49 protein-coding genes, 4 pseudogenes and 1 other annotated feature (1 of these 54 running past the window's edge) are annotated in these 44512 nt (G+C 42.1%); of the genes and pseudogenes, 48 read left to right on the top strand and 5 right to left on the bottom strand.

Annotated features, from left to right (window positions below):
* A protein-coding gene (locus OCV77_RS12495) for an MBOAT family O-acyltransferase (RefSeq protein WP_262575335.1) crosses the window boundary here: on the bottom strand, positions 1-34 show its 5' end (the start). Its footprint begins 1463 nt before the window's first position; 34 of the gene's 1497 nt are visible here — the first part of the coding sequence; its start codon is at positions 32-34; the stop codon falls past the left edge of the window.
* 107 nt (positions 35-141) lie between these two features.
* On the opposite strand from OCV77_RS12495, the gene OCV77_RS12500 reads away from it, so the two are divergent.
* A complete protein-coding gene (locus OCV77_RS12500; RefSeq protein ID WP_118798512.1) occupies positions 142-756 on the top strand; it encodes a DUF4358 domain-containing protein in 615 nt (204 codons plus the stop codon).
* A 7-nt stretch (positions 757-763) separates the two neighbouring features.
* Here OCV77_RS12500 and OCV77_RS12505 read toward each other — a convergent pair whose 3' ends face one another.
* Both OCV77_RS12505 and OCV77_RS12510 read right to left on the bottom strand, forming a co-directional pair.
* A complete protein-coding gene (locus OCV77_RS12505; RefSeq protein WP_118798599.1) occupies positions 764-1831 on the bottom strand; it encodes an undecaprenyldiphospho-muramoylpentapeptide beta-N-acetylglucosaminyltransferase in 1068 nt (355 codons plus the stop codon).
* Positions 1832-1859: 28 nt separating this feature from the next.
* Complete coding sequence (locus tag OCV77_RS12510; RefSeq protein WP_118798513.1) at positions 1860-2108, bottom strand: TIGR03905 family TSCPD domain-containing protein; 249 nt, start codon at positions 2106-2108, stop codon at positions 1860-1862.
* Positions 2109-2262: 154 nt separating this feature from the next.
* Between OCV77_RS12510 and OCV77_RS12515 the strand changes: the two genes are divergently transcribed.
* The 3 genes from OCV77_RS12515 to OCV77_RS12525 all read left to right on the top strand — a co-directional run bounded on the left by OCV77_RS12515 (position 2263) and on the right by OCV77_RS12525 (position 4462).
* Complete coding sequence (locus OCV77_RS12515; RefSeq protein ID WP_262575336.1) at positions 2263-2916, top strand: hypothetical protein; 654 nt, start codon at positions 2263-2265, stop codon at positions 2914-2916.
* 109 nt (positions 2917-3025) lie between these two features.
* A complete protein-coding gene (locus tag OCV77_RS12520) occupies positions 3026-3853 on the top strand; it encodes an HAD family hydrolase (protein ID WP_262575337.1) in 828 nt (275 codons plus the stop codon).
* A 15-nt stretch (positions 3854-3868) separates the two neighbouring features.
* On the top strand, positions 3869-4462 hold the full coding sequence (locus tag OCV77_RS12525; protein ID WP_262575339.1) for a TIGR01440 family protein: 594 nt from the start codon (positions 3869-3871) through the stop codon (positions 4460-4462).
* Positions 4463-4468: 6 nt separating this feature from the next.
* Here OCV77_RS12525 and OCV77_RS12530 read toward each other — a convergent pair.
* A pseudogene (locus OCV77_RS12530) lies at positions 4469-5458 on the bottom strand (Rpn family recombination-promoting nuclease/putative transposase).
* A gap of 187 nt (positions 5459-5645) precedes the next feature.
* Between OCV77_RS12530 and OCV77_RS12535 the strand changes: the two are divergent.
* From OCV77_RS12535 to OCV77_RS12685, 31 genes and pseudogenes are all read left to right on the top strand, one after another.
* A complete protein-coding gene (locus OCV77_RS12535) occupies positions 5646-6995 on the top strand; it encodes a glucose-6-phosphate isomerase (protein ID WP_262575382.1) in 1350 nt (449 codons plus the stop codon).
* 25 nt (positions 6996-7020) lie between these two features.
* Positions 7021-7980, top strand: coding sequence for a D-2-hydroxyacid dehydrogenase (locus tag OCV77_RS12540; protein ID WP_262575340.1), 960 nt, complete (start codon positions 7021-7023; stop codon positions 7978-7980).
* 47 nt (positions 7981-8027) lie between these two features.
* Positions 8028-8281 (top strand) — a binding site (T-box leader).
* Between the two features lie 59 nt (positions 8282-8340).
* On the top strand, positions 8341-9804 hold the full coding sequence (locus tag OCV77_RS12545) for an anthranilate synthase component I family protein (RefSeq protein ID WP_262575341.1): 1464 nt from the start codon (positions 8341-8343) through the stop codon (positions 9802-9804).
* The gene (locus tag OCV77_RS12550) at positions 9801-10373 is read left to right on the top strand and encodes an anthranilate synthase component II (protein WP_262575342.1); all 573 of its coding nucleotides are present in this window, start codon (positions 9801-9803) and stop codon (positions 10371-10373) included. Before OCV77_RS12545 ends, OCV77_RS12550 begins: the two co-directional genes overlap by 4 nt.
* A 29-nt stretch (positions 10374-10402) precedes the next feature.
* Entirely contained in the window at positions 10403-11422 is a 1020-nt protein-coding gene (gene trpD / locus OCV77_RS12555) for an anthranilate phosphoribosyltransferase (RefSeq protein WP_262575343.1), read from the top strand.
* Complete coding sequence (gene trpC, locus OCV77_RS12560) at positions 11419-12210, top strand: indole-3-glycerol phosphate synthase TrpC (protein ID WP_262575344.1); 792 nt, start codon at positions 11419-11421, stop codon at positions 12208-12210. Before trpD ends, trpC begins: the two co-directional genes overlap by 4 nt.
* The gene (locus OCV77_RS12565; protein ID WP_262575345.1) at positions 12207-12803 is read left to right on the top strand and encodes a phosphoribosylanthranilate isomerase; all 597 of its coding nucleotides are present in this window, start codon (positions 12207-12209) and stop codon (positions 12801-12803) included. The genes trpC and OCV77_RS12565 overlap by 4 nt, the downstream gene beginning before the upstream one ends.
* 3 nt (positions 12804-12806) lie before the next feature.
* A complete protein-coding gene (gene trpB, locus OCV77_RS12570) occupies positions 12807-13997 on the top strand; it encodes a tryptophan synthase subunit beta (protein WP_262575346.1) in 1191 nt (396 codons plus the stop codon).
* Positions 13990-14766, top strand: a complete 777-nt coding sequence (gene trpA / locus OCV77_RS12575; protein ID WP_262575347.1) for a tryptophan synthase subunit alpha — start codon at positions 13990-13992, stop codon at positions 14764-14766. Before trpB ends, trpA begins: the two co-directional genes overlap by 8 nt.
* 207 nt (positions 14767-14973) lie before the next feature.
* Positions 14974-16005 carry a LacI family DNA-binding transcriptional regulator gene (locus tag OCV77_RS12580; RefSeq protein WP_262575348.1) on the top strand — a complete coding sequence of 344 codons (1032 nt, stop codon included), beginning with the start codon at positions 14974-14976 and terminating at the stop codon, positions 16003-16005.
* On the top strand, positions 16002-17813 hold the full coding sequence (locus OCV77_RS12585) for a glycoside hydrolase family 31 protein (RefSeq protein WP_262575349.1): 1812 nt from the start codon (positions 16002-16004) through the stop codon (positions 17811-17813). Before OCV77_RS12580 ends, OCV77_RS12585 begins: the two co-directional genes overlap by 4 nt.
* An 80-nt stretch (positions 17814-17893) precedes the next feature.
* A complete protein-coding gene (locus OCV77_RS12590; protein ID WP_262575350.1) occupies positions 17894-19234 on the top strand; it encodes an ABC transporter substrate-binding protein in 1341 nt (446 codons plus the stop codon).
* Between the two features lie 79 nt (positions 19235-19313).
* Positions 19314-20219, top strand: a complete 906-nt coding sequence (locus OCV77_RS12595; protein ID WP_262575351.1) for a carbohydrate ABC transporter permease — start codon at positions 19314-19316, stop codon at positions 20217-20219.
* A complete protein-coding gene (locus OCV77_RS12600) occupies positions 20209-21045 on the top strand; it encodes a carbohydrate ABC transporter permease (protein WP_262575352.1) in 837 nt (278 codons plus the stop codon). The genes OCV77_RS12595 and OCV77_RS12600 overlap by 11 nt, the downstream gene beginning before the upstream one ends.
* Positions 21046-21059: 14 nt before the next feature.
* The gene (locus OCV77_RS12605) at positions 21060-23054 is read left to right on the top strand and encodes a glycoside hydrolase family 31 protein (RefSeq protein WP_262575353.1); all 1995 of its coding nucleotides are present in this window, start codon (positions 21060-21062) and stop codon (positions 23052-23054) included.
* Between the two features lie 50 nt (positions 23055-23104).
* Positions 23105-24307, top strand: coding sequence for a class I SAM-dependent rRNA methyltransferase (locus OCV77_RS12610; RefSeq protein ID WP_262575354.1), 1203 nt, complete (start codon positions 23105-23107; stop codon positions 24305-24307).
* A 198-nt stretch (positions 24308-24505) separates the two neighbouring features.
* Complete coding sequence (locus tag OCV77_RS12615) at positions 24506-24820, top strand: DUF3784 domain-containing protein (protein ID WP_262575355.1); 315 nt, start codon at positions 24506-24508, stop codon at positions 24818-24820.
* 25 nt (positions 24821-24845) lie between these two features.
* A complete protein-coding gene (locus OCV77_RS12620; protein WP_262575356.1) occupies positions 24846-25817 on the top strand; it encodes a lysozyme inhibitor LprI family protein in 972 nt (323 codons plus the stop codon).
* A 145-nt stretch (positions 25818-25962) separates the two neighbouring features.
* Positions 25963-26934: a site-specific tyrosine recombinase/integron integrase gene (xerA, locus tag OCV77_RS12625; protein WP_262575357.1), complete on the top strand. Its 972-nt coding sequence runs from the start codon at positions 25963-25965 to the stop codon at positions 26932-26934.
* Between the two features lie 54 nt (positions 26935-26988).
* Positions 26989-27291, top strand: coding sequence for a type II toxin-antitoxin system RelB/DinJ family antitoxin (locus OCV77_RS12630; RefSeq protein ID WP_176694763.1), 303 nt, complete (start codon positions 26989-26991; stop codon positions 27289-27291).
* The gene (locus OCV77_RS12635; RefSeq protein ID WP_015553868.1) at positions 27291-27611 is read left to right on the top strand and encodes a type II toxin-antitoxin system RelE/ParE family toxin; all 321 of its coding nucleotides are present in this window, start codon (positions 27291-27293) and stop codon (positions 27609-27611) included. Before OCV77_RS12630 ends, OCV77_RS12635 begins: the two co-directional genes overlap by 1 nt.
* A gap of 107 nt (positions 27612-27718) precedes the next feature.
* Positions 27719-28423: a hypothetical protein gene (locus OCV77_RS12640; RefSeq protein ID WP_118548210.1), complete on the top strand. Its 705-nt coding sequence runs from the start codon at positions 27719-27721 to the stop codon at positions 28421-28423.
* A 115-nt stretch (positions 28424-28538) separates the two neighbouring features.
* Positions 28539-29219 (top strand): DUF6040 family protein, encoded by a 681-nt coding sequence (locus tag OCV77_RS12645; protein ID WP_262575359.1) that lies wholly within the window; start codon positions 28539-28541, stop codon positions 29217-29219.
* Positions 29216-29809 carry a type IV toxin-antitoxin system AbiEi family antitoxin domain-containing protein gene (locus OCV77_RS12650; protein ID WP_055056411.1) on the top strand — a complete coding sequence of 198 codons (594 nt, stop codon included), beginning with the start codon at positions 29216-29218 and terminating at the stop codon, positions 29807-29809. The genes OCV77_RS12645 and OCV77_RS12650 overlap by 4 nt, the downstream gene beginning before the upstream one ends.
* Positions 29810-30286, top strand: a pseudogene (locus tag OCV77_RS12655) (nucleotidyl transferase AbiEii/AbiGii toxin family protein); the annotation flags it as partial.
* A gap of 76 nt (positions 30287-30362) precedes the next feature.
* Positions 30363-31055 (top strand): response regulator transcription factor, encoded by a 693-nt coding sequence (locus OCV77_RS12660; protein ID WP_262575361.1) that lies wholly within the window; start codon positions 30363-30365, stop codon positions 31053-31055.
* 5 nt (positions 31056-31060) lie between these two features.
* Positions 31061-31978 (top strand): sensor histidine kinase, encoded by a 918-nt coding sequence (locus tag OCV77_RS12665; protein ID WP_262575362.1) that lies wholly within the window; start codon positions 31061-31063, stop codon positions 31976-31978.
* Positions 31979-32113: 135 nt separating this feature from the next.
* On the top strand, positions 32114-33040 hold the full coding sequence (locus OCV77_RS12670) for an ABC transporter ATP-binding protein (RefSeq protein WP_262575363.1): 927 nt from the start codon (positions 32114-32116) through the stop codon (positions 33038-33040).
* Positions 33033-33827 carry an ABC transporter permease gene (locus tag OCV77_RS12675; RefSeq protein WP_055058907.1) on the top strand — a complete coding sequence of 265 codons (795 nt, stop codon included), beginning with the start codon at positions 33033-33035 and terminating at the stop codon, positions 33825-33827. The genes OCV77_RS12670 and OCV77_RS12675 overlap by 8 nt, the downstream gene beginning before the upstream one ends.
* Positions 33828-33839: 12 nt before the next feature.
* Positions 33840-34655 carry an ABC transporter permease gene (locus OCV77_RS12680; RefSeq protein ID WP_262575365.1) on the top strand — a complete coding sequence of 272 codons (816 nt, stop codon included), beginning with the start codon at positions 33840-33842 and terminating at the stop codon, positions 34653-34655.
* A gap of 5 nt (positions 34656-34660) precedes the next feature.
* A complete protein-coding gene (locus OCV77_RS12685; RefSeq protein ID WP_262575367.1) occupies positions 34661-35122 on the top strand; it encodes a hypothetical protein in 462 nt (153 codons plus the stop codon).
* A gap of 71 nt (positions 35123-35193) precedes the next feature.
* Here OCV77_RS12685 and OCV77_RS12690 read toward each other — a convergent pair whose 3' ends face one another.
* Positions 35194-35433, bottom strand: coding sequence for a DUF6061 family protein (locus OCV77_RS12690; protein WP_262575369.1), 240 nt, complete (start codon positions 35431-35433; stop codon positions 35194-35196).
* Positions 35434-35746: 313 nt separating this feature from the next.
* Between OCV77_RS12690 and OCV77_RS12695 the strand changes: the two genes are divergently transcribed.
* The 13 genes and pseudogenes from OCV77_RS12695 to OCV77_RS12755 form a co-directional block, all read left to right on the top strand.
* Positions 35747-36340 carry a VanZ family protein gene (locus OCV77_RS12695; protein ID WP_118771744.1) on the top strand — a complete coding sequence of 198 codons (594 nt, stop codon included), beginning with the start codon at positions 35747-35749 and terminating at the stop codon, positions 36338-36340.
* Between the two features lie 57 nt (positions 36341-36397).
* Entirely contained in the window at positions 36398-37054 is a 657-nt protein-coding gene (locus OCV77_RS12700; RefSeq protein WP_262575372.1) for a hypothetical protein, read from the top strand.
* 32 nt (positions 37055-37086) lie between these two features.
* Positions 37087-37233: a hypothetical protein gene (locus OCV77_RS12705; RefSeq protein WP_172594819.1), complete on the top strand. Its 147-nt coding sequence runs from the start codon at positions 37087-37089 to the stop codon at positions 37231-37233.
* 59 nt (positions 37234-37292) lie between these two features.
* Positions 37293-37502 (top strand): hypothetical protein, encoded by a 210-nt coding sequence (locus tag OCV77_RS12710; protein ID WP_015553291.1) that lies wholly within the window; start codon positions 37293-37295, stop codon positions 37500-37502.
* Between the two features lie 52 nt (positions 37503-37554).
* Entirely contained in the window at positions 37555-37722 is a 168-nt protein-coding gene (locus tag OCV77_RS12715) for a hypothetical protein (protein ID WP_173828705.1), read from the top strand.
* A 66-nt stretch (positions 37723-37788) separates the two neighbouring features.
* Complete coding sequence (locus OCV77_RS12720) at positions 37789-38424, top strand: GDSL-type esterase/lipase family protein (RefSeq protein ID WP_262575374.1); 636 nt, start codon at positions 37789-37791, stop codon at positions 38422-38424.
* Between the two features lie 65 nt (positions 38425-38489).
* Positions 38490-39302 (top strand): alpha/beta fold hydrolase, encoded by an 813-nt coding sequence (locus OCV77_RS12725; protein ID WP_262575375.1) that lies wholly within the window; start codon positions 38490-38492, stop codon positions 39300-39302.
* Positions 39303-39490: 188 nt separating this feature from the next.
* Positions 39491-40822 (top strand): ATP-binding protein, encoded by a 1332-nt coding sequence (locus OCV77_RS12730; protein ID WP_262575376.1) that lies wholly within the window; start codon positions 39491-39493, stop codon positions 40820-40822.
* A gap of 35 nt (positions 40823-40857) precedes the next feature.
* Positions 40858-42213: a serpin family protein gene (locus OCV77_RS12735; RefSeq protein ID WP_262575377.1), complete on the top strand. Its 1356-nt coding sequence runs from the start codon at positions 40858-40860 to the stop codon at positions 42211-42213.
* Between the two features lie 41 nt (positions 42214-42254).
* A pseudogene (locus OCV77_RS12740) lies at positions 42255-42449 on the top strand (PDDEXK nuclease domain-containing protein); the annotation flags it as partial.
* A gap of 48 nt (positions 42450-42497) precedes the next feature.
* Positions 42498-42866 carry a nuclear transport factor 2 family protein gene (locus tag OCV77_RS12745; protein ID WP_118798543.1) on the top strand — a complete coding sequence of 123 codons (369 nt, stop codon included), beginning with the start codon at positions 42498-42500 and terminating at the stop codon, positions 42864-42866.
* 434 nt (positions 42867-43300) lie between these two features.
* Positions 43301-44218, top strand: a complete 918-nt coding sequence (locus OCV77_RS12750; RefSeq protein WP_262575379.1) for a Fic family protein — start codon at positions 43301-43303, stop codon at positions 44216-44218.
* Between the two features lie 150 nt (positions 44219-44368).
* Positions 44369-44512, top strand: a pseudogene (locus OCV77_RS12755) (SdpI family protein); the annotation flags it as partial.

A 44512-nucleotide genomic window follows, 5' to 3' on the forward strand; every position in this document is an offset into this window, starting at 1 on the left:
ATATAAAGATAAATATATAGGAATTAAAAAGCATAAAATATCCTCCAGAACCTTCGCTATAGTATAGCATGGACCGGCATAATTTGTCTAATGCATGGAAATACTGTGAACGGAAAGAAATAAGAAAAGAGGGTACACAAAATGGGTAAATACTGGTTCATGGTACTTTTGTTTTTGGGTGTTACGGCAATAGGCTGTCAGGGTGATCATACCGGAGAGGACAGCCGGGCCTATGCAGAGGATGAAGCCGGGAGTGAAGCGGTAAATACACTGGTTTCAGGCAGTAAATACAGGATCGTCACAGATGTCATGGAGCTGCGTGACAGTGTGGAAGGGATCCTTTTGCAGGATTACTGGCCAGATACAATGCTTACGGAGGAAGAATTCGCGGAACGGACCGGCATATCAGAAAGTATGTACGACTGCTTTCTGGCAGAATACCAGCGTTCTGAAGCAGGAGTGGATATGCTTATACTGGTGAAGGCAAAGGAAGACTATGTGGAGGATGTGGAAACGTATCTGAATGATTACAGGGAGGTTCTGCTGAACATTTATGAAAAACAGCCCATGGATGAGGCAAAGATCTTTGCCTCCCGAATTGAAACTATTGGAAATTATGTCTGCTTTGTGCAGCTTGGAGCAAATATCAGTGATCTGAAGGATTCCGGACGAGAGGAAATGGTACGCCGCTGTCAGGAAGAAAATGAGAGAGCGATCGATATGATGGAGAGAAAAATTGCCCTGTTCGAGGATTAGCCGCTTTTCAGCGGTTAACGGTTTCCTCGATCAGGTCAGTAATGGCTTTTACGGCATGGAGCTGATTGCTCCTGCTCATGGCCTCAATATAGGTCTGTCTTGTAAAGTAGAGCTCTGTTATTTTTTCTGTAAGAAGGGCAGGAGAAAGATCATCATCATTCATGACCATGCTGTACCCCTGGGCTTCAAAGGATCTGGCATTGAGGATCTGGTCACCTCTGCTGCTGGCTGCAGGAAGGGGGATCAGGAGGTTCGGTTTCCTTAGGGCAAGCAGCTCACAGATGGAATTGGCGCCGGCTCTGGAAATGACTACGTCTGCAAGGGCAAAGAGATCCTTCAGCTCTGCCTTTACATATTCAAACTGCACATAGCCTTCTGTATGAAGCAGCATATTATCAATTTTATCCTTGCCGCAGATATGGACGATCTGGAAATCCTTTAACAGCTCCGGGAGTGCGTCCCGTACGGTTTTGTTGATGGAAGCGGCGCCAAGACTTCCGCCTATTACAAGGATGACAGGCTTGTTGGCTGTAAAGCCGCAGATATCAAGAGCAGCAACCTTATCACCCTTCAGCAGTTCCTCACGGATCGGGGAGCCGGTCAGGACAGCTTTGCTTTCAGGAAGGGCAGATACCGTCTCCGGGAAGTTGCAGCATACCTTTCTGGCAACCGGGATACACAGCTTATTGGCAAGGCCCGGTGTCATATCGGATTCATGGATGATACAGGGAATGTGCAGAGTTGCAGCTGCCCTTACGACAGGTACGCTGACGAAACCGCCTTTGGAAAAGACAATGTCGGGACGGATCCTCTTCAGATGATCTCTGGCCTGTACAAAGCCCTTGATGACACGGAAGGGGTCAGTCAGATTTTTCATATCCAGATAGCGCCTGAACTTGCCGGTCGCAATTCCATAGTAAGGGATATTAAAATCTGTGATCAGCTTCTTCTCAATTCCGTCATAGGAGCCAATATAGGATATTTCATAACCCAGCTCCTTCAGATGGGGAATCAGCGCAATATTGGGGGTAACGTGCCCGGCGGTTCCACCGCCTGTCAGCACGATTTTTTTGATTTCTGTATCGCTCATGAGAGCCTCCTGTTTATTGATTGCCGTTTTTGATCTCTTCCAGTGCCCTGGCGAGCTGGTCAGGACAGGAGGTTGGTTTGAAACCACAGCGGATTCCCTTCAGCTTACTGATGGCATCATCAATCTTCATACCTTCTACAAGGTGGGAAATTCCCTGAAGATTTCCGTTGCAGCCGCCATAGAACTGTACAAATTTAATAATTCCGTCCTCTACCTCTACATCAATAGAAGTGGAACAGGTTCCTTTTGTCTGATATTTCATAATAAGTACCACCTTTCTGATAAAGTATTATACCCAATGATCTGCAATTTTTAAAGTAGCATGTAAGAATTTGTCGAGAAATGGTGATGCATTTATGCACCGCTTTGCAGACAGCAATTATATAATAGAAGAAGAATTTTTAAGGAGGAATGTTATGTTGTACTCATTATGGAAATATAAACTGTTACTGTTTCTGATCATCTTATTCTTTGTCTGTAGTATTATATGCCAGATCGTTCCGGGAGTGATCCTTTCCCGTCTCCTTGAGGAAACAGAGAATATGGCATCTACTAAGAACCGACCGTTGAAACAGTGCAGGCTGAAATATATCAATTGTTGTCAGTTAAACGGAAGGGTAGTCAATACTGGCGTTTTTGTGGACAGGTTTATTAGAAAGCTCACCTTTTCAGGGATTTCTCTGAACAGGATAAGCAATATGGCAGGACAGATGATGATGCTTTCCATACTGGTCACAGGGATCTGTGTCTGCCGGTGTCTTTCAGCGGGTGGGACTCTGTTTCAGATTATTCCCTATTATGTGATCAGTATACTGGAGCTTTATCTCTATTTTACACTTTCTGGAGCGGTAGATATAGCAGGACGGAAGGAAGCCCTGAAAATAGAGCTTACGGATTATCTGGAGAATCATCTGATGCCAAGACTGCAGGAAACGATGGAGGAAGAAAGCAGGGAAAAAGAGAAGCGGCCAGCAGATACAGAAGAATCTGTACAGGAGGAGAACAGGCTTGATCTGTCACAGATACGCAGGGATGAACTGGAGGAGCTTCTGCGGGAACTGATAGGATAGAAGTGCTGACATATATTTTACATGCAGAAGCAGCAGACCGGGTGTTTGACTTTTGGGGCAGGATTTTATACTATTAGAGCAGAGTACAAAAGAAAAGGCGGCTCATCACATGTCTGTAAAATGTATTGCCCTGGATATGGACAGAACGACATTAAATGCACAGGGAATGTTGTCGGAAGAAAATAGAAAAGCGATATGCTTTGCTATTGAAAAGGGGGTTCACGTGGTCATAGCAAGTGGACGTGCTTTTTCCTCTCTGCCCGGGGAAGTGACAGGGATTCCCGGAATTGAATATGCGGTCACCTGTAACGGGGCAGAGGTTTATGAAATTTCCACAGGGAAATGTCTGAAGAGCTCCTGTCTTTCACCGGAAAGTGTGGAAAGGATCCTTTCACTGACAGAGAAAGGTGACGTGACATACGAAGGCTTTATCCGGGGAAAAGCCTTTGCCGGAGAGAAATATGTGAAGGATCCGGTACGCTTTGGAGCGACCAGGCAGGCGGTTGATTATGTGCAGAGAACCAGACAGATGGAGCCGGATATCAGGGCATTTCTGCTTTCCCATAAAGAAGAGCTGAACAGCATGGATATTATCGTGAAAAATGAGGATGTCAAGGAAGCCATCTGGGCGCTTCTGGAAAAAGAGGTTCCGGATATTTACATTACATCCTCAATAGTACAGCTTATAGAAATCTCTTCATTATACAGTGGAAAGCACAATGGAGTCAGATTTATTGCAGATCAGCTTGGCCTGTCCATGGAGGAAGTGGCAGCCTTTGGCGATGCGGACAATGACGCGGATATGCTGAAAGAGGCAGGAGTTGGAATTGCCGTAGGGAATGCTTCTGGGCTGGCTATGGAAGCGGCAGATATGGTCGTGCCCCATCATGACAGAGATGGTGTGGCAGCAGGGATCTATCAGCTGCTTGGTAAATGAAGGAGGAACGGATATATGGCAGCAAAAGGGATGGCAGACAGAAAAATGACAGCTTCCTTTCTGGAGGAAGTAAAAGAGGAAGCCGGCAGGGCAACAGAGCAGCTGCTCCTGCAGGCGAAAACAGAGCCGGGAGATATTCTGATCGTTGGCTGTTCTTCCAGTGAGATTGTGGGAGAGCGGATCGGAACCTTTTCCAGCGTGGAGACGGCACAGGCGGTCTTTGAAGGAATCTATGAGATAACACAGGCACATGGGCTGTTTCTGGCAGCACAGTGCTGTGAGCATCTGAACCGTGCAGTGATCGTGGAAAAGGAACTGATGAAACGGGATCATCTGACCAGAGTAAATGTCGTACCAAAGCCCAAGGCCGGCGGATCCTTTGGAACTACTGCCTATCAGCAGTTTAAGGAGCCTGTGGCAGTAGAAAAGATCACAGCACAGGCTGGTATGGATATTGGGGATACCCTGATTGGTATGCATCTGCAGCCGGTGGCAGTACCCGTAAGAATAGAAGTGAAACAGATCGGAAATGCTCATCTGGTATGTGCCAGAACACGGACGAAGTTCGTAGGCGGTAGCAGGGCAGTATATGATGAGGCGCTTTTGTAAGCGCCTCTATTTTTCTGCCAGCAGCTTCTTTAATGCAGCGATTTCAGCATCCTTTTGAGCAAGCAATTCTTCCTGTGCCTCAATCTTCTCCTGAATGCCCTTCATTCTCCGGTAGTAATCTTCTCTGGCCTGGCACTGCAGGCGTACCTTTTCCTCCTGTGTCAGATGATAGACAGTTTCTGAAGCTTCTTTTAAATATTCATTGTTTTGAGAAAGCATATGCAGTTCCTCCCAGGTTCTGGCTTTGAAGAGGGAAGCCCAGAAGTCGATATGACAGGCCTTATCCTCATCAGTTGCTAAGTGTATCTGCGTTAAGTCTAACACAGACAGCTGCAGTTTGTCACTATAAACAGTATGATTTTTTACATTCAAAAGTTTATAGGTGGCATAAAATTCCGGATGCTCTGGAAACAGTGTGAAATTCAGAAGACCGATCTGGATGGCAGGCTTCACCGATTCGTAGCTCTGTCCAGCAGAAAGCTGATCAAATTCCCGGCAGAGGTAGCTTAAGGAGCGCTCCGGTCAGTTATGTTCATTAATGACCTGCATTTCCAGGTTGATCAGGGTATTCTGGTTAAGAACTACCCGGATATCAAGGAAAAAGGTCTTATCACTGGTAGATTCGCCAAGTACGATAGGATTCGTAATCTCCACGGAAGAAATTTCTGATGGAGAAAGGTGGAGCAGCGAGGCAATGAGGCCGGTAAGTACCTTGTTGTTTCGCTGCAGAAGAGCACGGAACAGGTAGTCATTGGTCATAGGGATGGTGAGAGCACCACGTTCCGGGAGCTGGAAGTTGTTTTGATTGTCAGACATGAAAATAAGATCCTCCTTAGAATGGTGTGAAAAGTAATAAGCGAAAATATCCGGTGAAAACCGGAAGGATGTTCCAAAAGGAACAAGAGTGAAATTGAAATAATTCTTCTGTGTTGAATGCAGTATATCAGCCAGCTCTATATCGTGCAAGTAGAAAAAAATTGCTGCACCGGGAAGCATAAACAGTCAGATATACAGTTTTTATACAAGAGGATGTAGGAAAGAACGGAAGGAGATCAAGATTTTGTATTGTGCAATCTGCCAGTCCGGTAAAAATGCAGAAATCTTGAAAAAATCGATATTCTCTGATACACTAGAAAAGATTTAAAGGGAAAGTTTTATCAATATAATAATAAAAGGAGTGTATATTATGAGCAAAGTAACATTTGACTATTCCAAAGCAGCTCCCTTCATTAAGGATCATGAAGTTGATTCCATGAAGAAACTGGCAGAAGATGCAAAGGAACTGCTTGTATCAAAGACAGGTGCAGGCAATGATTTCCTTGGATGGATCGATCTGCCGGTAGATTATGACAAGGATGAGTTTGCAAGAATCAAGAAGGCAGCAGCCAAGATCCAGAGCGATTCCGAGGTACTGCTCGTGATCGGTATTGGCGGATCCTACCTGGGTGCCAGAGCAGCCATTGAGTTCTTACGTCACAGCTTCTATAACGTGGTAAGCAAAGAGATCAGAAAGACTCCTGAAATCTATTTCGTAGGAAATTCTATCAGCTCTACTTATATCAGACATCTGATGGATGTGATCGGAGACAGGGATTTTTCCATCAACATGATCAGTAAGTCTGGTACAACAACTGAGCCAGCCATTGCATTCCGTGTATTCAAGGAAATGATGGAGAAGAAGTATGGCAAGGAAGAGGCTGCCAAGAGAATTTATGCAACCACTGACAGAGTAAAGGGATCCTTAAAGCACCTTGCAACAGAGGAGGGCTATGAGACCTTCGTTGTTCCGGATGATATCGGTGGACGTTTCTCTGTACTTACTGCAGTGGGTCTTCTTCCGATCGCAGTCAGCGGTGCTGATATCGACAAGCTGATGGAGGGTGCAAGAGCAGGACGTGAAACAGCATTAAATGCGCCTTTTGAAGAGAACGATTCCCTGAAATATGCAGCAATCCGTAATATCCTGTTAAGAAAGGGTAAGGAGATCGAAATCCTTGCAAACTATGAACCCAGCGTTCACTATGTATCTGAGTGGTGGAAGCAGCTTTACGGTGAGAGCGAAGGCAAGGATCAGAAGGGTATTTTCCCGGCAAGTGTAGACCTTACCACAGACCTTCACTCCATGGGGCAGTTCATTCAGGATGGTTCCAGAAATATGTTTGAGACCGTGATCAATATTGAAACAAGCAGAGAAGAGCTTGTACTGCAGGAAGAGCCTGTTGATCTGGATGGACTTAACTATCTGGCAGGAAAGAGCGTTGACTTTGTAAACAAGAGCGCTATGAACGGAACCATTCTTGCACATACAGACGGACAGGTTCCCAACCTTATGGTAAAGGTTCCAGAAGTAAATGAGTTCTATCTTGGTGAGCTGTTCTACTTCTTTGAGTTTGCCTGCGGTGTCAGCGGATATCTGCTTGGCGTAAATCCTTTCAACCAGCCTGGTGTGGAAAGCTATAAGAAGAATATGTTTGCTCTTCTTGGCAAGCCCGGCTATGAGGCACAGAGAGAAGAACTGTTAAAGAGACTGTAATAACAGATAAAGGAACAGAAAAATTATGAAGATTGTAGTACTGGAAAGAAACAGCGTGGGGACTGACATTTCCATCGAGGGGATCACTTCCCTTGGAGAAGCAGTGGTTTATCCAAATACCGTAGCGGATGAAGTCGTAGAGCGTATCCATGACGCAGAGATCATTGTAGCTAATAAAGTACCCTTAAATGAAGGCACCCTGAAGGATGCACCGAATGTAAAGCTGATCTGTGAATTTGCCACAGGCTTTGACAATGTGGATATTGCATACTGCAGGAGCAGAGGGATCAAGGTTGCCAATATCGTAGGATATTCTACCGATTCTGTTGCACAGCACACCTTTGCACTCTGCCTGTATGTACTGGAGAAATTAAAACGTTATGATGACTATGTAAAGTCAGGAACCTATGCAGCCCAGAGCCGTTTTTCCAACTTTGATCTTCCGTTCTTTGAGCTTGCAGGAAAGACATGGGGTATTGTCGGCATGGGAAATATCGGCAGAAAGGTAGCCCAGATCGCAGCCGCTTTTGGATGCAGGGTAATCTTTTACTCTGTAACCGGAAAGAGCAGCTGTACCGATTATGAGAGAGTGGATTTTGATACTCTTCTTGCAGAATCTGATGTTCTTTCCCTGCACTGCCCGTTAAGTGATCTGACAAGACATCTGATCAACAAAGAGGCACTGAAAAAGATGAAATCATCTGCAGTTCTGGTTAATGTGGCAAGAGGCCCCGTCATCTGTGATGAGGATCTTTACGAAGCGCTGGTGGAGGGTGAGATTGCAGGAGCCGGACTTGATGTAACAAGTACCGAGCCTATGAAGGAATCTAATCCTTTAAGCAGGATTCAGGACAGCAGCCGTCTGATCATTACGCCGCATATGGCATGGGCCAGTGTAGAAGCACGGATCAGATGTGTCAACGAGACTGCAGAAAACATCAAAGCTTTCTTAAGCGGCGGGAACAGAAATATTGTGAATTTGTAATTGACAATTTCATACAGAAGCAGTATGATAGAGAAAATTTAAGAACACCGAAACCGTTGAAGCGGAGATAACGGTGATGATGCTCCTACAGAGAGCCTGTGATTGCTGAGAGCAGGTGGAAAACAAGTCATCAAATGGACCGCTGAGGGTGCAGGGAAAGGCATATATTTAAGAGCCGAGTATTCTGCAACGTGAGACATACGTCAGTTGTCAGGGATATGTTAGTATCTCGTAAGAGTACAGCGCAGGCTGTAAATCAAGGTGGCACCGCGGATAGTAGTAAAGCTTATTCGTCCTTGACAGAATCATAGATTCTGTCAGGGATTTTTTTATTGCCATAAGGAAGAAGCAGGAGGACATATGATCATACCATCTCTCAATGACTTACAGGAAATCAGAAAACAGGGAATCTACAGAACAGCACCAGTCAGCATGGAGATTCTTTCCGATATCAAAACACCCATAGAGGTACTTAAGATCCTGAAAAATGTTTCAGATCACTGTTATCTGCTGGAATCTGTTGCAGACAATGAGAAGTGGGGCCGGTATACCTTCCTTGGATATGATCCGAGTCTTGAGATCACCTGCCTGAACGGACAGATGAAGATTGGATCCCTTACCTTTGAAACAACGGATCCGGGAAGCTATATCAGGCAGGTCGTTGCAGATCACAAGAGCCCGAAGTTTGACTACCTTCCTTCCTTTACCGGCGGACTGGTAGGTTACTTCTCCTATGATTATCTAAAGTATGCAGAACCGACACTGCGGCTGGATGCAGAGGATACGGAAGGCTTTAAAGATGTGGATCTGATGCTGTTTGACAAGGTGATCGCCTTTGATAATTTCAGACAGAAGATCATCCTGATGGTCAACATTGATCTGGAGCATCTGGAAACAGAATATAACAGAGCTTCTCTGGAGCTGCGCAGTATGGCAGATCTGATCAAGAACGGTGAGCCAAAGGAAGATATCCCGGGACATTGCACTACACCGGTAACCCCGCTTTTTCAGAAAGAGGAATACTGCGAAATGGTGGAAAACGCAAAGCACCATATCAAGGAAGGAGATATCTTCCAGATCGTATTATCCAACCGATTGGAAGCTGGATTTGAAGGCAGTCTCTTAAATACCTATCGGATCCTGCGTACGTTAAATCCTTCACCGTATATGTTTTATTTTTCCAGCAGCGATATGGAGGTAGCAGGAGCTTCACCGGAAACTCTGGTCAAGCTGGAGGATGGTGTACTGCATACCTTCCCGCTTGCAGGCACGAGGCCAAGAGGAAAGACAGAGGAAGAGGATCTCCAACTGGAAAAGGAGCTGCTTGCCGATAAAAAGGAACTGGCAGAGCATAACATGCTGGTAGATCTTGGAAGAAATGATATCGGAAAGATCAGCAGGTTCGGATCTGTGGAAGTGGAGAAATATCACTGTATTGAAAGATATTCCCACGTTATGCACATCGGATCGACGGTACGGGGAGAGATCAGGAATGACTGCGATGCCCTGTCAGCGATCGATTCCATTCTTCCGGCAGGAACACTTTCCGGGGCGCCGAAGCTTCGGGCATGCCAGCTGATCAATGATCTGGAAAACAATAAAAGAGGCATTTATGGCGGAGCCATTGGTTATATAGATTTCACTGGCAACCTGGATACCTGTATCGCTATCCGGATCGCCTACAAGAAAAATAATAAGGTATTTATCCGGAGTGGAGCCGGCATTGTAGCCGATTCTGTTCCGGAAAAGGAATATCAGGAATGTCTGAATAAGGCAGCGGCCGTAGTGAGGGCACTGGAGCTGGCAAAGGAGGTAACGGAATGATCCTTTTAATTGATAATTATGACAGCTTTTCCTATAACCTGTTTCAGCTCGTGGGATCCATTGATCCGGATATCCAGGTGATCCGGAATGATGTATCCACACCGGGAGAAATCCGGAGGTTGAAGCCTTCCTCCATCATCATTTCACCGGGACCTGGAAGGCCGGAGGATGCAGGGATCTGTATTGATGTGGTAAAGGAACTGGCTGGGGAGATCCCGATCCTTGGAGTGTGCCTTGGACACCAGGCGATCTGCAAGGCATTTGGAGCTACAGTTTCCTATGCAAAGGAGCTGATGCACGGAAAGCAGTCACTGGCAGAGCTGGATCTCACATCCCCTGTTTTTAAGGGGCTTTATGAGAAGATCCCGGTAGCCAGATATCATTCCCTTGCAGCAGTCAGAGATACGATCCCGGACTGCCTTAAGGTGATCGCAGAAACAGAGGATGGCGAAGTCATGGCAGTCCAGCATAGGGAAAAGGCTGTGTACGGACTGCAGTTTCATCCGGAATCAATCCTGACGCCGGATGGCAGAGAGATTCTTCAGAACTTTTTAAACCTTCAGAAATAAAAATACAGGAAAGAGAAAGGACGAAAAACATGATTAAAGAAGCGATTATCAAAATTGTTGACAAACAGGATCTGACTTATGACGAAGCCTATGCAGTTATGAACGAGGTCATGAGCGGAAAGACTTCCCCCACACAGAATGCTGCTTTTCTGGCAGCACTTTCTACCAAGAGTACCAAGGCAGAAACAATCGATGAGATCGCAGGCTGTGCAGCAGCTATGAGAGAGCATGCGTTAAAGGTAGAGCACGATATGGATGTGCTGGAGATCGTAGGAACCGGTGGTGATAATGCACACAGCTTCAATATTTCCACAACCTCTGCCCTTGTGATCGCAGCAGGCGGCGTGAAGGTTGCCAAGCACGGAAACCGTGCAGCTTCCTCCCTCTGCGGAACAGCAGACTGCCTGGAAGCACTGGGTGTAAATATTGACCAGACTCCGGAGAAATGTGTGGAGCTTCTTAAGAAGGTTGGTATCTGCTTCTTTTTTGCACAGAAGTACCACACTTCCATGAAGTATGTTGGTGCAATCCGTAAGGAGCTTGGAATCCGTACCGTATTCAATATCCTTGGCCCCCTGACCAATCCGGCAACTCCCAATATGCAGCTTCTTGGTGTTTATGATGAGTCACTGGTGGAGCCTCTTGCCAGAGTACTGACAAGCCTTGGTGTAAAGAGAGGCATGGTAGTATATGGAACCGACAAGCTGGATGAGATTTCTGCAAGCTCCCCTACTCTGATCTGCGAGTTTAAGGACGGAGAATACCAGACTTATACCATTACACCTGAAGAATTTGGCATGAAAACATGCAAAAAGAATGATCTGCTTGGCGGCACACCGGCAGAAAATGCAGAGATCACACGTGCGATTCTGAAGGGTGAGGACAAAGGACCAAGGAGAAATGCAGTTCTTTTAAATGCTGGTGCAGCCCTTTATATTGGCGACAGGGCAGAGAGCTTTGCAGATGGCATCCGGCTTGCCGGAGAACTGATCGACAGCGGCAAAGCACTGGAAACACTGGAAGCATTTATTAAGGAGAGCAATTCATGACATCCATTTTACATACCATTGCAGAGCATGCAAAGGTGCGGGTAGAGGAAGCCAAAAAGCAAAAGCCGCTTTCTGAGGTAAAGAAGGAGGCACTGGCTATGGAGCCTCTTTCCGGATTCCCTTTTGAAAAAGCGCTGGCAGAAGGCGATATCAGTTTTATCTGTGAATGTAAGAAGGCATCCCCGTCGAAAGGACTGATCGCAGAAGATTTTCCCTATGTGGAGATCGCAAGAGAATACGAGAGAGCAGGTGCATCCTGTATTTCCGTACTAACTGAGCCAAAGTGGTTTCTTGGCAGTGACAGGTACCTGCAAGAGATCACAGAAGCGGTTTCCATTCCCTGTATCCGGAAGGATTTTACCGTAGATGAATATATGATCTACGAGGCAAAACTTCTTGGTGCATCCGCAGTGCTTCTGATCTGTGCACTTCTTCCGGAGGAAACGATCCGGGAGTACATCGGGATCTGTGACAGCCTTGGTCTGTCAGCACTGGTGGAAGCTCATGATGAAGAGGAAATAGCCATGGCGCTCCGGGCAGGAGCCAGGATCATTGGCGTAAACAACAGAAATCTGAAGGATTTCACAGTAGATGTCCACAATTCCGAAAGGCTTCGCAGTCTGGTTCCTCCCTCTGTTCTTTTCGTAGCAGAGAGCGGGATCAAAACAGCCGGGGATATTGGTGTACTGCGGAAAGCCGGTGTGAATGGTGTGCTGATCGGGGAGACGCTGATGCGTTCCCAGGATAAAAAAGCCATGCTTGATACATTGAAAGGAATCAGGTCATGACAAAAATTAAAATATGCGGCCTTCGGAGAGAACAGGATATCCGCTATGCCAATGAACTGATGCCGGATTATATCGGATTTGTTTTCCTGAAGGGGAAGATGCGGTATGTCACCTTTGAAGAGGCGGCACGTCTTCGAAGCCTTCTGGATCCGGCAATTCCGGCGGTTGGTGTATTTGTCAACGAACCGGCAGAAAATGTGATCCGGCTGCTTCAGGCAGGGACAATCCAGATTGCACAGCTTCACGGGCAGGAAGACGAAGCCTATGCTGAAGAGCTGAGAAGAGCCGGTGATCACTGTATTATCCGGGCATTTGCAGTCAGAAACAGCGAGGATATCCACAGAGCCTTTGCTTTTCCGGCAGATTATCCTCTGCTCGACAATGGGAAAGGAACCGGGGAAACCTTTGACTGGTCACTTTTTCAGGAGCAGGAGAAACCGTTTTTCATGGCAGGCGGGCTTTCACCAGAGAATGTAAAAGAAGCAATAGAATGTTTTCATCCTTATGCTGTAGATGTCAGCTCAGGAGTGGAAACAGATGGATTTAAAGATTATGAGAAAATGAAGGCATTTATGGATGCCGTGAGGAGGTAACAGATGTCAAAATCAAGAGGACGCTTTGGCGTACATGGTGGTCAGTATATTCCGGAAACACTGATGAATGCCGTGATCGAGCTGGAAGAAGCGTATAACCATTATAAGGATGATCCGGAATTTAACAGAGAGCTGACTGCTCTTTTCAATGATTATGCAGGCCGTCCCAGCCGTCTTTATTATGCAGAAAAGATGACAAAGGATCTGGGCGGTGCCAAAATTTATCTGAAAAGAGAGGATCTGAACCATACCGGTTCCCATAAGATCAACAATGTACTTGGTCAGGCTCTGCTGGCGAAAAAAATGGGTAAAACAAGACTGATCGCTGAAACAGGTGCCGGGCAGCATGGTGTTGCCACAGCTACGGCAGCAGCGCTACTTGGCATGGAGTGTGTGGTTTTCATGGGTGAAGAGGATACGAAGCGTCAGGCACTGAACGTATATCGTATGCGTCTCCTTGGTGCGGAAGTGATTCCGGTAAAGACCGGTACAGCGACACTGAAGGATGCTGTTTCCGAGGCTATGAGAGAGTGGACCAGCAGGATGGATGATACACATTACTGCCTTGGCTCTGTTATGGGGCCCCATCCCTTCCCGACCATGGTCAGGGACTTCCAGTCTGTGATCTCCAAAGAAATCAAACAGCAGATCATGGAAAAGGAAGGACGGCTGCCGGATGTTGTGCTTGCCTGTGTGGGAGGCGGAAGCAATTCCATCGGTACCTTCTATCACTTCATTGAAGATAAAAATGTGGAACTGATCGGCTGTGAGGCTGCCGGAAGAGGAATCGATACCTTCGAGACAGCAGCAACCATTAATACCGGACGGCCTGGTATTTTCCATGGCATGAAATCCTATTTCTGCCAGGATAAATATGGACAGATCGCCCCGGTTTATTCGATCTCAGCAGGACTTGATTATCCCGGGATCGGGCCGGAGCATGCATGGCTCCATGATACCGGCAGGGCAAGCTACGTGCCGGTAACAGATGATGAAGCAGTAAACGCTTTTGAATATCTGTCACGTACCGAGGGCATTATCCCAGCGATCGAAAGCGCCCATGCAGTGGCTCATGCCATGAAGATCGCAGGAAGCTATGATAAGGATAAAATTATGGTAATTACCATTTCCGGCCGTGGTGACAAGGACTGTGCAGCCATCGCCCGTTACAGAGGGGAGGATATCAATGAGTAAGATCAAAGAAGCATTTGCAAAAGGCAAAGCATTTATTCCATTTATTACCTGTGGAGATCCGGATCTGGAAACCACCAAGGCTGTTGTAAAGAGTATGGCGGCAAATGGTGCAGACCTGATCGAGCTGGGAATTCCTTTTTCTGATCCTACTGCAGAAGGTCCTGTCATTCAGGGAGCAAACTTAAGGGCACTGACCGGTGGCGTGACAACGGACAAAATTTTTGACATGGTGCGGGAGCTGAGAAAAGAGCTCACCCTTCCCATGGTATTTATGACCTATGCTAACGTGGTATTTTCCTATGATGCAGACAAATTTATTTCCACCTGTGCAGAAATTGGAATCGATGGTCTGATCCTGCCGGATCTTCCTTATGAGGAAAAGGAAGAATTTTCAGATATCTGTAAGAAATATGGTGTGGAGCTGATCTCTCTGATCGCACCTACCTCAGAAAACCGTGTAGCCATGATTGCCAGAGAGGCGGAAGGGTTTATCTATATCGTATCCAGCCTTGGTGTGACCGGTGTGCGGAGCGAGATCCGAACAGATATTTCCTCCCTCGTGAAGCTGGTAAGAGAAAATTCTTCCGTACCATGTGCTGTAGGCTTTGGTATTTCCACTCCGGAGCAGGCGGCAAAGATGGCCGATATTTCTGATGGTGCGATCGTAGGCTCTGCAATCGTGAAGCTGATCGCCCAGTACGGGAAAGAGGCAGCAGGCCCTGTCGGAGAATATGTGAAGTCCATGACAGATGCGGTTCACGCACTGTAAATTTGAATAAATGTGTAAGTGCCCCGGAACCCTCCGGGGCATTTATTATGTCATAGGAAATTGTTCCAAAATATAATTCTGGAATTTGTATATTTCAAACAAAATATATTTTTTTATGGAAATCGGATTGACACCAGACATAAATGGAATATAATTTAGTTAACCGGTTAACAAAACCGTATTCCAATATGTATGAAAAGAGCAGATATGAAAAACAGAGTAACCATCAGGGATGTAGCAGCGGCAGCAAATGTATCCGTTGCCACAGTATCCTATGTATTAAACGGCAAGAAAAAAGTATCAGAAGAAACCAGACAGAAAATACTGGCAGTGATAGATGAGCTTGGTTTTGTACCGGATCTGAATGCCCGTGGATTATCCGTTAAGGATACGAAGCTGCTTGGGGTTGTTGTTCCCCAGACAGAGCCGGGAAGCAAGCTGATGTTCCATAATATTTTTTACAGTGAATTACTGGGAAGCATCGAATATGCTGCAAGGCAGCGGGGCTATCATGTTATTATTTCCGCTACGGATGTGACAGAGGATTACCTTCATCTGATCCAGGAAAGGAATCTGGCTGGGGTGATCATCATTGGAACCTACCAGAATCGTTTCTTCAGCGAACTGAAAACACTGGACGTGCCGGTTGTGCTGATCGACAGTTACTGTAAATATGATTATTTTCATAAGCTGAGGATTGATGACGAAGACTGTTCCTATCAGGCGACAGAATATGTGATCCGCCAGGGACACAGAAGGATTGGACTGGTGACCGGTCATCTACAGGAAGATGGCGTTATGCAGAAACGTTATCGCGGTTTCCTGCGGGCATTTGAGCAGAATGGACTCACTTTTTCTGGTGAAAATCTGTATGAAGCAACTGTGGATTATGAAAGTGGTGTCCGGGCAGCTGACTGGTTTGCGGATACGAAGGCAGATATTACGGCAGTCGTTGCCACAGCGGATGTACTGGCGATCGGCCTGATGAAGGGTTTTTACGAAAAAGGCATCCGGGTACCGGAGGAGGTATCCATTATAGGATTTGATGATCTTGATATCTCCAAGTACACGACGCCGGGACTTACGACAGTGAAACAGCCCATATCAGCCAAGGGAGAGCGTGCCGTTGAAATACTGATCGAGAATATAGAAAATCCCAAGATGGAAAAAGTGGAAGAAGTATTTCCGGTAGAATTAATAGAAAGACAAAGTATCAGAAAAAGAGTGGAGACAACATGATTTTTGAAATAATAAAAGGACAGGGCTATCAGAAGAGGATTCCGTTGGGAAACGGACTGTATGCACAGATCAGGCGGACTGAAGCAGAAAAGCTTGTGATTGACGTACCATATCAGGGTGTGTATGGTCTTGGAGAAAAGTTCGATTCTGTTAATCAGAAAGGAAAGACCGTAGAGACACAGGTAATTGAAAAGTTCTGTAATCAGGGAAATATCAGCTATTGCGTGACACCGTTTTTTATTACAGATTCCGGTTTTGGTATTTATATCAAAACCGGAAAAAAGACAGTGATTTCCCTGCAGGATGAAATTATATGTGAGATCCCGAAAGAAGCAGAGGTTACTGTTTTTACTGGAAGTATTGGAGAAATCATACAGGATTATGTGGGTCTGTTCCAGAAACCTAAGCTGCCGCCAAGATACGCATTTGGAATCTGGGTATCGGCCAATCACTGGAACTGTGAGGCAGATGTAGACAGGCTGCTTGCAGAGCTGGAAGAATATAGGTTTCCTGCAAGTGTGATCGTGCTGGAGGCATGGAGTGATGAAGCGACTTTTTACATCTGGAACGGAGCTGAATATAAGCCGGAGAAGTCCAAAGAAGGATTCAGCTATGAGGATTTTGATTTCAGAAACAGTCCTTACTGGAAGGATCCAAAGGGAATGATCGAAAAACTTCATGAAAAAGGAAAGAAGCTGGTACTCTGGCAGATACCGGTATTTAAAGGAATGGAACCTGACAGAACATCAGAGCAGCTTGACCTTGATAAGGAATATGCCATAGAGCATGGACTGGCAGTTCTCAATAAGGATGGAACACCGTATGAAATACCGGAAGGAAACTGGTTTGAAGGCTCCTACATACCGGATTTTACCAATGAAAAAACAAGGGAATTCTGGTTTCGTAAGAGACAGTATCTGACGGATATAGGCGTGGATGGATTCAAAACAGATGGCGGAGAGTTCATTTATTCCAAAGATGTATTATTTTCAGATGGAACAGATGGAGAAGAGGGCAAGAACCAGTACTGTCAGGATTATATCAATGCGTATAGTCACTTTATTACAGAGGATCAGGTATTGTTCAGCCGTGCTGGATATGCAGGTGCTTCCGGAACCCCTATCTTATGGGCAGGAGATCACCAGTCAACCAATGATGAGTTAAAGAATGTACTTCGGGCGGCTCTTTCATCTGCCATGAGTGGGATTCTTTTCTGGAGCTTTGATATAGGGGGATTTGCGGGACCGCTGCCCAGTCTTGACTTGTACAGAAGATCTACCCAGATGGCAGTATTTACTCCGGTTATGCAGTGGCATTCAGAACCGGATGGAGGTCAGTTCAGGGAACTGATGCCGGGAGCTGAGGGCAATAATGAAAGAAGCCCCTGGAATATAGCAATGGCATATAACAAGCCGGAATTTATCGAGGAAATGCGATACTGGCATATGCTCAGGAAAGCGTTACTGCCCTATATTTATGAATCTGCACAGACTGCAGTCCGTGAGAGCAGACCAATGATGCGGCCGCTTGTATTTGATTATCAGGCTGACAGAGCTGTGACAGACATAGAGGATGAATACCTGTTTGGAGACAGCCTGCTGGTTGCTCCTTTTATGGAAGAGGATCAGACATCCAGAAAGGTATATCTGCCGGAAGGAAAATGGCATGATCTTTTTACTGGCAGATGCTATGAAGGAAAGAAATGGCATGAATCAGACAGAAAATCCAGACTGCCGGTTTATATAAAGGCAGATGCCACGATCCCTGTGGATCATAATGGAAAAACAATCATGGTAAAGGGGGGATGATACAAAGGACATATTCTGAATTTCATACAGGGAAACATGGGAGGTTAACCGTTTAAAATGAAAAAGGAGAGCATACAGATATGAGAAAAAAATTAATTTCACTTTTATTAACAGGCGTATTAACAGCATCACTGCTTGCGGGATGCGGATCTACAGATAACAGTAACAGTGCAGCTTCTGAAAATACAGCAGCTGCAGAAGAGACAGCTTCAGCAGGAGAGGATCAGGAAGCCGTTGATCTGGCTGGAACAGAGACAACTGAAGAAGCAGTGGAAATTACTTATGCGAATTTCAATGCTTCCGGTGGAAATGAGGAAACGCTTCAGAAAATGTATGAGGCTTTTCATGAAGAGTATCCCAACATTACAGTAAATATTGAAACAATCGGGTATGATGACTATTTTACACAGATGCAGACAAGAGTAGCAGGCGGTACTGCACCGGACTGTTATGAGTTAAATATCGAAAATTTTGCTGCCTATGCAAATAAGGGAGTCCTGGCAGAGCTGACCGGTATTGATACCAGTGGATACAATGCAACAGCACTGAATGCGTTTTCTGTGAATGGCAAGCAGTACGGTGTTCCTGGAAATTTCTCAAACGTAGTTCTAATTTATAATAAAGACCTGTTTGATCAGGCCGGAGTTGCTTATCCAACAGACGACTGGACATGGGATGATGCCATGGATGCCTGTGAGAAGATCAGTGCGCTTGGTGATGATATTTATGGCATTTACCAGCCAATTACCTTTAATGAATTTTTTAAGGTGGCAGCCCAGTATGGCGGAGGTGTCTTAAATGCAGATAAGACAGAGTTTACTATTAATTCAGAAGAAAATCTGAAAGCAGCAACCATGATGATCAGTAAGGTTACAGATACGAATGTACAGCCTACAGAAGCACAGATGGGAGGCATGGGTGACTGGGATCTGTTTGAAAGCGGAAGACTTGGCATGATTCCTACAGGTATCTGGGCATTCAATACTTTTGCAGATGCATGCGACTTTAACTGGGATATCTGTGTAGAGCCGGGTGGAACGCAGAAAGCAACCCACTTCTTCAGTAATGCACTTGTAGTTAATGCAGACAGTGATAAGAAGGAAGCTGCTGCTACATGGATCAACTGGCTGGCTTCCAGTGATACATCAGCCCAGATGAGAATTGATGCTGGATGGGATCTTCCCGCAATCAGCAATGAAGAAGTACTTTCCGGATACCTGAAGCTGACACCTCCGGAAAACCGTCAGGCTGTATTTGATTCCTTAAATTATCTTACAGTTGCTCCTATTATAGAGGATTATTCACTGATGTCAGATATTATTACCGGTAAACTGAGTCTGGCAGCAGGTGGAGAGATTACAGTACAGGAAGCACTGGATCAGGCACAGGAAGAGTGCAGTGCACAGATTTCATTACAGTAAAAGCAGAATTTGAAAAGACAGGTAAACTGCTGCATGCAAGCCATGCGGCAGTTTACCAGGAGTCTTATAAGGAAAAAATATGAGTAAAAGGAAAGAAAAAAGAGCTTTCAGAAATGCAATTCCCTTTATGCTGCCAAGTCTTGTGGGAATGATCGTTTTCAGCTTACTGCCTATCCTGATCTCCATTGTGATCAGCTTTACAGGGTGGAATGGGTTGGACAGACTGTCATGGAAGACACTGGCAGATAATTTTGTTTTTCTGGATAATTACAAACAGATACTGGGAACAGGTGAGTTCTGGAAAGTGCTTGGCCATACCTGCTACTATATCGTGCTGTATATTCCGCTGGTTTTAGTCATGTCGCTTGTGATTGCTTCTATTTTGAACAGAAATATGAAGGGAATCACAGTATTCCGTGTCATGTACTATATTCCGGTGCTTACTTCATGGGTGGCAGCCAGTCTGATCTGGAAATGGGTATTAAGTCCACAGTATGGAATTTTAAACCAGCTGCTTGGATATCTTGGTATTTCTGGACCGGGATGGCTGACAGATAAGGTATGGGCAATGCCTGCGATCGTGCTTGCTTCTGTATGGAAGGATATGGGATTTTATGGTTTGTTTCTTTTATCGGGCTTAAAAGCGATCGATACCGGATATTATGAAGCTGCAACAGTGGATGGAGCAGGAAAAATGAAGCAGTTTTTTTCCATTACACTGCCACTCTTAAGTCCATCCATGTTTTTCTGTATTATCATGGCACTGATCAATGCTTTTCAGCTGTTCCCACAGGTACAGATCATGACAGAGGGTGGACCAAACGGTGCAACACAGGTTATGGTAGAGAGAATTTATACTTATGGATTCAAGTACTTTAAGATGGGATATGCTTCAGCATATTCATGGCTTCTGTTTGTTATCATTTTTGCTCTGACGCTGGTTCAGATGAAATTACAAAATAAGTGGGTGCATTATGAATCATAATAAATTTGGAGAAAAGCTGAAAATTATATGGAACTATGTTCTGGCATGCCTGATTGCGATTATCGTGATGATCCCGTTTTTCTGGATGCTATCCACTTCCTTTAAAAGTAAGGGAGCGTTAATGCAGATTCCGGTTGAGTGGATTCCGAAGGAGCCTACGCTGGATGGATACAAAATGGTATTTTCAAGATTCCCGTTCCTTAGGGCGATCCTGAACAGCTTTCTGATCACCTGCAGCTACACAGTAGTTACGATCCTTTCAGCATCCATGGCGGCATTTGCTTTTACCAAGATACAGTTTCCCTACGCAAATGTGATATTTAAGTTATATCTGGCATCCATGATGATTCCCACACAGGTGACCATGATCCCGCTGTTTGTGATCATGAATAATCTGGGACTGATCAATACCTATCCCAGTGTGATCCTGCCATCGCTGTTCCGTGCTTTCGCAGTATTCATGTTGGTACAGCAGATGAGAGGAATCCCCAATGATTACATGGAAGCTGCGCAGCTTGATGGTGCAGGTCTGTTCAGGATTTACAGGACAGTGATCCTTCCTCTTACCAAATCAGCGATTGCAACACTGACCATTACTACCTTTATGGAAAGCTGGAATGACTATCTGTGGCCATTACTTATGCTGAATGATAAAAATAAAATGACACTGACACTGGCATTAAACAGCTTGAACGGACAGTATGGTACAGAGTATAATATTTTAATGGCAGGAAGTTTACTTTCTATGATACCGATTATTGTTATTTATACTCTTGCTCAAAAATACTTTAAGGAAGGATTAATGGCTGGCGGCGTAAAGGGCTAGTCCGGGATGAAATTATGGTAAAAAAATACAGCTTTGGCAATCCCATTGAAACAGATGCAGTTGTAAAGGATATTGCAGAAACTGAATGGAAGGACGGCATATTCAGAAAAGAGGGCAATTCTTTTCACTATACACTCCGGCCGGATGAGATCATTTACGGTCTTGGCGAAAATGTACGTGGCATGAATAAGAGAGGCTGGCGGTATGTGAGTGAATGTGCGGACAATCCGAATCACTGCGAGCATACAAATTCTCTTTATGGAGCCCACAATTTTATCATGGCTGGTGACGGCGTGCAGAAGACCTGTGGCCTGTTTGTAGATACACCGGGCAGGGTCACCTTTGATGCCGGTTATACAGATATCGATGAACTCTGTATCACCATGGAGGATGGAGATTATAAGCTTTATCTGATCGAAGGCGCATCCTATCCTGATGTGGTAAAGGAATTCCGTGAGCTGATCGGAAGAAGCTATATTGCACCCCGCTGGGCGTTTGGTTATGGACAGAGCCGTTGGAGCTACAATACCGCAGATGAAGTCAGAGAGGTTGCAGCAGAATATAAAAAGAGAAATATCCCTATCGACAGTATTTATCTGGATATTGACTATATGGAGCGGTACAAGGACTTTACCATTAACCGGGATACCTTTGCAGATTTCGAAGATCTGGTAAAGGAAATGAAGGAGCAGAAGATCCATCTGGTGCCGATCATAGACGGCGGCGTGAAGAAAGAGGATGGCTATGATGTCTATGAGGAAGGAAAAGAAAAGGGGTATTTCTGTAAGGATGAGGATGGCGAGGACTTTGTCATCGGTGTATGGCCTGGCAAGTGCTGCTTCCCGGATATGCTGAATGATGAGGCCAGGGAATGGTTTGGCGACAAGTACCGGATCCTGATCGACAAGGGAATTGACGGCTTCTGGAATGACATGAATGAGCCGGCGATCTTTTATTCTGAGAAACGTCTGAAAAAAGTCTTTGACAAGATGGAAGAATATAAAACAGCCAATCTGGATGTCAATACCTTCTTTGAAATGACGGATCTGATCGGTACGATCTCCAATAATCCGGAGGATTATGCTTCCTTTTATCATAATTATAAGGGAAAGCGTTATCGTCATGATAAGGTGCATAACCTGTTTGGCTACTATATGACAAGATCTGCGGCGGAAGCGTTTGAGCGTTATGTGCCGGAGAAGAGAATCCTGCTGTTTTCCAGAGCATCCTATATCGGAATGCACAGGTCTGGTGGTATCTGGCAGGGGGATAATATGGCATGGTGGTCACATCTGAAGATGAATGTGAAAATGATGCCATCCCTTAATATGTGTGGCTTCCTTTATACTGGTGCAGATGTCGGTGGATTTGGTGCAGATACGACAGAGGATCTGGTCTTAAGATGGCTTGAATTTGCTGTATTTACACCTCTGCTTCGAAATCACTCCGCAAGAGGGACCAGAAGACAGGAGGTTTACCGTTTTTCCCATGTGCAGGACTTTGCGGATGTGATTGGTGTGCGTTATCAGATCCTTCCTTATATATACAGTGAATATATGAAAGCAGCACTTCGAAATACCATGATGTTCAGCCCGTTGTCTTTTATTTACGGAGAGGATGCACTGGCAGGACAGGTGGAGGATCAGCTTCTGATCGGGGAAAATATTATGATTGCTCCGGTCTGTGAGCAGAATGCTTCCGGCAGAGTGGTATATTTTCCGGAAAGAATGAAGCAGCTTATCTTCAGAAAAGGAACCGTTGCAGAGGGGATTGTTTACGAAAAAGGCTTTGCCTATGTGGATATGCCGATGGGCAGTGTGAATATTTTCCTGAGAGAAGGATATCTTTTCCCGGCAGCAAAGGGTGGAAAGTGTGTAGAAGATGTTGATTTTGAAGACCTGACGCTGTATTCTTTTGGAGAAGAGATAAAACCGTATGAGTACTATCTGGACGATGGAGAAACCAAAGACTTTAATATAGGGTCACATGTCCGTATGCTGAGCTGTTAAATGACCGGAAGGCTGGCAGCAGGTTTTGTCAGCGGAAGGGAGTTAAGCAGATGAGTGAAACCATAGTAACACTGAAAAAGGGAGAAGGCCGTACACTGAAAGCCGGTGGTATGTGGGTTTTTGATAATGAGATCGAAAGCATCATGGGACGTTTTGAAAATGGAAGCATCGTGACAGTACATGATTTTGACGGCTATCCTATGGGAAGAGGCTTTATCAACCAGAATTCCAAAATAAGGATCCGCCTGATGACCAGAAATGTAAATCAGGAAATTGACCACGAATTCTTAAGGAACCGTGTCAGAATGGCATGGGAGTACCGCAAGAAGACTGTTGATACGGGAAGCTGCAGGGTGATTTTCGGAGAAGCAGATTTCCTGCCAGGACTTGTGATTGACAAGTTTTCGGATGTGCTTGTAGTGGAATCTCTTGCGCTTGGCATTGACCGTTTCAAGCTGGAGATCGTGGAGCTGTTAAAGGAAGAGCTTCTGAAGGATGGCATAAGGATCCGTGGTGTCTACGAGAGAAGTGATGCCAAGGTAAGGCTGAATGAAGGCATGGAGCGGGTGAAGGGCTTCCTTTCTGAAGAGTTTGATACCAATGTTGAGATCGTTGAGAATGGTGTGAAATATCTGGTAGATGTGAGGGACGGACAGAAGACAGGATTTTTCCTGGATCAGAAATATAACCGCCTGGCGATCCAGAAGCTGTGCAAGGATGCCAGAGTCCTGGATTGCTTTACCCATACAGGTTCCTTTGCCCTGAATGCGGCGATCGCTGGAGCAAAAGAGGTTACTGGTGTAGATGCATCGGAACTGGCAGTGGAACAGGCTGCGAAGAATGCAGCGCTGAATGGTGTACAGGACAGAGCGAAGTTCATCTGCAGGGATGTATTTGAACTGCTGCCGGAGCTTGAAAAGCAGGGAGAGAAGTATGATGTGGTGATCCTGGATCCCCCAGCTTTCACCAAGTCCCGTAATTCTGTAAAGAATGCAATAAAGGGCTATCGTGAGATCAATCTCCGTGCCATGAAGCTGGTAAAGGACGGCGGCTTCCTTGCTACCTGTTCCTGCTCCCATTTCATGACTTATGAGCTGTTTACAGAAACGATCGGGCAGGCGGCCCGTAACGTGCACAAGAGACTGCGTCAGGTTGAATTCCGGACACAGGCTCCGGATCATCCGATTCTCTGGGCGGCAGACGAGTCATACTATTTGAAATTCTACATCTTTCAGGTCGTCGATGAAAAATAAGGACTGGAAAGTGGCGGTTTGGCTACGGTATTGAGATTTTTTTGAAAAGGAAGCTATGATATTATTATCATGGAAGTAATGAACAGAGAGTGATCGAGAAAATGCGGTTGCTCTTTTTTATTGTGAAGGGATTTACATATGTTATAATAAAACAAATTAATAAATCGGTATTTGACAGAGCGAAAGGAGCTGGATAATATGTTCATTATTATTTATGATTTTTCAATGGCAGTACTCATGTTTCTATTTGGAATATATTTTTACAAATCAAAAGGAAAAGCTGCCCGATTTTTGTCTGGTTATAATATGAAGTCAGAAGAAGAACGAAAAAAATATGATGAAAACGCTATGTGTAAGGCATATGGAAAAAGAATGATGGTTATGTCTTTGCCGTTCATTGTAGGAATGATCATAGATATTCAATATCAAGGAACCGGTTGCTTGATTGCATGGATGATATGGCTTATTATGTTTATTTCATTGCTTATTGACAGACATAAAAGAGAACGATAAATTTGAATTTGATGGAGGAACGATTATGAATAAAAAGAAAAAAATAACCATATTGGTATGTACTCTTTTTATGGTGTTTAGTTTAGGGGCTTGTGGAAAGACAAAAGAAGATGCAGCTGTCGTAACACAGCAGGAAAGCAGCCTACAGATTGAAAGTATGGATGAGGAGACGACATCAGAAGAATCCACCACTTTTAATAACGGTGAAGAAGATGATATAGAGCTAAAAGATACAATTGAAATAGATTTCACCTATGATTACACAGAAGATATCAAAGCGGATGTTGCCTATGTGGTATCAAATTCATCCTCTCTTCAGGAGGAATTAAAGAATATCGATACAATTACCCAAAAATACACCTTGCTGGCAGAGTCTGCGCTGACTCAAGGAGAGATGAATGTGGCATCTCAATGGCTTTATGTGATTTGGGATACGGAACTGAATAATCTTTGGAGCAGATTCAGTAGCTTGGCAAATCAGAATACTAAAGAAATGGTTCTTGAAGAACAGAGAAACTGGATTGCTATGAAAGAAGAAGTAACATTAATGAGCCTTGGTTCTCAGGAGGAAAATGGCAGTATGTATCCTATGCTTGTAAATTCCCTTTGGGAAGAAAAAACCAAGAACAGGGCTTATTTCATTGCAAATGAGCTGGCACAGATTGAGGGAGAATCTTTTGCCATGCCGGAAGCATCTACAAAGTACGGTTTGTTTGTCGATAACCAGGGAACTGATGCCGTGTACAGTTCACTAATCACTCAACAAAGCTGGGAGGGAGAAGATGAGGCGATCATTTCTGTCTATAGGCTGGGTGAAATAGAAGGAAGTTTTATTGATAATGGAAATGGAAACCTTGATTTCACATCGGATGACGGCAGCATTAAGGGAACTATCCAAATCAACGGATGGAATGGAGCAACTTTTGAAGTCACGGAAACAATAGGAGCAGTTCCATTCTCTGTAGGGGAGAAATTTGAGTTTCCTTTCGCATTTTAGTCTAAAAGATGGTGATTTAAAATTATGCGAAAATAGCCATCCCGATGACTTGTCCAATTTGTAGAGAATGGAAACTTTCAGTAATACGCTCTGTTGATGTGCTGATTTTTCTACGATATACTCCTTCAAAAAGGAGTGTGCTCTTATGGGTAGAGAAATTTATGACATCATCAATGACATGGCAGAAGTATTAAATGCATCGCAGATGCAGAAACTACAAGAGGTGTTGGTAAAACGGTTATCTGAAAATACTGTATCTGATTATTTGCAGACAACGAATATGGACTTTCTAGATATGTTTTTAACTGCAAAGCATTTAGAAGGGTGTTCTGACAAAACAATACGCTATTATAGGTGTAATATTGAAAAGATGTTGGATACAATAAATATTCCGGTCATAAAGATAACGACCGAGATGCTACGAAAATATCTTGTAGAGTATCAAACGATAAATAATTGTGGAAAGGTAACTATTGATAATATTCGTAGAAGTCTTTCCACATTTTTTTCGTGGCTAGAGGAAGAGGATTATATTATAAAAAGCCCAATGAAAAGAGTTCATAAGGTAAAGACTGCCGTTATTGTAAAAGATACCATTCCGGATGAGAAAATAGAAATTCTTAGAGATAATTGTAATAATCTGCGTGATAGGGCAATGATTGATTTTCTGCTTTCAACAGGAATTAGAGTAGGCAAATTGGTAAGGCTGAACATTGATGATATAGATTTCTCTGAGCGGGAATGCGTGGTTTATGGCAAAGGAGACAAAGAGAGGAAAGCATATTTTGATGCTAAGACCAAAATTCATTTGTTGAATTATATTGAATCAAGGACAGATAATAATATAGCGTTATTTGTGTCGTTAAACAAACCACACAGTAGACTTACTGAAAGCGGTGTGGAGTTACGATTACGAGAAATGGGGAAGAAGTTAGGTGTAGAAAAGGTACACCCACATAAGTTCAGAAGGACTATGGCCACCAGAGCAATTGAGAAAGGTATGCCGATTGAACAGGTACAGAAAATTCTGGGACATGAGCAAATAGATACAACGCTCAGATATGCAATGGTTAATCAAAACAATGTGAAGCTATTGCATCGAAAATATATTTCATAGATTGACTTGTAACGCAAAAGACGTTACAATAAAAGAAAGATGGAGGTGTATTCTATGGGAAAAACAGCAACATTAAATATAAGAGTAAATCCAGATGTAAAAGAAAATGCAGAAAGTGTATTGGCACAATTAGGGATACCAATGGCTACTGCTATAGATATGTATTTAAAACAAATATCATTAGTAGGAGGAATTCCCTTTTCTATTGTATTACCAAAAGCAGCTAATTCAGTGAATGCAGATATGATGTCTGCTACACAGATTCATCAAAAGTTAGAAAAAGGATATGCCGATATAGAGAAAGGAAATGTTGAGGATGCAGCTAGTGCGTTTGTGGCATTTAGAGAGAGGCATTAATGAAGCAATATAAGGTAGAGATTACAAAAGAAGCTTTGCAGGATATGGAAGATATATACAATTATATTGCTATAGATTTGCTTGCTCCGGATAATGCAATGGGGCAATATAATCGCATTGCTGATGAAATACTTACATTAGACACTTTCCCGGAACGATTTAGGATTATGGATTCTGAGCCGGAAAAGAGAATGGAGTTGCGTAGAATGCTCGTCGATAATTATTCAGTGTTTTACACAATCCGTGACGAAAGGGTAATTGTAACGGATGTGTTATACACGGCATCTGATATAGAAGCACGTTTGAGAGGCGAGCTATAAAAGTACGCGTTTATTTGAATTTTACGCACTATTAACTTTTGGATATAAAGTGCCAATATTACAAATATAGAAACGGATTTCTGTAGATTTGTTCAAGGAGGATTAAAATGGCAATTAATTTATATGGAAATGTAAGTGGTACTTATCAAAAACCAAATATAGATTTATTTGAAATGGCTCGGAAACAGAATAATCAGCCTGTAAAATTTTGTGATACAGAAGCGGGTAAAAATCTTCCGGCCATAAAGGTTAATATCTCAGAGGAAGGCTTACGTGCTTTACATGGTAGTAAGATGAAGGGTAGCGTAGATATACAAAAGCAAATGGAAGAAATGCAGTATATTTCGGAGCATCAGCCTGTGGAGAGTTTTACAAACAGATTATCAAGGGTAATGCAGAATAGTTATGTGCAGTTCTCCGAGAGTAATTCAGATGAAAAACTGACAATACAAAAAAAGGCGGATGTATTGTTGGGAGAATTCAAAAGTATTTGTGATGAGATTAACTCAGGATATGACGGTGGAACCAGAGTAAGATTTATTGAGGATTCTACGTCAACAGATGGTTTTAGAAAATTGAGTAAAGATGATGAACTGTCGATTCTGTTAAGTGAATTTAGCAATTTTGTTGAAGGACGTTTTGGTAAAACCCATCAGGAAGAAAGTGAAAAAGTAGCAAAAATTGTGAATGATTTGCAGAAGGTAAAACAGGAAATGGGACGTGGAGATATTCGGTATTATGAGCCAGAATATATTCCAAGTGATTTTGTTGAAAAATTACTGAAAGCAGCAAGTGATTATATAAAGGCATAGAAGGAAGAAACGGAAGTTCAAATTCCAGTTTATAGGGATGATTCAATAATTATTTTTGCATGAAAAAAGGTGCGAAGCACCCTAGTCCGTCCAGGGCGACAGCCTTGGCCCATAGATGTGTTGTGACACATCGTATTGGGTTATTATCTGTCACGCTTCGCTCAGATATCGTAGCTTTGCTACGAAAAGAAAAATTGAATTTGTAAAGAAATCAGCAAGGGCTGAAAAAAGGAATCGAGAAATCGGTTCCTTTTTTGGTTATGGTGACGAGGAAAATGCAACATGCTTGTCATCATGGAACGGACAACAAGCCATTCCATTTCGACCGATTTTCATATGCAAAGCCCAATCAAGAATCTGCATATGTGATCCATATTTCTCCTGTATCACCTTTTTCGGTGTGTTAGGAAAAGGAATGGGAAGCTTGTTTCGGGAGTTTGTCATAGGTGCAGATTCTTTCGGACAGTTAAGCAGCGGAATACCTAACCGTATCCTTTCCGGGCTTATGTACTGGCTGATCGTAGCTATTGTTATGGGAATTTTATTCATAATAACCGGATTACTGATAGTTGGGATTGGCTATCAGGTTGGAAAAATCTACCGGAAATATTGCTGGGATATCCTCAGTATCATAGTGGCGATAACGAGTACAGCTATTGTAATTTACTTTGGAGAATGGATTAAAAACGCTATTCCGATAAATCTCATGGTATTTCTATTACTATCACATGTTATTTATATTTACTTTCATGCTAATATATATTATCATATTAGCATGAAAGGAGATTCTATATGACTCAATTTGAAAAATTAGATTTGTTATTGCGTGAATGTGGAGGGACAATTCAGACATTTCAAGTCCTAAATAATGGAATTAGTAAGTCTGTGTTTTATGCCTATGTGAAGGAACGAGGATTAGAGCAAGCTTCTCATGGTGTGTATGTATCACCTGATACGTGGACAGATGCGATGTTCCTTTTGCATTTGCGTTGTGGTCAAGCTGTATTTTCTCACGAAACTGCATTGTTTTTTCATGATTTAACGGACAGAGAGCCTTTGAAATACACCATAACAGTAAGAACTGGATATAATCCAAGCCGTTTGCAGGAAGACGGTTTTCAAGTGTATACAGTAAAAAAGGATTTACATGAAATAGGGATCACAACTATGCTGACATCATTTGGACATTCAGTTCCGGTTTATGATATGGAGAGAACGATTTGCGATCTGCTTCGCAGCAGGAAAAATATTGAAATGCAGGTATTCCAAGATGCATTAAAGCAATATGCGAAACGTAAGGATAAAAACTTACGGATGCTTATGAAATACGCAGCTATGTTTCATGTTGAAAAGATACTAAGACCATATTTGGAGGTGTTACTTTAGATGATAACAACGGCAAGACAATTAAAGGATTTGGTTCGTAATCTGTCAAAGAAAAAATCCGCAGATGCACAGATTTTGATGCGGAATTATATGATGGAACGTTTTTTAGAACGAATTTCTTTATCAGAGTATAAAAATCAGTTTATATTAAAAGGTGGGATGCCAGAGCTACTATGGATCTGGATGCTACCATTGAGAGATTTTTATGACATCTATATTTTACAAAAACTGTATGGGGAGCAACTTTCAAAAGATGTATTAAGGGATGCACTTGTTGCTACCGCTAAGAAGCGAGAAACGTTAGAACAGATAGAAACTGAAGACATAGATGAGGTTTTTAACGAGATTCAATCCAGCTCTGTTATGGAAAATCTATGGAAAGCTTATCAAAGAAATTATTCTTACTCTGCTGACATTCCATGGCATACAATTATGAAATCAATTCGCACATTATATGAAATTATATCAAAAAATACATATAATGTATTGCAGTTCTCCAAGAACGTAGAAAAGCCGAATGACGGAACAACAAAACAAGGGAAGGAGTTGCACCATGAATAAAATCCTGATTATAGATGATGACAGAGAACTGTGCGCTTTGATTAAACGTAGCGTACAAGCAGAAAACATAGAAGCTGATTTTTGTAATACCGGAAAAGAGGGCTTACAAAAATTAAGAGAGCAGGAATATCAGCTTGTGGTGCTGGATGTGATGATGCCCGGCATGGATGGTTTTGAAACGATGGAAGAAATTCGCAAGGAGTACAGCTTACCGATTTTGATGTTTACATCTAAAAATGACAGCATTTCTAAAGTACGAGGCTTACGGGCCGGAGCGGACGATTATCTTACAAAACCGTTTGATATGGATGAACTGATTGCCCGTATTGCGTCTCTTATACGCCGCTACACTCGCTTTAATCAGCAAGCCGGAGCCATACAAAAGCTAAATTTTAACGGACTGCAGATTGACCTTGAAAATCGTTCTGTTACTACATCAAACGGCACTTTTGAACTGCCCCCAAAGGAATTTGATTTGCTCCTGTACTGTGCAAAACATCAAGGGAAAATTTTGACCAAACAGCAGATTTATGAGGAAGTATGGGGCGAAGAATATTTCTATGATGACAGTAACATTATGGCGATTATCAGCCGACTTCGTAAAAAATTAGAAGTCAATCCTTCAAGCCCAAAGTATATCCAAACGGTCAAAGGGATTGGCTACCGGTTTAATAAGGAGGTGTAGTCGGCATGGAAATTATCGTATTCTTGTCCATTGTGATTGCTGTTGTGGCTGTATTGACTTCCATCGTTCTCGTTCGGCGTGTAAAAAAACAAATAGCAGAAATGACCGATGTGCTGGTTGATGTGAAAAACGGAAATGGCAACCGGCGTATTCTATCTGCAACAAATGAACTGACAGCACCTCTTGCCTATGAAATCAATGAGATCGTTGTGGCCTATGAAAGCAGACTTTCAACTGTACGGCAGACAGAAGAAACCAACCGCCAACTTATGACGAGCCTTTCCCATGACGTGCGAACGCCCCTTACTACTCTGCTTGGGTATCTTGACGCTGCACACAAAGGACTGGTCACAGGAAAAGACCGGGATGATTATATTGAAACCGCCCGTCGGAAAGCCCATGATCTGAAAGAATACATTGATGTACTTTTTGACTGGTTCAAGTTAAATTCCAACGAGTTTGCTTTGGAGATCCAGAGCGTTGAGGCCGCAGAGCTGACAAGAAATATTCTGATCGACTGGATACCGATTTTTGAGGATAAACAGGTTGATTATGACATTGATATTCCTGAACAGCCTGTCCGGGTAAGACTAGATATGGATAGCTATATGAGGATCATCAATAACCTTATTCAAAATGTAATCGCTCATAGCCATGCAGACAAAATTAAAATTTCCCTATCGAAGAAGGAAAACAGCATGGAGCTGTTGCTGGCGGATAATGGAGTGGGAATTGAGAAAGAAGATTTGAAACACATATTTGAACGGCTTTATAAGTGTGATAAAGGACGCTCTGAAAAAGGCAGCGGACTTGGTCTTTCTATTGTCCATCAGCTTGTAGAAAAGATGGGTGGAAGCATAACAGTTGAAAGCTTTCCGGGAAAGGGAACTGAATTTGTGTTGCGTTTTCCTTTGGAGATTTAAGCGGGTTCCCGTCCTTACGGTGGGAACTCTTGTCATTTTAGCCGAATTTCAAATTGCAAGGTTAATGCAAGGTTGCGGCAAGGTTAATGCAAGGTTGGCGTGATAGAATACCTTACAGAACAGGAGGTTTTGAATATGGATACAAATTATATCATTGAAACAAAAAATCTGACAAAGCAATACGGCTCACAAAAGAGTGTGGCTGACTTAAATATCCATGTGAAGCGTGGGAGAATTTACGGTCTGCTGGGCAGAAACGGAGCCGGAAAAACCACTACCATGAAAATGCTGTTGGGCTTAACGAAGCCGACTTCCGGGGAAGTCAAAATCTGGGAAAAGTCTTTGCAAGGAAATGAAAAGAAGTTGCTGCCCCGTATCGGAAGCCTGATTGAGTCCCCCGGTTTTTATCCCAATCTGACCGGCACAGAGAACCTGCGTATCTTTGCTACTCTTCGGGGCGTACCAAACAATCATGCTATCAAAGATGCTCTGGATCTGGTAGGACTGCCCTACAAAGATAAAAAGCTCTTTTCACAGTATTCTCTTGGTATGAAGCAGCGGCTTGCCATCGCCCTTGCCGTTATGCACGATCCGGAGCTTTTGATTTTGGATGAGCCGATCAACGGCCTCGATCCCATCGGTATTGCAGAAGTACGTTCCTTTATTCGGGAGCTTTGCGACGCAAGAGGAAAAACTATTTTGATTTCCAGTCACATTCTTTCGGAGATTTCTTTGCTGGCTGACGATATTGGAATTATCGACCACGGCGCGTTGCTGGAAGAAGAAAGCCTTGCTGAGCTGGAGCAAAAAAGCAGTAAGCATATCCGTTTTACGCTCTCTGATACTGCACAGGCGGCAAGAATTTTGGAACGCAATTTCCATGAAAACCATTTCTCCATACAGGACGACCACAATCTGCGCCTGCACAATCTGGATCTGCCTGTGGGGAAAATTGTAACTGCCTTTGTAGAAAACGGATTGGAGGTATCGGAGGTGCATACTTGTGAAGAAAGTCTTGAAGATTACTTCAAGCGTGTGACAGGGGGAGAAGGAATTGCTTAAACTAATCAAATGCGAATTTTTGAAATTAAAACGGAAGCCATTGGTATTTATTTCCCTACTGCTTTCTGTTTTCATGCCATTGGCTTATGCTTTCTTTCTGGCAGATGTAAACACTGATGTGGATGCTGTAAATGGAGTGATGTCCAGCCTATTCCAGCTTAGTGCATATTTGCTTTTGATGCCGCTTCTTGTGATACTGGCTTCGAATCTGTTGTTTGAGGAACTTGATAATGACACACTGAAAAACCTTGTTACCGTACCGGTAAATAGAACCAAGCTGGTGCTGTCCAAGATGCTGGTTTTACTGTTGTTTGCCGTTGGCTTTATGGCAGTTGGAGGATTGGTAAATCTTGCGGTTTTGTTGTTTCAGGGATGGGAACCGGTTGGGTTTTGGACCTTGTTTGGCGTTGGAATTGAAGAAGGGCTGATTATGTGGGTGGGCGCACTTCCCTGTATTCTGCTCGTTGTTCTTCTTAATAAAAACTATATCGTGTCTGTCGTGATTACCTTTTTCTATACGATTGCGAATTATATCCTTTCCATGAACGATATGTTTCTCACACAGCCTTTTGGTTTGAACATAGGAACCCTGTTTCCGGGGCCGCTGGCCTTCCGCTGGACATTCCAATTTTATGACCAAAGCCAGACCAGTGCGGAGTTAGCAGATTTGTTGGAACGGGTCAGTCCGTATTTTCTGAATGGTGTTCAGGTATTCGGTGTGATTATTGTGGAAGCCATTGTATTTCTTGCGCTGATTGCATTTGTTTACCGGCGACAGGAAATCTAAGGGGGTGTGACTATGTGGAACTTATTAAAATCGGAATTACTGAAACTGCGCCGGTGCCAGATTCTTTTGGTAGGGCTGGTGGCGCTTGCACTCTGTCCTTTGGTTCAGTATGGAAGTCAGTTGATTGTGGAGGCAGAGTACCGAAATCCAAATTATGATTTTTCTGCACTATTTGAAAATGTTGTTTGGGGAAACACTCAGATATTCCTTCCAATTTCACTGGTAATGATCGGAGGATGGCTTATAGACAGAGAATCCACTCATGATACACTGAAAAACATCATGACAATTCCTGTTTCTATGCCGAAAATGTTGGGAGCTAAGTTACTTTTAGTCGGTATGCTTGCAGTTCTGCTGGGAATATACAGCGTTGGCATTACCTTGATTACTGGATTGACGGTTGGATTATCGGGACTGACAGCGGAAGTGTTTTTTCATGGAGGTACACAGATCGTGTTAGCGGCTCTGACGACCTATTTAGTCTGTATGCCGCTGATCCTGATTTTTGGGCAGATCCGAGGGGCATATCTGGGCGGTTCCATTCTGGCGTTCTTCCTTGGATACAGCATGTTGTTTTTCAAAAGTGGTATCCTTGCCAGCATCTATCCGTTCTCTGCTGCGCTGATTTTAGTGGGATTTGACATGAGTGAATATGCCGGAACAACCACATCCGCAACCCCTTTGTTGGCGGTCATTGGGGTTGGCATCATGGTTCTCTGGGCGGTGCTGTTGTTACTGATGTCCAGTAACAAAAAAGAAATGAAATCCCGTAAACAGGCAAATGCCAAGGGAAAAGGAAAGTGTGCTGTACGCAGGAAAGGAAGGTGATAGCTGTGAAGAAAATAGTTTTATCATTATGCCTGATACTATTGGGTGCTTCTGTGCTTTCAGGTTGTACAAAAGACGAATTTCTCGATCAGTATAACAATATTGTTCAGTCTGCTGGTTCCATAGCGCTTACCGGAAATTCATCCTTACAAGGTACGAAAGAAAAAGGAAGTGATGATTATACAGGAAGCTATACAGCCAACTATGAGGATTTTTCAGATACAGAGTATTTGTTCGGCGGAACTTCCATAAAGCGTGAAGCTGGTAAGGATCTGTCTATTGACTGCGCGTTGGAGGTTACGGAGGGAACTGCAAAAGTATTCTGGATTTCTGGATCTGATGAAGCAGTCACTTTGATTGAAGCAACCGGAACTTATAGTGACACAATTACACTTCCTGATGGTGGAAATTATATCGGCATTGAATGTGAGAATTTCACTGGAAACATTGAATTAAATATTGAATAATACTCTGCCGGACGACGGCAAAAGAAAAATTGTAGCTAATAGTGATTTAAACTATTGTATTTGTTTAAAAATCAAAATATTTCTAATGAGTCTTCCGCATTTACCCACATCTGTAGATTTCCATCAAGATATAACCTTGCATATTCAAGAGAGTCATCAATAGCGAGTGCGTTTAATGCACAGTCTGATCCAGGTGTAGTCTTTAAATTCTTTTCAGTTTCCCAGCAGTCAATGCGAAGCATATAGCCGGCACTGGTATAAACATCAATACTGTTGCACTGTGGATTGTATTCTGCAAATATTGTTCTCATCGTATCCCATCTCCTTATGATTCAATCGATCATTAATTGTAAAAATTAAGAAGCATTCCAATCAGTTCACCATGTCAGTTTTATTTTGTGTTATACTATTTCATATAATTTTTTTGCCCTTGTATTTTCCCTTATCAGAGTTCGTAAACTTATATGGGAAGATATAACACAAGGGAAACAATAAGGGAAAGATTACCTGCGACAAATCCAGCGTTTTTAATGGTTTACAGTGAATTTAATAACAAAATATAACAGTTATTAAATTTCTTAAAACAGGTGAAATCTCAATCGGTAGTTGTGGAGGTAGAAAAACATGTATAGAATATATAGTGCACTTATCGAAATTGTTGCGGCAGCTGTTTTTATAATTCCTATTTGGTGCATATATAACAAGTTATGTTTTCATAGCTGGAAACGAACTATTATTTATATGGTATTTGGGTTTTATTTTACTGCAGTCTTAGCACTTGTAGGCTTTCCTAATATAGCATCTCTGAAAATTGATTTTGCAGTGAACGTTATCCCGTTTTTGGATATGGTTTCGGATTTCATTAATGCTTGTTTGAATATACTTTTATTTGTTCCGTTTGGTTTCTTTTTGCCGATATTGTGGGATAAATTTAGAAACATTAAAAATATTGCCTTAATGGGATTTATAGCTACAAGTTTAATTGAAATATCACAGATTTTTACTTTTAGAACGAGTGATATAAACGATATTATTACAAATACTGTTGGTACTATAATTGGATATTTTATTGTACATAGGATAACTGATAATTTTACGAAGCGAATCTTTTCAAATTCAAAAATGGGTGACTTTTACATAATATGTGTATCTGTAGCACTTATTATGTTCTTCCTTCAACCATTTATTTCATCATTGTTATGGGAAATGGTGCTGTAACTTCCCGTTTATTGGGAAGTCGCAGAGAACGAAAAATCGAGATTTGTGAGGGTAATTATGATAAAGTTTTTGAATGATATCAGGAATGCAGAAAAACCAATATCTAATAATAGAAAAATTATAAATACTATAGCTGTATTGTTCCTTGGAATAGCTTTGGGGACTTTTTCAAAATTTTTGGATTTTCGTCAAGCTGAACTTCCCAGTGTGCTTATGGCAATAGATGGAGCATTAGATGTTCATAATTTCCTTGGACGTTTTGCAATCTGGGTATTGATTGCACTGTGTATTTCTATTTATAGCAATTCTGCAATAAGAGCAAGCATTAATGTTTTAGCATTCTTTATTGGTATGGTTGCAAGTTACTATTTGTATTCAAACTATATTGCAGGATTTTTTCCAAGAAGTTATGCGGTGATTTGGTTTGGATTTACAGCTGTTTCTCCATTATTGTCTTTTGCCTGCTGGTATGCAAGGGGGAAAAGCAAACTGGCACTTATACTATCGGCGCTGATTTTGGCAGTATTGTTCAATATGTGCTTTGTATATGGATGCTGGTATTTTAATGCAAAATCTGTTTTGGAAGTGATAGTCTTTATTATTGGACTTATTGTTTTGAGGAGAGACACATTGAGGAGTTCTGCGCTAATGGGAACGATTAGTATAGTTCTTGCAGTTTTACTTGATATGGTTATTCCATTTCATTTTGGATAAACAAATTCAAGTTTGTAACGGAGGTATTTGCTATGAAAGGAATTAAGATTGAGTTATTGGGGATTGCAACAATACTTTTAGGAATTGCTGTGACAACAAATAATTTCTTTGGATATGTCCTAGGTTTTCTTGGATTTGGCGTCGCTGTAGCTGGCTGTTTTCTAAAAGATAAGCACTAATAACTTCAAGTTTGGAGAATTGAGAAAATCGGATTGATATAAAAAAGGAGGACACATAGATGAAAACAGTAGTTCTTTATAATATTATTTCTTTTATCATCATCGTTGCTTTGATTTTTGTCTTAAGGATTGTTAGTAAGAGTAATTTAAGACAAAATCAACAACTTGTTATTAAAGTCATTGCAACTATTTTAATTGTTTGTGTGATAGCGTTCGTGCTTTTTATTGATGCAATAGCATTTGGCATTATAGGACCAGTTCCAAATTAACAATTCCAGTTTTTGAAACTGAGAAATCGGAATTTATGGAGGAAAATTGTTTATGAAAAAGTTTAGAACCGTAGCATCTGTCATTATTATGGTCATTGCCGGAATAGTAGGTTTCTTCATTGGTGCTTTCTTGAATGAACCAATGGCTGGCACAATTCTGTTTTCAATGATTGCCGGAATTGCTTGCATTGTCTACGCCATAGATAATCATGAAGAATAGGGCAAATTCAAGTTTGTGGAATTAAGAAAATCGGAATTCAACAGGAGAAATGAAAGGAATAATGTTATGGATGATAATCAAATGATGAAAATCCGAAATTTCGGGTATTTAAACCAAGGAGCATTAAAAGGGCAAATTCTTTTTACAGGATCATCTTTGATGGAAATGTTTCCTGTCTGTGAAATTGCACGAAGCCAGGGTATCGAACAAGTGATATATAATCGTGGCGTTGGTGGATTGAATACAGATGAGTTTCTGGAAAATATCGATACATTGCTTTTAGATCTTGAGCCATCAAAGATATTTATCAATATCGGCACTAATGATATTACAAAAGAACGATTTGGAAATCAGTGGATGTCACATTTAATGGATAATATCTGTAGAATCATGGAAATTATCAAATCCCATATTCCAGATGCGGAAATTTTTATCATGGCGTTTTATCCTGCAAATCTTCACCTGCCATGGCAGACAGAACAATCAATTCAATGGATGAAACTCCGGACTCCTGAGAATCTTACATTATGTAATCATCGATTAAAAGAAATAGCAGAAAAATACGGTTGTCGTTATCTTGATTGTAATGAAGCCCTTGTTGATGCACATGGTGAACAGAAATCGGAGTATGCCATTGATGGTGTACATATGTATGCAAATGGATATTTGAATGTTTTTAAGTCTTTAAAGCCTTATTTGTAATGCATGAAAGAGTTTTATTAGTGGAACAAAAAGTAAACAAATCGGGAGTTTTGGAGAGAAAATTAATGGAAGAAAAAACATATCAGACTCCTTGCGGAACAATCCACTATTGGACAAACGTTTCACACCCGGATGAAATTACCCTTGTTTTTCTGCCCGGATTGACTGCCGATCATAGATTGTTTGATAAGCAGATTCAACATTTCAAGGAGAAGTATAATGTTGTGGTATGGGATGCACCGGCACACGCCGCTTCATGGCCGTTTCGGTTTGATTTCGATTTGTTCGATAAGGCAAAATGGCTGAACGATATTTTAAATCAGGATAAAATTGCCAAACCGGTCATTGTTGGGCAGTCTATGGGCGGATATGTTGGGCAGGCTTATGCACAGCTTTATCCAAACCGATTAACAGGTTTTGTCTCCATTGACTCTGCACCGTTGCAACGAAACTATGTGACTGCGGTTGAACTCTGGCTTCTGAAGCGAATGGAACCAGTATATGCTCATTATCCGTGGAAATTGCTTTTGAAATCGGGAACGGAAGGAGTTGCCACGTCTGATTATGGTAGAAATCTAATGCGTGAAATGATGCTGGTCTATGATGGTGACCAAAAGCGTTATGCGCAAATTGCTGGGCATGGTTTTCGTATTTTGGCAGAGGCAATGGAAAAGAATCTGCCGTATGAACTGAAGTGCCCATCTCTGTTAATATGTGGAACTCAAGACCATGCCGGTTCATGTATAAGATATAACAAAGCATGGCACCAAAAGAGTAGAATTCCTTTGAAGTGGATTGAAGGAGCTGGACATAATTCTAATACAGATAAACCGGAATTGATAAACAGTTTAATAGAAGAATTTGCCGCAGGTATTTAATAACAGATAACTCCCAGATTATGTAATCGCAAAATCGAAAGTTACAGAACTGACATGTTAGTCAACTTTTTGAATATAAGCACAAAACCGATGCGATAAATATTGAAGAAATGCACATAATGCAAGATATACAAATTGAAGAAACGTATATTATGTGATATAATATATTTATAATAGTGGAGGTGATTATGTATTTTAAAAGAAAAGTATACGATAAATTATTGGAATGGAAAAAGTTATACTCAGAAAAATACGCTGTATTGCTGGAAGGTGCAAGACGGGTAGGCAAATCGACCATTGCGGAGAACTTTGCCCAAAATGAATATAGATCCTATATTTTAATTGATTTTTCCAAAACACCAAGTAATATTTTGGAATGCTTTGATGATATAGGGAATTTGAATATATTTTTTCTGAGGCTGCAGGCAGAAACAGGAATCACATTGTATGAACATGAGTCTCTTATTATTTTTGACGAAGTACAGCTATTTCCAAGGGCCCGGCAGGCAATAAAGCATCTTGTACATGATGGCAGGTACAGCTATTTGGAAACAGGCTCTTGGATCTCGATAAAGAAAAATGTAAAGGACATTCTGATTCCATCAGAGGAAATGAAGATAGAAGTATATCCCATGGATTACGAAGAATTCTGTGATGCCATAGGTAGTAATTATAAGCTATTGCAGCAGATTTATGATGGTGGAGCAGCCATTGGACAGGCAACCAACCGTAAATTAATGAGAGATTTGAGGATCTACATGGCAGTAGGGGGGATGCCACAGGCAGTAGAAGCCTATGTTAATGGGAAGAACTTTTCAGAAATAGATATGGTAAAAAGGCAGATCATATCTTTGTATGAGGAAGACTTTAAGAAAATTGATGCAACCGGAAGAATATCTGCATTATATCATGCGATTCCGGCACAGTTGGCAAAGGATGCAAGAAAATATCGGATTACCACAGCAATAGGAAAAAGAAATAATACCAAGGCAGAAGAATTATTATATGAGTTGATAGATTCAAATACAGTTTTGCCATGCTATAATTCTACCAATCCAAGGGTCAGCCTGACGGACACGAAAGATTTTGACAGTTACAAGTTATATCTTTCAGATACAGGATTGTTTGTTACACTAATGTTTATTGATCGGCCGGTGACGGAAAATGATATTTATGCGAAGCTGCTTTCCGATAAATTACCGGCAAATCTGGGATATCTTTATGAGAATCTGGTTGCGCAAATGATTACGGCATCTGGAAGAGAACTGTATTATCATACCTGGGAGAAAAAAGGGAGTACGCATTATTATGAGGTGGATTTCCTGATTTCAGAAGGAAGTAAAATAAATGCATTTGAAGTGAAGTCCTCAGGATCCGGAAAACATGAATCCATAAGGGAGTTTTGCAGAAAATTTTCTCAAAATATTAGTAAGGCATATTTAATATCACAGAAAGATGCAGGAAAGGAAGAAAATCTATCGTTAGAACCGTTTTATCTCTTACCCTTTTTGGTAAAATGAGCTAAATAAATCGGAAGTTGTAGGGAGGTATCGTGATGAAACGAGTGATCGCAATTTTACTTATTTCAATCAATATAATTTCTCTGACTGCCTGTACGCAGAAGGCAGGGGAAAATGAAAAATATCAAGTTGTTGCTGCTGAGTATCCGAGTATGGCAAAGTATCCAGATGAAAGTAAATATACGAAATTAAATGGTGACTTTGACAGTGATGGTTTTGATAAGGTTTACGATGCATGGTGGGCCGATCGCAAAAAACAGATGGATCAACCGGATGGTTATAGAGATGGTCTGGATAGCTATCTGTCCACGCTTGTGCCACAGCTGCTCAGTGAAACCGGTGGAGAAAACAAAGCTTGTTCTCCGATTAATATTTATATGGCTCTTGCCATGCTGGCGGAGGTGACCGATGGTAATAGCCGAAGCCAGATTCTGAACCTGCTTGATTGCAATGATATAAACTCTCTTCATGAGAAGGCGTCTGCAGTCTGGAATGCAAATTACTGTGATGACGGTGCCGTAACCAGCATTCTCGCAAATTCTCTGTGGATGAACGATCAAATCAAATTTAAGCAGAATACTTTGGATTCGCTGGCAAAATATTATTATGCATCCTCCTTCCGGGGAGAAATGGGATCTGCCGCTTATGATAAGGCACTTCAGGAGTGGATTAATCAACAGACTGGTGGACTTCTGGAAGAACAGGCCTCGAAATTGTCGATGGATCCGGAGACCATCCTTGCTCTGGTTTCTACCATTTATTTCCGCACAAAATGGGATGGAGAGTTTTCTGAAAGTAATACAAAGCAGGATACATTTCATGCTGACAATGGTGATGTGACTTGTGATTTCATGCACCAGAGCAATACAAATACGTATTATTGGAGCGAGCGCTTTTCAGCAGCAGCCAAAAAGCTGGAAGGCAGCGGATATATGTGGTTTATACGGCCGGATGAGGGCATAACACCGGAGGAATTGCTTGCCGATGAGCATACCATGGAATTTCTTCTCAGCAGCGGTGAGAAGGCCGAAAGCAAATTTTTGATGGTGAATTTAGCAGTTCCTAAGTTTGATGTGGCATCCGATATGGAGCTGAAAAAGGATTTGATGAACCTTGGTATTACGGATATCTTTGACCCGGAAACCGCTGATTTTTCTCCTATGACCGATGATACAGCGGCATATCTTTCTCAGGCTAAGCATGCGGTGCGTGTTGCGGTTGATGAGGAAGGAGTTACGGCTGCGGCCTACACAGTGATGATGACAGCAGGTGCGTGCGCTCCGCCGGAGGAAGAGGTTGATTTCATTTTAAACCGACCGTTTATATTTGCTATCACAGGGACAGACGGATTGCCGCTGTTTGTGGGAATTGTTCATCAGCCGCAGGTGTAGTCTAGGTGGTTTCAAGAAAATTCTTCTTGTCCGAAGGGCAAGAAACAGAAGCTGATAATCCTACTTTGGGACTTCTGATTTGTAAAGATATGGATAAAGTAGAAGCCCAGTATGCATTAGAATCTACTAGCCAGCCACTTGGTATTTCTAGTTATGAATTATCAAAACTTATACCAGAAGAGTTCAGAGGTAGTATGCCTACCATTGAAGAAATTGAGGCTGAATTAAATGAATAAATTTCAATTTGCAGAATTAAGAAAACTGGTAATTGTGAGGAGAAAAGAATGAATATAAAGCAATTTTGGAAAGCTGTTCTTGCTCAGGATGAGGAAGAAATCAGAAAATATTTCCACAAGGATGCCTATGTAAATTGGCATTGTACCAACGAACATTTTACTGTGGATGAATATATTATTGCGAACTGTGAGTACCCTGGAGAATGGGATGGAATTATCGAACGGACAGAAATAGTAAATGAGTTAATTATCACCGTTACGCAAATCTATCCCAGGGATAAAAGTATTTCTTTCCATGTAACATCCTTTATTCAAACAAAAGATGATAAAATCATAGCAATGGACGAATATTATGCCGATGATGGAAGTGCACCGCAGTGGAGATTGGACAAGCACATAGGAACATCTGTTAAATAATTTTCAGTTGTGCGCCCAGCCTAAGACACAGGCAGGATGTTGCTACTCGTTTTTCGCTGAGGAAAGGCTTTGAATCCGGATCGGTTTTTTGAACAGCTGACACCTCATGGATTGCATCATACCTTTGCAACGAACTGTATCGAAAACGGAATGGGCCTAAGAATTAGAAAATAGTGAAAAAATAGTGAAATATTAATGGAAAAAGCTCTCCTTTTTGGATATAATAATATTTGAAAGGGAGGCTTTTTTATATGATAAAAGTGACTTTGACGAACGAAATTTTAAGATATATTACAGAAATTGAGCGGAACAGATATAAAGTATCGTCAGTAAAACTCTCCAAAACAGTTATGAATAAGCTTCGCAAAAATTCAAAGAAAAAAAGTTCGTATGCCTCGAACAAGATAGAGGGAAATCCCTTGTCGGAAACACAGGTGAACGAAGTAATAGAAAGTGATGAAAGAAAGCATTATCTGAAACCGGAGCAGGAGGTCCGGAATTATTTTTTGGCGTTGAATTATCTCGAAGAAAAGGTAAAGAATAAAGAAAAATTTTCCAAGAAACTTATTTTAGATGTACAGAAACTGGTGGAAAAGGGGGCTTCCAAAGAAAAAATAGGTCTCAGAGGATCTATGCCGCCCGGAGTTCTGTTTGCAGTGTATGATTCCAAAACAGGGAATCCGGATTATATTCCCCCGGAATATTGTGACATTCCGGGACTTTTGGATGAATTAGTGGAGTATGTAAACACAACGGATGACCATCCTCTGATCGTAGCAGCCGTGGTGCATTATCAATTAGTAACAATACATCCGTTTGAAGACGGTAATGGCAGAACTGCAAGACTGTTATCCGGTTATATTATGGATTTGAACGGTTACGGATTTAATGGAATCGGATCGTTAGAAGAATATTTTGCATACGATATAGATGAATATTATAAATCCATTCAGATGGGACTTCCGGCATTGTATTATTCCGGAAGAGAGAATCCTCCGCATCCGGAGATCTGGATTAATTATTTTCTGCGAATGGTGAAACTGTATTCGGGAAAAGTCTGTGACTTACAGTTGGCTTCTGAAGAGGAAGATATTGCAGGAAGTCTATCTTTTCTGAAGGGAAAAGAAAAGGAGCTATTACTGTTTTTAATGAAAAACTATCGGGGAGAATTTACTCCGATCGAAATTAGCAGAGAATTGTCGGTAACAAATAAAACGATTATTAACAGACTAACGATACTGGTAAAAAATGGGTTTGTGATCCCTATATTAGTTAATAAGAGAATCCGATCGTATGAATTGAGTGAGTTTACTAAAGATCATGAGAAGCAAATTATAAAAGCTATCAGCTAAAAGTCTATATTTTCCAGGTCGTTGATGAAAAATAAGGACTGGAAAGTGGCGGTTTGGCTACGGTATTGAGACTTTTTTGAAAAGGAAGCTATGATATTATTATCATGGAAGTAATTAACAAATCGGAGGTTGTAGTAAAGGGGGTTTACAATGGGGTTTTGGATTTTTATGTTGATTATGGATTTGCTTCTTCCATTTACGATGATTGGTTTTGGAAGATATTTTATGAAAAAGGCTCCAAAGGAAATAAATTCAGTATTTGGATATCGGACTTCGATGTCTATGAAGAACAAA

The organism is Suilimivivens aceti, from assembly GCF_025567405.1.
Classification (GTDB): Bacteria; Bacillota; Clostridia; order Lachnospirales; family Lachnospiraceae; genus Suilimivivens; species Suilimivivens aceti.

Excerpts from the sequence above, each read along its gene's own strand:
- OCV77_RS12525 (WP_262575339.1), top strand. The coding sequence starts at position 3,869 with ATGGCAGCAAAAGGGATGGCAGACAGAAAAATGACAGCTTCCTTTCTG.
- OCV77_RS12690 (WP_262575369.1), bottom strand. The coding sequence starts at position 35,433 with ATGAGAACAATATTTGCAGAATACAATCCACAGTGCAACAGTATTGAT.
- OCV77_RS12545 (WP_262575341.1), top strand. The coding sequence starts at position 8,341 with ATGATCATACCATCTCTCAATGACTTACAGGAAATCAGAAAACAGGGA.
- OCV77_RS12700 (WP_262575372.1), top strand. The coding sequence starts at position 36,398 with ATGATAAAGTTTTTGAATGATATCAGGAATGCAGAAAAACCAATATCT.
- trpD (WP_262575343.1), top strand. The coding sequence starts at position 10,403 with ATGATTAAAGAAGCGATTATCAAAATTGTTGACAAACAGGATCTGACT.
- OCV77_RS12710 (WP_015553291.1), top strand. The coding sequence starts at position 37,293 with ATGAAAACAGTAGTTCTTTATAATATTATTTCTTTTATCATCATCGTT.
- OCV77_RS12665 (WP_262575362.1), top strand. The coding sequence starts at position 31,061 with ATGGAAATTATCGTATTCTTGTCCATTGTGATTGCTGTTGTGGCTGTA.
- OCV77_RS12600 (WP_262575352.1), top strand. The coding sequence starts at position 20,209 with ATGAATCATAATAAATTTGGAGAAAAGCTGAAAATTATATGGAACTAT.
- OCV77_RS12565 (WP_262575345.1), top strand. The coding sequence starts at position 12,207 with ATGACAAAAATTAAAATATGCGGCCTTCGGAGAGAACAGGATATCCGC.
- OCV77_RS12650 (WP_055056411.1), top strand. The coding sequence starts at position 29,216 with ATGACTCAATTTGAAAAATTAGATTTGTTATTGCGTGAATGTGGAGGG.
- OCV77_RS12520 (WP_262575337.1), top strand. The coding sequence starts at position 3,026 with ATGTCTGTAAAATGTATTGCCCTGGATATGGACAGAACGACATTAAAT.
- OCV77_RS12735 (WP_262575377.1), top strand. The coding sequence starts at position 40,858 with ATGAAACGAGTGATCGCAATTTTACTTATTTCAATCAATATAATTTCT.
- OCV77_RS12640 (WP_118548210.1), top strand. The coding sequence starts at position 27,719 with ATGGCAATTAATTTATATGGAAATGTAAGTGGTACTTATCAAAAACCA.
- OCV77_RS12670 (WP_262575363.1), top strand. The coding sequence starts at position 32,114 with ATGGATACAAATTATATCATTGAAACAAAAAATCTGACAAAGCAATAC.
- OCV77_RS12715 (WP_173828705.1), top strand. The coding sequence starts at position 37,555 with ATGAAAAAGTTTAGAACCGTAGCATCTGTCATTATTATGGTCATTGCC.
- OCV77_RS12500 (WP_118798512.1), top strand. The coding sequence starts at position 142 with ATGGGTAAATACTGGTTCATGGTACTTTTGTTTTTGGGTGTTACGGCA.
- OCV77_RS12620 (WP_262575356.1), top strand. The coding sequence starts at position 24,846 with ATGAATAAAAAGAAAAAAATAACCATATTGGTATGTACTCTTTTTATG.
- OCV77_RS12680 (WP_262575365.1), top strand. The coding sequence starts at position 33,840 with ATGTGGAACTTATTAAAATCGGAATTACTGAAACTGCGCCGGTGCCAG.
- OCV77_RS12705 (WP_172594819.1), top strand. The coding sequence starts at position 37,087 with ATGAAAGGAATTAAGATTGAGTTATTGGGGATTGCAACAATACTTTTA.
- OCV77_RS12645 (WP_262575359.1), top strand. The coding sequence starts at position 28,539 with ATGTGTTGTGACACATCGTATTGGGTTATTATCTGTCACGCTTCGCTC.
- trpB (WP_262575346.1), top strand. The coding sequence starts at position 12,807 with ATGTCAAAATCAAGAGGACGCTTTGGCGTACATGGTGGTCAGTATATT.
- OCV77_RS12630 (WP_176694763.1), top strand. The coding sequence starts at position 26,989 with ATGGGAAAAACAGCAACATTAAATATAAGAGTAAATCCAGATGTAAAA.
- OCV77_RS12585 (WP_262575349.1), top strand. The coding sequence starts at position 16,002 with ATGATTTTTGAAATAATAAAAGGACAGGGCTATCAGAAGAGGATTCCG.
- OCV77_RS12745 (WP_118798543.1), top strand. The coding sequence starts at position 42,498 with ATGAATATAAAGCAATTTTGGAAAGCTGTTCTTGCTCAGGATGAGGAA.
- xerA (WP_262575357.1), top strand. The coding sequence starts at position 25,963 with ATGGGTAGAGAAATTTATGACATCATCAATGACATGGCAGAAGTATTA.
- OCV77_RS12595 (WP_262575351.1), top strand. The coding sequence starts at position 19,314 with ATGAGTAAAAGGAAAGAAAAAAGAGCTTTCAGAAATGCAATTCCCTTT.
- OCV77_RS12515 (WP_262575336.1), top strand. The coding sequence starts at position 2,263 with ATGTTGTACTCATTATGGAAATATAAACTGTTACTGTTTCTGATCATC.
- OCV77_RS12550 (WP_262575342.1), top strand. The coding sequence starts at position 9,801 with ATGATCCTTTTAATTGATAATTATGACAGCTTTTCCTATAACCTGTTT.
- OCV77_RS12720 (WP_262575374.1), top strand. The coding sequence starts at position 37,789 with ATGGATGATAATCAAATGATGAAAATCCGAAATTTCGGGTATTTAAAC.
- trpA (WP_262575347.1), top strand. The coding sequence starts at position 13,990 with ATGAGTAAGATCAAAGAAGCATTTGCAAAAGGCAAAGCATTTATTCCA.
- trpC (WP_262575344.1), top strand. The coding sequence starts at position 11,419 with ATGACATCCATTTTACATACCATTGCAGAGCATGCAAAGGTGCGGGTA.
- OCV77_RS12580 (WP_262575348.1), top strand. The coding sequence starts at position 14,974 with ATGAAAAACAGAGTAACCATCAGGGATGTAGCAGCGGCAGCAAATGTA.
- OCV77_RS12695 (WP_118771744.1), top strand. The coding sequence starts at position 35,747 with ATGTATAGAATATATAGTGCACTTATCGAAATTGTTGCGGCAGCTGTT.
- OCV77_RS12615 (WP_262575355.1), top strand. The coding sequence starts at position 24,506 with ATGTTCATTATTATTTATGATTTTTCAATGGCAGTACTCATGTTTCTA.
- OCV77_RS12540 (WP_262575340.1), top strand. The coding sequence starts at position 7,021 with ATGAAGATTGTAGTACTGGAAAGAAACAGCGTGGGGACTGACATTTCC.
- OCV77_RS12635 (WP_015553868.1), top strand. The coding sequence starts at position 27,291 with ATGAAGCAATATAAGGTAGAGATTACAAAAGAAGCTTTGCAGGATATG.
- OCV77_RS12725 (WP_262575375.1), top strand. The coding sequence starts at position 38,490 with ATGGAAGAAAAAACATATCAGACTCCTTGCGGAACAATCCACTATTGG.
- OCV77_RS12730 (WP_262575376.1), top strand. The coding sequence starts at position 39,491 with ATGTATTTTAAAAGAAAAGTATACGATAAATTATTGGAATGGAAAAAG.
- OCV77_RS12610 (WP_262575354.1), top strand. The coding sequence starts at position 23,105 with ATGAGTGAAACCATAGTAACACTGAAAAAGGGAGAAGGCCGTACACTG.
- OCV77_RS12510 (WP_118798513.1), bottom strand. The coding sequence starts at position 2,108 with ATGAAATATCAGACAAAAGGAACCTGTTCCACTTCTATTGATGTAGAG.
- OCV77_RS12660 (WP_262575361.1), top strand. The coding sequence starts at position 30,363 with ATGAATAAAATCCTGATTATAGATGATGACAGAGAACTGTGCGCTTTG.
- OCV77_RS12590 (WP_262575350.1), top strand. The coding sequence starts at position 17,894 with ATGAGAAAAAAATTAATTTCACTTTTATTAACAGGCGTATTAACAGCA.
- OCV77_RS12605 (WP_262575353.1), top strand. The coding sequence starts at position 21,060 with ATGGTAAAAAAATACAGCTTTGGCAATCCCATTGAAACAGATGCAGTT.